The sequence below is a fragment of the Rhizobium sp. 32-5/1 genome, assembly GCF_029537235.1.
GTDB lineage: Bacteria > Pseudomonadota > Alphaproteobacteria > Rhizobiales > Rhizobiaceae > Pararhizobium.
Window position 1 is genome coordinate 1 of sequence record NZ_CP120639.1, and the last position, 57,671, is coordinate 57,671.

The 57,671-nt window shown below is 58.1% G+C and carries 50 protein-coding genes and 10 pseudogenes (1 of these 60 running past the window's edge); 37 read left to right on the top strand and 23 right to left on the bottom strand.

What is annotated here, in order from left to right; genetic code table 11:
• From P6U16_RS21375 to P6U16_RS21455, 16 genes and pseudogenes are all read left to right on the top strand, one after another.
• The gene (locus P6U16_RS21375; protein ID WP_277704403.1) at window positions 1-2,187 is read left to right on the top strand and encodes a hypothetical protein; all 2,187 of its coding nucleotides are present in this window, start codon (window positions 1-3) and stop codon (window positions 2,185-2,187) included.
• The gene (locus P6U16_RS21380; RefSeq protein ID WP_277704404.1) at window positions 2,160-2,462 is read left to right on the top strand and encodes a hypothetical protein; all 303 of its coding nucleotides are present in this window, start codon (window positions 2,160-2,162) and stop codon (window positions 2,460-2,462) included. Before P6U16_RS21375 ends, P6U16_RS21380 begins: the two co-directional genes overlap by 28 nt.
• Before the next feature lie 83 nt (window positions 2,463-2,545).
• Window positions 2,546-3,814: an ABC transporter substrate-binding protein gene (locus P6U16_RS21385; protein ID WP_277704405.1), complete on the top strand. Its 1,269-nt coding sequence runs from the start codon at window positions 2,546-2,548 to the stop codon at window positions 3,812-3,814.
• A gap of 161 nt (window positions 3,815-3,975) precedes the next feature.
• Complete coding sequence (locus P6U16_RS21390) at window positions 3,976-4,959, top strand: sugar ABC transporter permease (protein WP_277704843.1); 984 nt, start codon at window positions 3,976-3,978, stop codon at window positions 4,957-4,959.
• Window positions 4,956-6,008, top strand: coding sequence for a carbohydrate ABC transporter permease (locus tag P6U16_RS21395; protein WP_277704406.1), 1,053 nt, complete (start codon window positions 4,956-4,958; stop codon window positions 6,006-6,008). The genes P6U16_RS21390 and P6U16_RS21395 overlap by 4 nt, the downstream gene beginning before the upstream one ends.
• A gap of 9 nt (window positions 6,009-6,017) precedes the next feature.
• Complete coding sequence (ugpC, locus tag P6U16_RS21400) at window positions 6,018-7,103, top strand: sn-glycerol-3-phosphate ABC transporter ATP-binding protein UgpC (protein WP_277704407.1); 1,086 nt, start codon at window positions 6,018-6,020, stop codon at window positions 7,101-7,103.
• A complete protein-coding gene (kduD, locus tag P6U16_RS21405) occupies window positions 7,087-7,845 on the top strand; it encodes a 2-dehydro-3-deoxy-D-gluconate 5-dehydrogenase KduD (protein WP_277704408.1) in 759 nt (252 codons plus the stop codon). The genes ugpC and kduD overlap by 17 nt, the downstream gene beginning before the upstream one ends.
• A gap of 491 nt (window positions 7,846-8,336) precedes the next feature.
• Entirely contained in the window at window positions 8,337-8,561 is a 225-nt protein-coding gene (locus P6U16_RS21410) for a hypothetical protein (RefSeq protein WP_028737674.1), read from the top strand.
• A gap of 1 nt (window position 8,562) precedes the next feature.
• Window positions 8,563-9,090 carry a DNA-binding protein gene (locus P6U16_RS21415; protein ID WP_349017721.1) on the top strand — a complete coding sequence of 176 codons (528 nt, stop codon included), beginning with the start codon at window positions 8,563-8,565 and terminating at the stop codon, window positions 9,088-9,090.
• A 928-nt stretch (window positions 9,091-10,018) separates the two neighbouring features.
• Window positions 10,019-11,425 carry a caspase family protein gene (locus P6U16_RS21420; RefSeq protein ID WP_277704409.1) on the top strand — a complete coding sequence of 469 codons (1,407 nt, stop codon included), beginning with the start codon at window positions 10,019-10,021 and terminating at the stop codon, window positions 11,423-11,425.
• Window positions 11,426-11,446: 21 nt separating this feature from the next.
• Complete coding sequence (locus P6U16_RS21425; RefSeq protein WP_277704410.1) at window positions 11,447-12,697, top strand: lysozyme inhibitor LprI family protein; 1,251 nt, start codon at window positions 11,447-11,449, stop codon at window positions 12,695-12,697.
• Window positions 12,694-13,842 (top strand): lysozyme inhibitor LprI family protein, encoded by a 1,149-nt coding sequence (locus tag P6U16_RS21430; protein ID WP_277704411.1) that lies wholly within the window; start codon window positions 12,694-12,696, stop codon window positions 13,840-13,842. Before P6U16_RS21425 ends, P6U16_RS21430 begins: the two co-directional genes overlap by 4 nt.
• A 307-nt stretch (window positions 13,843-14,149) precedes the next feature.
• Window positions 14,150-14,412, top strand: a pseudogene (locus P6U16_RS21435) (ATP-binding protein); the annotation flags it as partial.
• A gap of 145 nt (window positions 14,413-14,557) precedes the next feature.
• Window positions 14,558-16,225: a GGDEF domain-containing protein gene (locus P6U16_RS21440; protein WP_277704412.1), complete on the top strand. Its 1,668-nt coding sequence runs from the start codon at window positions 14,558-14,560 to the stop codon at window positions 16,223-16,225.
• 691 nt (window positions 16,226-16,916) lie between these two features.
• A complete protein-coding gene (locus P6U16_RS21450; protein WP_277704413.1) occupies window positions 16,917-17,174 on the top strand; it encodes a hypothetical protein in 258 nt (85 codons plus the stop codon).
• Between the two features lie 202 nt (window positions 17,175-17,376).
• The gene (locus P6U16_RS21455) at window positions 17,377-17,730 is read left to right on the top strand and encodes an AraC family ligand binding domain-containing protein (RefSeq protein WP_277704414.1); all 354 of its coding nucleotides are present in this window, start codon (window positions 17,377-17,379) and stop codon (window positions 17,728-17,730) included.
• Window positions 17,731-17,975: 245 nt separating this feature from the next.
• On the opposite strand, the gene P6U16_RS21460 is transcribed toward P6U16_RS21455, so the two are convergent.
• The 3 genes and pseudogenes from P6U16_RS21460 to P6U16_RS21470 form a co-directional block, all read right to left on the bottom strand.
• Window positions 17,976-19,700: an amidase gene (locus P6U16_RS21460; RefSeq protein WP_277704415.1), complete on the bottom strand. Its 1,725-nt coding sequence runs from the start codon at window positions 19,698-19,700 to the stop codon at window positions 17,976-17,978.
• Between the two features lie 4 nt (window positions 19,701-19,704).
• Window positions 19,705-20,738 (bottom strand): annotated as a pseudogene (locus P6U16_RS21465) (agmatine deiminase family protein).
• Window positions 20,739-20,835: 97 nt separating this feature from the next.
• The gene (locus tag P6U16_RS21470; protein WP_277704416.1) at window positions 20,836-21,315 is read right to left on the bottom strand and encodes an extracellular solute-binding protein; all 480 of its coding nucleotides are present in this window, start codon (window positions 21,313-21,315) and stop codon (window positions 20,836-20,838) included.
• Between P6U16_RS21470 and P6U16_RS21475 the strand changes: the two are divergent.
• Window positions 21,264-21,464: pseudogene (locus P6U16_RS21475) on the top strand (3-hydroxyacyl-CoA dehydrogenase); the annotation flags it as partial. The gene P6U16_RS21470 and the pseudogene P6U16_RS21475 sit on opposite strands and share 52 nt — an antisense overlap.
• A gap of 4 nt (window positions 21,465-21,468) precedes the next feature.
• Here the strand turns inward: P6U16_RS21475 and P6U16_RS21480 are convergent.
• The 6 genes and pseudogenes from P6U16_RS21480 to P6U16_RS21505 form a co-directional block, all read right to left on the bottom strand.
• Complete coding sequence (locus tag P6U16_RS21480; protein WP_277704417.1) at window positions 21,469-22,119, bottom strand: GntR family transcriptional regulator; 651 nt, start codon at window positions 22,117-22,119, stop codon at window positions 21,469-21,471.
• A gap of 228 nt (window positions 22,120-22,347) precedes the next feature.
• Window positions 22,348-23,801, bottom strand: a pseudogene (locus P6U16_RS21485) (aldehyde dehydrogenase family protein).
• On the bottom strand, window positions 23,795-24,589 hold the full coding sequence (locus P6U16_RS21490) for an SDR family NAD(P)-dependent oxidoreductase (RefSeq protein WP_277704418.1): 795 nt from the start codon (window positions 24,587-24,589) through the stop codon (window positions 23,795-23,797). Before P6U16_RS21490 ends, P6U16_RS21485 begins: the two are co-directional and overlap by 7 nt.
• Window positions 24,586-25,968: a glutamine synthetase family protein gene (locus tag P6U16_RS21495; protein ID WP_277704419.1), complete on the bottom strand. Its 1,383-nt coding sequence runs from the start codon at window positions 25,966-25,968 to the stop codon at window positions 24,586-24,588. Before P6U16_RS21495 ends, P6U16_RS21490 begins: the two co-directional genes overlap by 4 nt.
• Before the next feature lies 1 nt (window position 25,969).
• Window positions 25,970-26,818 carry an aminotransferase class III-fold pyridoxal phosphate-dependent enzyme gene (locus P6U16_RS21500; protein ID WP_277704420.1) on the bottom strand — a complete coding sequence of 283 codons (849 nt, stop codon included), beginning with the start codon at window positions 26,816-26,818 and terminating at the stop codon, window positions 25,970-25,972.
• Entirely contained in the window at window positions 26,773-27,360 is a 588-nt protein-coding gene (locus tag P6U16_RS21505) for an aminotransferase class III-fold pyridoxal phosphate-dependent enzyme (protein ID WP_277704421.1), read from the bottom strand. Before P6U16_RS21505 ends, P6U16_RS21500 begins: the two co-directional genes overlap by 46 nt.
• Window positions 27,361-27,692: 332 nt before the next feature.
• Here P6U16_RS21505 and P6U16_RS21510 point away from each other — a divergent pair, with 332 nt between their 5' ends.
• Complete coding sequence (locus tag P6U16_RS21510; protein WP_277704423.1) at window positions 27,693-27,965, top strand: hypothetical protein; 273 nt, start codon at window positions 27,693-27,695, stop codon at window positions 27,963-27,965.
• A 329-nt stretch (window positions 27,966-28,294) separates the two neighbouring features.
• Here P6U16_RS21510 and P6U16_RS21515 read toward each other — a convergent pair.
• Window positions 28,295-29,115 (bottom strand): annotated as a pseudogene (locus tag P6U16_RS21515) (Ku protein).
• 3 nt (window positions 29,116-29,118) lie between these two features.
• Entirely contained in the window at window positions 29,119-30,006 is an 888-nt protein-coding gene (locus P6U16_RS21520; protein ID WP_277704424.1) for a Ku protein, read from the bottom strand.
• A gap of 253 nt (window positions 30,007-30,259) precedes the next feature.
• Here P6U16_RS21520 and P6U16_RS21525 point away from each other — a divergent pair, with 253 nt between their 5' ends.
• The 6 genes and pseudogenes from P6U16_RS21525 (at window position 30,260) to P6U16_RS21550 (ending at window position 35,886) form a co-directional block, all read left to right on the top strand.
• Window positions 30,260-30,568 (top strand): hypothetical protein, encoded by a 309-nt coding sequence (locus tag P6U16_RS21525; protein WP_277704425.1) that lies wholly within the window; start codon window positions 30,260-30,262, stop codon window positions 30,566-30,568.
• A gap of 62 nt (window positions 30,569-30,630) precedes the next feature.
• Window positions 30,631-33,292: pseudogene (gene ligD, locus P6U16_RS21530) on the top strand (DNA ligase D).
• 38 nt (window positions 33,293-33,330) lie between these two features.
• A pseudogene (locus tag P6U16_RS21535) lies at window positions 33,331-34,199 on the top strand (hypothetical protein).
• A gap of 35 nt (window positions 34,200-34,234) precedes the next feature.
• Complete coding sequence (locus P6U16_RS21540) at window positions 34,235-34,732, top strand: DUF4334 domain-containing protein (RefSeq protein ID WP_277704426.1); 498 nt, start codon at window positions 34,235-34,237, stop codon at window positions 34,730-34,732.
• A 619-nt stretch (window positions 34,733-35,351) separates the two neighbouring features.
• Complete coding sequence (locus P6U16_RS21545) at window positions 35,352-35,675, top strand: hypothetical protein (protein ID WP_277704427.1); 324 nt, start codon at window positions 35,352-35,354, stop codon at window positions 35,673-35,675.
• Window positions 35,676-35,688: 13 nt separating this feature from the next.
• Window positions 35,689-35,886: a hypothetical protein gene (locus P6U16_RS21550; RefSeq protein ID WP_277704428.1), complete on the top strand. Its 198-nt coding sequence runs from the start codon at window positions 35,689-35,691 to the stop codon at window positions 35,884-35,886.
• Window positions 35,887-36,016: 130 nt separating this feature from the next.
• Here the strand turns inward: P6U16_RS21550 and P6U16_RS21555 are convergent, their stop codons facing one another.
• Complete coding sequence (locus P6U16_RS21555; RefSeq protein ID WP_349017722.1) at window positions 36,017-37,102, bottom strand: sialidase family protein; 1,086 nt, start codon at window positions 37,100-37,102, stop codon at window positions 36,017-36,019.
• 11 nt (window positions 37,103-37,113) lie between these two features.
• Window positions 37,114-37,407, bottom strand: a complete 294-nt coding sequence (locus P6U16_RS21560) for a SemiSWEET transporter (RefSeq protein WP_277704430.1) — start codon at window positions 37,405-37,407, stop codon at window positions 37,114-37,116.
• Between the two features lie 293 nt (window positions 37,408-37,700).
• Between P6U16_RS21560 and P6U16_RS21565 the strand changes: the two genes are divergently transcribed.
• The 3 genes and pseudogenes from P6U16_RS21565 (at window position 37,701) to P6U16_RS21575 (ending at window position 40,046) form a co-directional block, all read left to right on the top strand.
• Window positions 37,701-38,084: a transposase gene (locus P6U16_RS21565; RefSeq protein WP_277704431.1), complete on the top strand. Its 384-nt coding sequence runs from the start codon at window positions 37,701-37,703 to the stop codon at window positions 38,082-38,084.
• Window positions 38,081-38,434 (top strand): IS66 family insertion sequence element accessory protein TnpB, encoded by a 354-nt coding sequence (tnpB, locus tag P6U16_RS21570; RefSeq protein ID WP_277704432.1) that lies wholly within the window; start codon window positions 38,081-38,083, stop codon window positions 38,432-38,434. The genes P6U16_RS21565 and tnpB overlap by 4 nt, the downstream gene beginning before the upstream one ends.
• Window positions 38,435-38,502: 68 nt before the next feature.
• Window positions 38,503-40,046: pseudogene (locus tag P6U16_RS21575) on the top strand (IS66 family transposase).
• A 38-nt stretch (window positions 40,047-40,084) separates the two neighbouring features.
• Here P6U16_RS21575 and P6U16_RS21580 read toward each other — a convergent pair.
• From P6U16_RS21580 to P6U16_RS21605, 6 genes are all read right to left on the bottom strand, one after another.
• Window positions 40,085-40,387, bottom strand: a complete 303-nt coding sequence (locus P6U16_RS21580) for a hypothetical protein (RefSeq protein WP_277704433.1) — start codon at window positions 40,385-40,387, stop codon at window positions 40,085-40,087.
• A gap of 83 nt (window positions 40,388-40,470) precedes the next feature.
• A complete protein-coding gene (locus tag P6U16_RS21585) occupies window positions 40,471-40,731 on the bottom strand; it encodes a hypothetical protein (RefSeq protein ID WP_277704434.1) in 261 nt (86 codons plus the stop codon).
• Between the two features lie 42 nt (window positions 40,732-40,773).
• Entirely contained in the window at window positions 40,774-41,643 is an 870-nt protein-coding gene (locus tag P6U16_RS21590; RefSeq protein ID WP_277704844.1) for an alpha/beta hydrolase, read from the bottom strand.
• A gap of 19 nt (window positions 41,644-41,662) precedes the next feature.
• Window positions 41,663-42,067: a GFA family protein gene (locus P6U16_RS21595; protein ID WP_349017723.1), complete on the bottom strand. Its 405-nt coding sequence runs from the start codon at window positions 42,065-42,067 to the stop codon at window positions 41,663-41,665.
• Window positions 42,064-42,441: a GFA family protein gene (locus tag P6U16_RS21600; RefSeq protein ID WP_277704846.1), complete on the bottom strand. Its 378-nt coding sequence runs from the start codon at window positions 42,439-42,441 to the stop codon at window positions 42,064-42,066. Before P6U16_RS21600 ends, P6U16_RS21595 begins: the two co-directional genes overlap by 4 nt.
• A gap of 359 nt (window positions 42,442-42,800) precedes the next feature.
• Window positions 42,801-43,892 (bottom strand): LacI family DNA-binding transcriptional regulator, encoded by a 1,092-nt coding sequence (locus P6U16_RS21605; protein ID WP_277704435.1) that lies wholly within the window; start codon window positions 43,890-43,892, stop codon window positions 42,801-42,803.
• Window positions 43,893-44,131: 239 nt separating this feature from the next.
• Here P6U16_RS21605 and P6U16_RS21610 point away from each other — a divergent pair, with 239 nt between their 5' ends.
• From P6U16_RS21610 to P6U16_RS21625, 4 genes and pseudogenes are all read left to right on the top strand, one after another.
• Window positions 44,132-44,968: an ABC transporter substrate-binding protein gene (locus tag P6U16_RS21610; RefSeq protein WP_277704436.1), complete on the top strand. Its 837-nt coding sequence runs from the start codon at window positions 44,132-44,134 to the stop codon at window positions 44,966-44,968.
• 91 nt (window positions 44,969-45,059) lie between these two features.
• Window positions 45,060-46,594: pseudogene (locus P6U16_RS21615) on the top strand (amino acid ABC transporter permease/ATP-binding protein).
• A gap of 88 nt (window positions 46,595-46,682) precedes the next feature.
• Complete coding sequence (locus P6U16_RS21620; protein ID WP_277704437.1) at window positions 46,683-47,807, top strand: FAD-binding oxidoreductase; 1,125 nt, start codon at window positions 46,683-46,685, stop codon at window positions 47,805-47,807.
• A gap of 373 nt (window positions 47,808-48,180) precedes the next feature.
• Window positions 48,181-48,897, top strand: coding sequence for a prolyl oligopeptidase family serine peptidase (locus P6U16_RS21625; protein ID WP_277704847.1), 717 nt, complete (start codon window positions 48,181-48,183; stop codon window positions 48,895-48,897).
• A 571-nt stretch (window positions 48,898-49,468) separates the two neighbouring features.
• On the opposite strand, the gene P6U16_RS21630 is transcribed toward P6U16_RS21625, so the two are convergent.
• On the bottom strand, window positions 49,469-50,725 hold the full coding sequence (locus P6U16_RS21630; protein WP_277704438.1) for a pilus assembly protein TadG-related protein: 1,257 nt from the start codon (window positions 50,723-50,725) through the stop codon (window positions 49,469-49,471).
• A gap of 8 nt (window positions 50,726-50,733) precedes the next feature.
• Window positions 50,734-51,906 (bottom strand): EAL domain-containing response regulator, encoded by a 1,173-nt coding sequence (locus P6U16_RS21635; protein ID WP_277704439.1) that lies wholly within the window; start codon window positions 51,904-51,906, stop codon window positions 50,734-50,736.
• Window positions 51,907-52,059: 153 nt separating this feature from the next.
• On the opposite strand from P6U16_RS21635, the gene P6U16_RS21640 reads away from it, so the two are divergent.
• From P6U16_RS21640 to P6U16_RS21665, 6 genes and pseudogenes are all read left to right on the top strand, one after another.
• Complete coding sequence (locus P6U16_RS21640; RefSeq protein WP_277704440.1) at window positions 52,060-52,314, top strand: hypothetical protein; 255 nt, start codon at window positions 52,060-52,062, stop codon at window positions 52,312-52,314.
• Complete coding sequence (locus P6U16_RS21645) at window positions 52,284-52,649, top strand: hypothetical protein (RefSeq protein WP_277704441.1); 366 nt, start codon at window positions 52,284-52,286, stop codon at window positions 52,647-52,649. The genes P6U16_RS21640 and P6U16_RS21645 overlap by 31 nt, the downstream gene beginning before the upstream one ends.
• A 17-nt stretch (window positions 52,650-52,666) precedes the next feature.
• Entirely contained in the window at window positions 52,667-53,191 is a 525-nt protein-coding gene (locus tag P6U16_RS21650; protein ID WP_277704442.1) for a histidine kinase dimerization/phospho-acceptor domain-containing protein, read from the top strand.
• Window positions 53,192-53,249: 58 nt separating this feature from the next.
• The gene (locus P6U16_RS21655; protein WP_277704848.1) at window positions 53,250-54,386 is read left to right on the top strand and encodes a response regulator; all 1,137 of its coding nucleotides are present in this window, start codon (window positions 53,250-53,252) and stop codon (window positions 54,384-54,386) included.
• Complete coding sequence (locus P6U16_RS21660) at window positions 54,374-54,721, top strand: Hpt domain-containing protein (protein ID WP_277704443.1); 348 nt, start codon at window positions 54,374-54,376, stop codon at window positions 54,719-54,721. The genes P6U16_RS21655 and P6U16_RS21660 overlap by 13 nt, the downstream gene beginning before the upstream one ends.
• Window positions 54,722-54,832: 111 nt before the next feature.
• Window positions 54,833-55,071, top strand: a pseudogene (locus P6U16_RS21665) (SDR family oxidoreductase); the annotation flags it as partial.
• A 75-nt stretch (window positions 55,072-55,146) separates the two neighbouring features.
• On the opposite strand, the gene P6U16_RS21670 reads toward P6U16_RS21665, so the two are convergent.
• Together P6U16_RS21670 and P6U16_RS28460 are read right to left on the bottom strand one after the other, a co-directional pair.
• Window positions 55,147-56,220: a Fic family protein gene (locus P6U16_RS21670; RefSeq protein WP_277704444.1), complete on the bottom strand. Its 1,074-nt coding sequence runs from the start codon at window positions 56,218-56,220 to the stop codon at window positions 55,147-55,149.
• A 1,024-nt stretch (window positions 56,221-57,244) separates the two neighbouring features.
• Window positions 57,245-57,671, bottom strand: the 3' portion of a protein-coding gene (locus P6U16_RS28460; RefSeq protein WP_349017724.1) for an ATP-binding protein. Its footprint extends 272 nt past the window's final position; the window shows 427 of its 699 coding nt (coding positions 273-699); its start codon lies beyond the right edge, outside the window; the stop codon is at window positions 57,245-57,247.

A 57,671-nucleotide genomic window follows, 5' to 3' on the forward strand; every position in this document is an offset into this window, starting at 1 on the left:
ATGAACCGCCAACTGAAACCCGGTGAAGCCATCCGCTACTGGCAACTCGGGAGGATTGCCGAGGAACGCTTCGACGTGCCCGACGCGCCGATGAAGGGCGAGATGGATCCGTTTTTCTTCCTCACCAAGCACAAGAACTTCATTCCACATGAATATCCCTGCCGCACACTCTTTGCTGAGGAGTATCGCGGCAAGCGCCCCGATGTGCGAGGTGCCTTCGAGGCCGCCCGCTGGTGGCTGCCTTTCGGCTCCCCACGGCTAGACCTTTCAGGTTTCTGGTTCCGCCCGACACGCCTCGCCACCTTCGCCCGCACCTTCATCGCTACAGAAAAGGCAGGCATCGCGAAGATTCGTCTTGGCACTTGCGGCGGCGCGGTCCTTTGGCTGAATGGCACGGAAGTTGGCTGGATGGCACCCTATAGCCGAAATCTCGAGGCAAAAGCCGAATTCGACCTGCCGCTGCAGGAGGGGTTGAACGAGGTCACCATCTTCTTCGACGATCTTGCAGAACGCGATGCCCGCTATTTCTTCCAGCTTGACTACCTCGACGGCCCGGCCGCGAGCGTTGCCATGCCCGTGCCGATCGACGGCAAGGTCGCCGAGACGATTGAGGCGGCGCTCGAAAACATGCATTTCGACCGTACGGCCTATTTCGAAAGTGACATCACCCTTCTGCTCGCCGAGCCGCTGCCGGTCGATGTCGCCGTCAACGTCACGATCGAGGGCGACTTCATGTCAACCGAACACGTCGACTACGATTTCGTCCTCAAGGCGGGCGAAGCGCGACTGGTGATCGGCCCTTCGGAAAAGGCGCCTGCCGATTTCCGTCATTTTCGCATCACCCTCAAGGCCGGCGGTTTCGTGGCCTCGCGCTCGCTCGGCATCGAAATCTGCCACACTGGCCGCCAAGGCAAAGCACCGGCCACGCTTACTGAGCGCATTGCCGAGACACTGAACGAAGTCTCAGAATTCTCCGAACGCGATACGGTCCGTGCTTTCGCGCGGCTCGCAAACGGCCTTGGCGGCGCCGACACCGACGCGATGATCGAGGAAATCCTGCCGTCGATTGAGGATTGCCACGACTGCGCTGACTTTTCCCTCGTCCCGCTGATCTGGTCGCGCACCGTCTGGGGCAATGATATCGGCAAGGCGACACGCGATCACATTGACCGTGCCATCCTTGGTTTTCGATATTGGATGGACGAGCCCGGCAATGACGTGCAGTGGTATTTTTCAGAAAACCATTCGCTTCTGTTCCACACCTCCGCCTATCTCGCCGGGCATCTTCTCTCCGGCGAAACCTTCGCCCGCTCTGGCCGCAAGGGCACCGCGCAAAGCGCCATAGGTGCCGCCCGTGTCCGTGCCTGGCTCGATCATTTCGAGGCTTGGGAAATGGCGGAATTCAACTCCGCGCCGTACTTCCCGATCGATCTTAAGGGACTGACGGCGCTAGCGGCCTTGTCGCCTGACCCCGATATCGCCGCGCGCGCCACAAAGGGCATCGTTCGTCTCTGCGAAGTCATCGCCCGCTCGGCCCATCACGGCATGGTCACGGCAGCACAGGGGCGCTCCTACGAGCACACGCTGTGCGCCGGCCGCTCGCTGGAGCTTTCGGGCGTCGCCCGTCTGCTCTGGGGAACAGGCTGGTATGGGCGGCGCGTCCACGCTTTGCCGCAGCTTGCCGTCTGCCTGCGTGATCATGGCCTGATCATCCCTGAAACACTTGCCACCGTTGCCAGCCATCAAGCGGATGAGCATCAGGAATGGCGGTTTGCGCAAGGCCAGGACCGGTTCGCAGCACTGTATCATTACAAGGGCCGCGACTTCGCCATGGGTTCTGCTGCTCATTACCGCTGGAACGAATGGGGCTATCAGGAAACAATCCTGCATCTACGCTTGGGCCAACGGCCGGAAGCAGCCGTCTGGATCAATCATCCCGGCGAAACAATTCAGTTCGGGTACGGCCGGCCGTCTTTTTGGGGTGGTTGTGGCACCCTCCCTCGCGCCCACCACTACCGGGGGCTGGCCGTACTCGACTTTCTGACCTTCGAAGAGCAACCGGATTTCACCCATGCCTGGTTCCCGGTCGCTGAGTTCGACGAAAGTACAGTCCGCGGAAAGCTTGCCATGGCCCGCAGCGGTGGCGGCGGGGTGATCCTTTGGGCAGCACCGATCTGCAGCCGGTAACGACAGGCCCTTCGGCCAATGCCGAATTGCGCCAGTACGGCCAGAACACCCGCTGGATCGTGCGCGTCTGCGAAGCGCCGGATCTTGCAACGGTGGAAAGCCGGTTTGCATCGCTTTCCGTTGAAGAGACGGCCGATGGCTCACTGGTCATCGAAGACCCCGATTATGGCACCGTCACGTTTCGCAAGGACGGCGCGGTAGATGCGGAAGGTCGGACGATTGTTCCGAAAGATTTCACGATCGCCGGCGAGGTCACCATGCTCGCCACACACTGACGAGACAGCGCCGGCATGGAGAAGCTGGCGATCATTCGAATGTGGGCAAGGAGAAGGCCCGCACCCTGAGGAGGAGAAAGACAATGACCAGAACCAGAACGATGCTTGCGGCATTTGCCGTCGGGCTTTTGACATCCACGGCGGCCATCGCCGGGGACGTGCGTATTATGTGGTATTCCGATGGCGTCGAAGGCGAAGTCCTCAAAGACCTCGTCGATCGCTTCATGAAGGACAATCCGGACATCAATGTCATCATCGACAATGTGTCCTTCAGCGTCGTGCGCGAACAGCTGCCGGTGCAGCTCGAAGCTGGCGACGGGCCGGATATCGCCCGTCTCGCCAATATCAAGGCGCTCAGCAAGCATTGGCTCGATCTGCGGCCTCTCGTGGAAGATCCTGCTTACTGGGATACGAATTTCGGCGATCAGGCCGACTGGATGCGTCCCGACGGCTCCAACCAGATTTCCGGCTTCATGACGCAAATCACGCTTACCGGCGGCTTTGCCAACAAGACATTGTTCGACCAGGCCGGCGTCGCCCTTCCCGGCAAGGACGCAACCTGGGACGATTGGGCAAAGGCTTCCAAACAGGTCGCCGAAAGCCAGCAGATACCGTTCCCGATGGCGCTCGACCGATCGGGGCATCGTCTGACCGCGCCCGACCTTTCGTTTGGCGCGAACTATATCGGAGCCGACGGCAAGCCGGCACCGCTGGATGATGGCGCGAAGGGCTTCATATCCAAGTTTATCGGCTGGATCGAAGACGGCACGATGAGCAAGGACATCTGGGTCTCCGCCGCAGGCTCGACCTACCGCGCCGGCGCCGACGACTTCATCAACGGCCAGGTCGCCTACTACTATTCCGGCTCCTGGCAGGTGCCGAACTTCTCGACCAAGATAGGCTCGAACTTCGACTGGGTCGCGACAGGAAGCCCATGCGGCCCGGCAAACTGCACCGGCATGCCTGGCGGCGCCGGCCTCGTGGCGATCAAATATACGAAAAACCCGAAGGACGTCGCCAAGGTCATGGATTATCTCGCAAGCGAGCCGATCGTGAAGGAGTTTTCCGAACGCACGCTGTTCCTGCCGGCGCACAAGGGCGTGATCGAAAAGGGGCTGGACTTCAAGACTGACGACGCTCAGGCCAAAGCGGCTCTCGACATCTTCGTAACGGCAACGACGGGCTTGTCCGATCTGGCACGCAAACTGCCGGGTTGGGCTTGGTCCGATACCGTCTACGGCGCGCTCGTCACGCGCGTCAGCCAGGCGGCGGCGGGTGAAATGACGCTGGATGAGGCCTATACCCGCATTGACGCGGATATCGCCGCCAAGGTCAAGGACTCGGCTCTCTAGGACACGAATACGCGGGCGGCGGCCATCACGACCAGCCGTCCGCTTGATGTCAACCTTGGCCGAGCATGTGCGCCGTTTACCGGGCAAAAGGAAAGTGATCAACGATGGCAGAGATATCCCGCCAGACCAGCCAGCGCCGGGCCGGCCAGAACCTAGGCGACATGGCCATGGTGCCGGTTCGCCTTGCTATGGGCCTGATCGACGCGCCCTTGCGCTGGGTCCAGAAGACCTTCGGTCTCGGCGGCATGGCCGCATTTTTCCTGCTGCCGAACATGCTGATCTTCGGCATCTTCGTTCTTCTGCCGTTCTTCATCAACTTCGCCTATTCCATGACCGGTGGCACGGCGCTGTTCCTCTCGGACCGCAGCTTCGTCGGCTCCGATCAATATGCGCGGCTGTTCGATTGCTCGAACTACCTCAACCCCAATACCTGCGCCGAAGACACTTTCTGGACGGCTGTCAGCAATACCGGCTGGTTCGTCATCCTGCAGGTCACGCTGATGATCGGCTTTTCGCTGGTCACCGCCCTGATCCTCAATCGGGACCTGATGGCGCGCAGCTTCTGGCGGGCGGTGTTCTTCTTCCCGGTGCTGCTGTCGCCGGTGGTCGTCGGTCTCATCTGGAAATGGATTCTGCAGCGGCAGGGTCTTTTGAACTTCGGTCTATATGGTTTCGGCTTTGAACCGCATGTCTGGCTCACCGATAGGAACTGGGCCTTTGCGGCAACCGTCGGCGTATCGATCTGGGCGCATATGGGCTTCTATACGCTGATCATTCTCGCCGGGCTGCAGGCTATCCCGAAGGACCTTTACGAGGCGGCCGAGATGGATGGGACGCGCGCCATGCGGGTCTTCACCCGCATCACCCTGCCGCTTTTGATGCCCAATCTGCTCGTCGTCATCGTGCTGGTCCTCATCCGCGCGGTTCAGATCTTCGACGAGGTCTATGTACTGACCGGCGGCGGGCCGGGCACCAGCACGCTGTTTGTCACGCAGTACATCTATGAAACCGGCTTTGCGGCGCAACTGCGCAATCCCGGCCTTGCCGCCGCCGCCTCGATCCTGATGGGTTTGGTGCTCGTTCTCCTCACACTCATGCAGCTCGGGCTTAGCCGTTCGAGCGAAAAGAAGGGAGCCCGCAAATGAGCCGGGCCATCGAATTCCTGTTTCGCCGCAGGGGCGGCAAAGGCTGGCACTGGACGGATATCGTCACCTGGATCTGGCTCATCGTCGGCCTGTTCGTGATGTTCGGCCCGGCGGTGTGGCTGACGGCATCCTCGTTCAAGTCGCCGGCGGCGCTGGCGGAATTCCCGCCGACCATACTGCCCTATGTCACCCAGAAGGTGACGGTCGAAGGTTATGACAAACCGCTCGATCTTTACACCGTGACGCTTGACGACGGCAGCACGGCAACGCTTGCGGAGATCCGCCGCATTGGAACCGTCAGCCAGATGATCGATCCCGATAAGCCCGCCGAGATCGTCAAGGTCAATATCGCCAAGCGCACGCCAGTCCGGCAGATGTCGTTCGCGACCGAGAACTATACAGAGCCGTTCATCCATTTCGATTTTGTTCGCTACCTCTGGAATTCCGTCTTCGTCACGGTGACCGCAACGCTGATCACGCTTGTCGTCAACTCCATGGCGGCGTTCGCGCTGAGCAAATACGAATTCCGCGGCCGGACCTTCGCGATGCTGTTGATCCTCGCGACACTGATGGTGCCGCTGTCGGTCATCATGGTGCCGCTCTATTCGATCGTCTCGGCACTCGGCCTGTTCAACAATCTCTGGGGCGTTATCCTGCCGACGGTGGCGACGCCGACCGGCGTGTTCATCCTGCGCCAGTATATGTTGACCATTCCCGATGAACTGCTCGACGCCGCCCGCATGGACAAGGCATCGGAATGGCAGATCTACTGGCGCATCATCCTACCCCTGACCGCACCGGCGCTCGCCGTCCTCGCTATCTTCTCCGTCGTCTGGCGCTGGAACGACTTCCTCTGGCCGTTGATCGTGCTCTCGCGCAAGGAGCTTTATACGCTTCAGGTGGGTCTCAGCATCTATTCCGGCGAATTGAACGTGCAATGGCATTTCATCCTCGCGATGACCGTCGTGACCATGATCCCCGTCGTCCTGGTCTTCCTCTTCCTGCAGCGCTTCATCACCACCGGCATCGCCGGAACCGGCCTGAAATAAGGGTGCACCATGGGACACATTAAGCTCACTAACATAACAAAGTCATTCGGCGCGATCGACGTGATCCACGGTATCAACCTGGAGATCGCGGATGGCGAACTGATCGTCTTCGTCGGACCATCCGGCTGCGGAAAGTCCACGCTTCTGCGCATGATCGCCGGCCTCGAGAAGCCGACAGGCGGTGAACTCCTCATTGATGGGACGTTGGTCAACAACATGCCTGCCTCCGACCGGGGCCTTGCTATGGTGTTCCAGTCCTATGCGCTTTACCCGCACATGAGCGTGCGCCAAAATCTCGCGTTCGGGCTCGAAAACAGCAAGATGCCAAAGGGCGAGATCGACACCCGCATCACTGAGGCCGCCCGCATGCTGGAGATCGAACACTATCTCGACCGGCGGCCGGGGCAACTCTCCGGCGGCCAGCGCCAGCGCGTGGCCATTGGCCGCGCCATCGTGCGCCGCCCGGTCGCCTTCCTGCTCGACGAACCGCTGTCCAACCTCGACGCCGAACTGCGCGGCTCCACCCGCGCCGAACTGGCAGCCCTGCATGCCCGGCTTTCGGCAACCATGATATATGTGACCCATGATCAGATCGAGGCGATGACCCTTGCCGACCGGATCGTCGTCCTGCGCGCCGGCCGCATCGAGCAGGTGGGTACGCCGATGGAGCTCTACAATACACCCGCCAACCGCTTCGTCGCGGGCTTCATCGGCTCGCCGCACATGAATTTTCTCGAAGGTACGGTGGAAGCCTCATCCTCCGCCAAGGCCATCGCCACCTTTACTGGAGGCAACAGGCTGGAACTGCCGGTGGCCGGAGAAAGCATAGGCAACGGCGCGCGCATCACGCTCGGTGTGCGCCCGCAGCACATTTCTATCGGCTCCGGCACTGAGGGCATCCCGGCCAGGATCACGCTAGTCGAGGCACTTGGTTCCGAAACCATCGTCCACACCGATGTTTCGGGCCAGAAAATACTGGTCGTCGCCCCCGGCCAGCACAACCTGATCCCGGGAACGGATATCCGTCTGTCGCTGTCGGAGGCTCCACTGCATCTGTTCAATGAGAAGGGGTTGCGTCTTGAACACGCTGTTTGATCTGTCCGGCAAGATTGCGCTGGTCACCGGCGCACGAACCGGCCTCGGCAGGGGCATGGCCTTGGCGCTTGCTCGCGCAGGCGCCGATATTGCAGCGCTCGGCTCCAGCGCGATGCCGGAAACAGCCGAAGCCATCCGCCAGATAGGCCGCCGTTTTCACGCGCTCCAAGTCGATCTTTCCAGGAAAATCGATACAGGGGCCATCCTGAATTCGATTGCCGCAGAACTGGGCGGGATAGATATCCTCGTCAACAATGCCGGCATCATCCGCCGGGCCGATCTGCTCGACCATTCGGAAGAGGACTGGGATGCTGTCATCGACGTCAACCTGAAATCCGCATTTCTGCTATCACAGGCCGTTGCCCGACACATGGTCGAGACGAAGCGTGCCGGACGCATCGTCAATGTCGCGTCGATGCTGTCCTTCCAGGGTGGCATTCGCGTGCCGGCTTACACTGCATCCAAGCATGGTATCGCCGGACTGACGAAGGCGATGGCCAATGAACTGGCACCGCATGGTATCACGGTGAACGCCATCGCGCCCGGCTATATGGAAACCGACAATACCGAAGCATTGCGCAACGATAAGAACCGAAACGCCCAGATTTCTGCCCGCATTCCAATAGGGCGCTGGGGTGTACCGGATGATATCGCGACATCCATCCTGTTTCTGACTTCCCCTGCCTCCGGCTACGTTACCGGCATCACCGTGCCAGTCGATGGTGGCTGGCTGGTGCGGTAGTTAAGAACTCAAATGGCACCCCTGCTTGTTCGACCTTGGGTCGTCAAGATCTGCCGAGTGAGGCCCTGATGGACGTGTTGCAAAGATCCTGACGACGATCACGTCAACATTGATTTTGGCCCTACGGAGCCACCAAAATTGCTTCATTCATCGATATGGGAGCAGGTCGCTCAACGCCTTCGCGGGACGCACGCAGGATCCTGTGAGTCCACGAACATTCTACCCACAAGCGTCGCGCGCGCTGCCGGTCTCCACACCCTCAGACACTCCAGTACCTCGCCCAGCCGTCTTGAGTACCGCGCGCAAACCGCGTGTTGTCAGACAAAATATAATAATGTCTAACATCCATTGTTTAGGGAGTCGTCGATGACAAAACAGAGCCGCCAAAAAACATCGCATCTTCATCGCCGGGCGGACTTCTGACAACGGCGGCCCGGTCCGCGAAGGCTGGGCAATTCGTAACGCTCAGCAAGGCCCGGTTCGAGGCCGTGATGAAAGCCGCTGAACATTCCGGCTTGCTGGGTGAAAAGAGCAAGCGGATAGGCGGCCGCATCAGCCCTGCTCTCATTGAACAGGCGAAAAAACATACGGGTATCGAGACAGACACAGATCTGATCGAGTTTGCACTGGCAAATGTGGCCCTGGACGACAATTTCGGAGCCACGTTCCGAAAGACGCAAGGCACAGTAGATCCCGATCTGAAGCTGGGTTTCTGAATTGTCAGACTTTGATTTCGACGCGGCGGTCCGCTGGGCTCGCTTTGATCCCTATCGAACTCTTGCGCGACGTCAGGACGATGAACTCCCTTTCGCCAGCGATCGGGCAGATAGCGGCCAGGAGCTTCTTCTCGATACGTGTGTGTATATCGACGGCCTGCAGGGACGTGCGCCCGACATCGTCGCCGATCTTCTGGATATTAGAATAAGCAATCATTCGACCGTGGCTATTCAGGAGTTGATGCACACTGTCGGCGTCCTGGATCCCAAGCATGCAGGGACCAAGCGAGCGGTGCGGCAGATCGGCGTGACCATCACGGACATGAAGCCGCACCGCATTTTCGCGCCCGATCCAGACGTGCTGGGCCCGGCAGCACTCCTATCCGGCATGCTATGCCGCCTTCAGGGCTATGAAAAAGATGCGCGTCTGCGGGCACTGCATGACTGTGTTCTTTTTTGCAGGCACAGAAAATGGGCTTTACGGTCCTCACGGCCAACGTCAGCGACTTTGACTACCTTCTGCAGTTGATCCCGACCGGACGGGCTTTGTTTTATAGAGCCGCGCAGTAACCTGAGTTACCAAATGTTGAGGTTTGTTCAATAGGTTCGGCTGGCGCGTTAAGTTGTGCGTACGCGCGATCCTTTGCCTGTCTCGGCCTAGAAGCTGTTTTGGCAGCATTACATCGGTCCGGCCGTGTCTCCCTATGGAATAATCAGTTGCGGTAGAAGGCAGACATCCCGTCCTTTTTACGCGGAATCACTGACGCTGATTTCACCCTGGGAAAAGATCAAACCGCACTGGGTTCTTGTTCGAAACGTATGTCTATACTGAGCTTCTGAAATCGCTCGCCATGCGGCGGGACGAATGGCGGCTCTTCCATTGGCGAGACCGAAACGGCCCCGAAATCGATATTCTCGCGGAGAATGGAAATCTTCTCGTAGGACTGGAGATGAAAGCGTCTTCTACCGTGACATCCAGTGACTTCAAAAACTTTCGGTTATTCAAGGATGGTCCTGGAAAAAATGGGACTTCATTGGATTGGTCATTTACATGGGACCAGGTATTGGTTTTTGGTGATCTACATTTCGCACTGCCCATATCAATTTTCAGCTCGTTTTCTCCGGACTAGCCTACGTTAGACCGCCAATTGCAATCTTAGGTAACCCACAAGCTAAAAATCCCGTCTTGCAGCATTTGCTACATAACTCCGCGGTTTCGGGCGGGCTGGACTGCAGCGCATATTCTGAACTAGGCAGCGATGTTTGTGGAATTTGCACCATATTGCCGCAGATTTGGGTACCAATGAGACTATTTCCGGGGTCGCCCGACTTCGCAAATTACCTTCTTGCATTTTTCGACTTTGACAACATGATTAGTTGTGTGACTTGTGCAGAATGTGCAGGTAAATATTGCAAGTGCACTATTACGCCGTTAAGCGCGCATTTCGGAGCTGAGAATGCAGCAATATAATGGAAAAAGTGCGATCCTCTGCAGTCTCTCGGCGCTTTTCTTTCTTTCATTTATTGTTCTAGCGTCGCAAGCTTTGGCTCAAGGAACAGCCTCACATAAAGCACTTGATGGTGTGGCGCTCGTGATTGGGAATTCCGCCTATCAATCTGCCGGTGCTCTGGCCAATCCCGCCAACGATGCGACGGCAATCGCTGAGAAGCTTCAGGGCCTGGGATTCAGGTTGCATACGGCCGTTGATCAGCCGGGAGACGTTCTCAAAGAGACGATAGATGCCTTTGCGCGTGACCTTTCGAGTGCCGATGTCATATTCGTTTTTTATGCCGGTCATGGCATGCAGATCGACGGCCGAAATTTTATAGCGCCGGTCGATCTTGCAAGAACCGGCGGCCCGAAGCAATTGATTGCCGTCGATACCATCCTCTCAACGATCGAGGTTCATGCCAAGCCGGATGCGGCCAAGATCATCGTTCTCGACGCATGCCGCGACAATCCATTCAGCGAGCTCGGGCACGGCGGTGAGACATCGCGCGGCCTGGCAAGGATCGAGCTGCCGAAGCCGGCAGTTACTGGATCCGCAGGGGGCTATTTTCGAGTCGTGGCCTTTGCCACGGCGGCAGGGCAAGTAGCGTCCGATGGTAACGGTCAACACAGTCCCTATACCGAAAGCTTGCTTCGCTTCATCGACCAGCCTGGTCTTGAAGTCTCCGAGATGTTCCGGATGGCGGCTGGTGACGTGCTTGCCAGCACGGGTGGCATGCAAAAACCGGAATATCTCGTTCAGACAAGCCGGACGCTGTTCTTCCGGCCGCCCAACATAACAGAATGCGATCGATTGGCAGTGGATGCCCGCAACTTCATTGGGATGAAAGGAATCTCTTTCGAGGACATCGATGCGATCAAAGCGGTTCCGGCTTGCCTCGAGGCGGTGGCGACCGAGCCCGCCAGCGCGCGATTGACCCACAATCTGGCGCGATCGCTGGAAAAAGCCGAGCGACTTTCCGAAGCTTTGGAACAATATCAAGCCGCGGCCGACAAAGGACACCCGGCCGCAATCAATGCTCTTGGTATCATGTATCTCGCCGGTTGCGGCATGGCCAAACCGGACGTCGGGAAAGCGCTCCAGCTGATCTCCCGAGCCCGTGATCTGGGGGACCTGGAGGCCGGTGCCACGCTCACGTCGCATGATCTCCTGCCCTTTTTGTCAGACGACGGCAAGACGGCTCTTGCCGATGCACTGTCCAATGCGGGTATCTCAGCACGCCCGGATGCTCTGGGAGCGGCCGTTTCCGCATTCCAGGAGCAGGAGCGATTGAAGATTGGCGGGCTGACGCTCGAGACGGTTCATGCCTTGAAAATCTACGAAACCGTACCGGCGGGTTTCCGGTGCCACTGAAGGGTGGCAGGAGGGGAGACGATGAGAACACACATGATGACGGCCGCGCTGCTCTGCGCGTCGATACCTCCCGCATCGGCGGGTGGGCTGATCGAAAATTTCAAGACACCGGCTGAATGCCAAGACGCAGGCGACCTCAAGATTGAGACTTGCCTGGCAGCACTCGGTGGGGGCCTTGATGCGGAGGTTGATAGCCGGCTTTCAGCCGTGCTTGCCGCGTCTGCTGAGCCGGACAGCGTGCGTGCCGCGCAGGACGCCTGGGTCGCTTACCGGAAAGCGACATGTGATTACTTCGCCGGTCAGGAAGGTATAGCTGGAATTATCCAAGGGCTGCAGTGCCTTCGCTGGACATCTTGGGGCCGCATGAAGGAGCTTGACGGACTTCTTGGCATAAGGCCCGCCGAAGATGACGGCGAAGGCGAGGCTGCTGGCGGGCTCGAACCCGACTTCGCCACGCTGGCCGATACGCAGTATTCCGGTCGGGCTTTCTCCTTTGGCGACTTCAGCTGGTACATCAAGAAGCGCTATGGCGCGGTGCTCGTCGAGAAGGCGCTTGCGGCTCGAGGATTTGATCGTGAAACGGCGAAGGCCCTTGCCGGAAATTGGGATGCCTGGCGCTATCATCCGGAAAATGGACAGCCGCTGATCGAGAGCGCACCGCTCGGCGCCAGCGATACGGATCTTCAAGGGTTGGCAGCCAAGTTTCCGGAATGCATGCGTGATCTTGGAAAGGCCAATTGCAGGATCAACTATTCGATCGAGATTGGCTGCAAGCTGGACCCGGCCGTTGCCCAGGAATGCCAAGGCGTATTCGATGTTCGTCAGTCTATTGCCGCTGGCTATCAACGCGATGGGCGCACCGCCTACATGCTCTCCGGCTTCCAGCCGCAGGGCGTCTACGATATGGCGGGCTGCATCATGGAAGGTGGCAAGGGTGCCGGCGTCCCGCTTTTTGCGCCTGACAATGCCGAAACCGTTGCCAAGCTCACTTTCATTGCCCAACCGGACGCGGTCGCTACAGAACAGAAAGTGGTTGATATCGAGGCTCTTCCTGAGCGAGATGCCGAGCTTTGCAGTGTTGCCGCAGGCTGGAAATTGGACGAAAACGGCGCTCAGACGTCAAGCGGATTGTTGGATCTGGCTCCGTTCACCCAAGACGGCGTGTTTTCGCAATACCTGGAAGAGGGCCTGACGCCTGACGCCTCCCGCGATGCAGACTATAACGATTTCCTGCAACGGGTGACGAAAGCTGTCGGGGAGGTCAGACAATGAGACGATTATCAATAAGCCTCGCGCTCATCGCGATCTGCATGCTTCTAAATCCGAATATCGCCGGCGCGCAGGATATTTCCGATTGCGAGCGCAATGCTCTTGGAACGGAGCGTTGTGCGAACTGGCAGGCTGCCGTCCAGGCCGTGTCCTTGCAACAGACGGTCGAGCGGCTCGATAGCCACATTGCGGAGCTTGCCAAGGCCGGTCGCATCGCGCCCGAAGATGCCGAGGCACAACGCCGGAAGCTCGTCGCCTCGCAGGCCGCGTGGGAAATCTATCGCGACAGGCAATGTGCACTCGTCGGTGCGCATCCTGAAGGGCCAGCCGCTTGCCTCCGCATCTTGACTGAGGCAAGGGTCCTCGAATTGCAGGATCCCGATATACCGGAGCAGAGTTTCAAGCACAGGAGCTGGTCCGAACGCAGATTGCTGCAGGGCCAGTTCCAGCCGCAGGAATTGGTCATGTTGCGGCTTGCCGGACCGCCGCTGCGAACCGTGGCCGACCGCGTAGCCCTCGCCAAGGGGCCGCGCCAGACGCAAGACTGGAATTTCCGGAAATCGGTAAGCGACCTCCAGCAGAAACTCCGCGAGGTCAGCCGCTTTGGCCCTCTCACCTCCAGTTTCATAGCCGCTGAATGGGATGCGCTGCGATACGATCCCGAGACCGGCGCACCCCTGCATCAGTTCCCCGAACGCATCGAGGGTAGTCCGGCAGACAACACCTGGGACAAAAATGAGTCTCAGGCTTTCGCTGCGCGACTGCCTTCCTGCTTGCGCAATCTGGCCGATCCCCAATGCAGGGTACAGTATTCGACCGAGCTCGGATGTCGCTATGACACCGACATGGCAGCCTTTTGTCAGTCGAAACTCGACGGCCTCAAAGAGGTCTTCCAGTCCTATTCCGTGACAGACCCGCGGCACCGGGACGAGGTCTACAAAGCCATAGCTTGCCTCACACCGGCTCCGCTGGATCAACCCTTATCGGGCACCTTTCTCGTTCCAGACACTGCTCAAAACGCAAGGCTTGAGCCGGGTAACGTCGAAGGCAGGCCGTGCTCAGAGCTTGGCCTGGAGGTGGATGGCGACGGTTGGTCGGCGCGTTCAGTACGAGTTTTCGACTCGACAATGGATCTAGAGATCCGCTAGCGCGAGAACCACAGCGGAAATTGTATGGGCGGTGGTTTAGTCACCCGGAACCAAAATATGCTTCATTTTGTTCGGCTTCTGTCACAAGAGCAGGACTATGATCTATGGTTGGCAGGCAGGCGGACCTCGTCGTTGTGAGCGACGCAGATAGACGTTTCCTCGTATCTCAGTGCGCCGACACAAGCTGGCATAAAGTACTGGGCTCCTTGTCGGATCGCAGTTGCATGGTCTTGCTGGGCGCAGGGCTTGCAAAGCAAAAAGGTTGCCGAACGTCAGGGTGTTCGCGAGCACACGGTTGGCAATTGGCGCGACCATCGAAATGGTCAGTGCGCTCGAACAGGAGAAGGCCAAAGGCGGAGCAGGCCAGATCTCGGTGACCTTGGTCTGCCTCCTAGACGAGTTGGGATACCTGCCGTTCGGCGCCTCGGGCGAAGCACTGCTGTTCTACCGGTTGAGCAAGCTCTATGAGCGGACCAGCGTGGTGATCGCCACCAACCTCGGCTTTAGCAAATGGGCAACCGTCTTCGGCGACCCAGAACGACCACCGCTTTGCTCGACCGCTTGACCCACCGTAGCGGAGGCGGAAATCATGACCGATTTTGTACAAAGTCGAGCTTAGAGAACATTTAATTAGACGGTGCGATAATTCGCTCTGATTGAATTGAAGATCCTGCGGCGTACCGCAGAGACGGAATGGACTGGATCAGTTTATCAGATGCTGAGGGCAGAACTTGAGAAATCTTGGGTGGAATGTGGTTCCGGCGAGCCGCTTCAAGCGCTCGCCCGCCTCCGATCCGTCGAGGTTTTCGTTACTGCACAAAACGACCCACAACTGCTGTTTCGCTACGAGTGGCTGCAGGGTTGGATTTTGTTCCAGCTGGGAGAGACCGAACAGGCTTTCGGTCATGTCCAGACGGCACGCGCCCTCTCGGCAACCCTTGATCACTCTTCGCAAGCGAACGCATTGACCCTGGGGGCATGGATCCTATCCAACCTTGGTCTTTTGGACGAAAGCTATTCGGTCGCCCGCGCGGCTGTCAATCTGGCGGAAACAGGCGACAATAACTTCGCGCTGGCGCTGGCCTTACACGTTTTTGCGCTCATCGCCTGGATGGGAGGCGACATTCCACTGGCGCTGGACACTTCGCAGCGGGCCATTGCGATCGCCCGAACACTTGCCGACACCCATGTCCTTTGCTGGTCTCTGTTTGGGCGTGGGTGCATGGTGGCCGACGAGGCAAGGGAAGCGCGCCAAAACGGCGACGACACCATTTTCGTTTCGGGCCATGAGGACGCAATTGCGCTTACCGACGAATCTTTGGCGCTGTCACGCGACAATTCAGACAGCTGGGCGCGTCGCGTATCCCTTACAAACAAAGCCGAATACTTTTGTTATATTGGGCGCTTTGCGGAAGCACACTCCGCCCTTGAAGAATGGACGATGGTGAAAGGACCCGTCTCCAACCGTCGTAGGATCCAGTATCTCAAGACGTATGCGGAAATCCTGCAGCGGGAGGGCCGCATCGGGGAGGCGCGCGAGTATTGCGAACAAGCCGTTCAGTTGACGGCCAACATTGGAACTGCCGATCTAAAGCATCTGTGCACCAAGGCACTTTCGGAAATCCACGAAACCATGGGTGACTTCGAGAAGGCGCTTCAACTTCATAAACGATTCTTCCGGGAGGTTCAGCAATTTGAGGGCGAGAAGGTCAAATGCCGGGCGCGCGTGGCCGAAATCTTCTACGAGGCGGAAAAGCTCCGCGAACGGGCCGAAATGTCTCGCCAAGTTGCAGAGCAGTCCAAGCGGGAGGCTTTAACTGATTCACTCACCGGCGTTGCCAATCGCCGTTGGATGGAACAGGAATTCGATGGTCTGATTGCCAGCGGTACCTGGTTCGCCGTCGTTTTCGCTGACCTTGATCACTTCAAAGCGGTTAACGACACATATTCTCATGCCGTAGGCGACGAGGTTATTAAGGCCTTTGCGAATATGGTCTCGACTTGCTTCCGCGCCAACGATCTGGTTGCCCGTATCGGGGGTGAAGAATTTGTGGTTCTGGTCAAAGACGCCAAGGAGCACAACCTGTCATTAATTGGGGACAAGCTTCTGTGTTGCACGCGCAGCTATGAATGGACGCGTATCGCCCCCGGCCTAAAGATAACAACCAGCATCGGCCTGGCGTGTTCCAAGGAAGTAGTCGGCCGGGATGCCTTGTTGGCCCTGGCTGACGCCAGACTATATCGTGCGAAGACCACGGGACGCGACCGCTACGTGTCCAAGGGAGAACTCCCTCGATGTTGCATGCAGTGTAGCAAAGGTTTGGGTCCCGTTTATCAGCCCTTCATGTTAGAAAGTTGCAGAACTGATCGAAAGGCACCGTAAACTCATCGGGCCTCGGGTCAAGGTATGGCACGAGGTCGGCGTTCAGGCTATCTGAAGATCGGCGATCTCGCTCCACATCTGCATCGCGCCCCTAGCAGCTCGCAACAACGGTGAAATGGCACGTCGTGGCGGAAATTTGGAAGAGATTGGTGATCGGGTCGTGGATTGAAACGAAGCGCTGAAGTTGGCGCGGTGACTTAACCGCTTCATGACCCTCTCCCGCCCGATTGTTAAGGTCCTCGTGCGAACGTTGTTCGACGCCGGGCATGATCTCCCGCTTCGCCGCATCTTGGGATCGAAGAATGTCAGTGATCATCCCGCGCGGGCAGTACCTTGCCTTTTCAAAAGCTTTCGCATCAATCGCTTGGCAGCCCTGGCAGCGCGGCGGCTGGACCAGTGTTTTTCCCCGACCGGTGATGACGACCTCGACGAGGTACGATCTATCATTGAGCCTGTAGGCTCATCGCCTTCGAATATTATTGGCGAACTGCCTGCCGAATTTCTCCGCCCACAATCTCACCGTCTGGCAAGAGACGAGGGTGCCGGCCGCCAGCCTATCCCTACCGTGGGCAGGCTGAGCGGAAATAGAGCCATACACCATGGACAATCACTTCCGCTTGCAAACCGGCGGCGGCGACGGAACGAACCTTCAATTCGAGGATTGTTATAGCGCAATCGTCAGGAGGCCAAAATGCTCGTACATTTTACATTCAACGACGGAAACGGTGTCCAACAGGACGGGACGCAAAGTTTTGAGGACGTCACTGCTGCAAAGCGAGAGGCTCTTTCAGCATTGGCTCAATCGCTACAGGAGGATTTGCGAAGTTCAGGCGAGATTCTCGGGAGTGTGGCGGGGCTTGACGAAAGCGGTCAGCCTCTTTTTAGCGTCACTATGAGAGTGATGATCGATGATGTCTCGCCGGAAAAAGTCGGGCAGAGTTCGCCTTGATAGCCAGACGCGGACAATGGACTCAACGACTGAGTCTGATCACCGGGCTCTCTTGCGCTAGGCCACTTTGGTCTGATCGTAAAGTCAGCGGTAGTTCCGGTGTTTTAATGGAGCAAGGCTTGGTCATGCGTGTTTCCATATTGGATTGTCCTTGGCGGCTTCGGGGTTCGCCCTACCTTCAATCGGGAAAAGGGAGGAAGCAATGGTGGTTCAGAAATTCCGTATATCGGACGCAGAGTTGGTGAAGTCACCGGGACAGGATGCCGATATCTTTGTCGGAAACCTGGTTGACGAGAGGCATGGCGGTCCGGTCACCATCGGGTATGGACGCTACGCGCCCGGCCAGTCGCTCACCGAGACGATGGCCGTACACGACACGATGATCATCCTTCAGGGTCGTCTGTCCGTTTCGACGGGCGACGGGACCGTGACGGCTGGACCAGGCGACATCGTCTACATGCCCAAGGGAGAATCCGTGACGATCACCACGGAAGGTGAGGGCGCACTAACGGCCTATGTGACCTACCCGCATTGGGCTGAGGCGCACGAAGGATGATGGAAATTGCCGCATCACCAAAGGCTGGGCATCATTCGCGTGCAGTCTGACTATGGCCAACTCTACCTTGTGGACAAAGAAGACGAGGCTTTCGATCCTCCCAGGGAGACCAAGCCGAGACTGAGGCGAGGCGCCTGTTCGTGATGCCCTTGCGTATCACCGTATATACGCCGCCATGCCTGGCCTCGCGGGTCCCAAAGAATTGATCATTGGATGACGGAGGGATGCCTGGTGACCCTTACACATCACAAGGGCGGGGTCCGTGGTGGCGCGGTACGGCGGTTGCCCGTCGCTTCGAAGGCTGCGGCAAGTGTGAGCAGGGCGATATCGCTGTATGCGCGGCCGGCGAAAGTGAGGCCGACAGGCATGCCGATATCGGCCATCGTTCCCATGGGCACGGTGACGGTGGGAATGCCGAGATGGCGGATGGCGAGATTGCCGTTGGCCACCCAAACGCCGTTTCTCCAGCCGAGCTCTGCACTTATAGGATTGACGTCCATGTCAGCCGCGCCGACATCGGCCACAGCCGGGAAGATCACCACGTCCAGGCCTAGCCGGTCCATCCATTGTTCGAGGTCGATCCGGCGGGTCTCTTCAAGCCCGCGCAGACCTTCTGCCATATGCGGGATGTCGGTGACCTTAGCGTAAGGATGGTCACGGACCTGCGCGGGGTAATCGGGAAGGTAGTCGTCGAACCCGGTATAGCGGTCGGGCAAGGCGCCCTGCGGATGCGGAAAGATGCGCTTGCCATCGATGTCAGCAAGTGTGACCAACGCCGGGTCGTTATTGGCGGCGAGGAAGTCGTCCCAAGCCCAGGCTGAAAGATCGAGGATTTCGCGGTGCAGGAAATCCGGACTGACTAGGCCGCGCGACAGGATTGACGGCGTGCCCGGCCGGTCGGATTCATAGTTGGTGACGACAGGGAAGTCCACTGCCTCCACCGTAGCGCCAGCCGCTTCCAGATCGCGGCACGCCTGCTGCCACAGCGCTATGATCGAGGCGCGGGTCTCGATGGATCTGCCCGTGGAGCCGCCGATGCCCCCTTCGGGGTTGGAGCCTGCTTCAAGGTCGGCATTGATATACATGCGCGGCACGCCGAAGCGTTTGCCGGCGAGTGTCTGTTTTGCTGCGGACGGGCTGGCCGGTGCAAGCGATAAATAGGAAGCGGCACCCATGGCCGGCGTTCGGCCAAGGTCGATCCAGGGCTGAGCACGCCAGAAATCGCCGCGCTTTTCGGGATCATCGGCGACGATGACGTCGAGCAGTTCCAGCATGTCGGCCATGCTGCGGGTGTGCGGCACCACGACATCCATGGTTGGCACCAGTGGCCAGTTGCCGCGCACCGAGATTACCCCACGTGAGGGCGTATAGGCGCAGAGCGCATTGTATGATGCCGGCGCTCGACCGCTCGACCAGGTTTCCTCGCCCAGGCCGAACGCAGCGAAGCTGGCGGCAGTGGCGGTACCCGAGCCATTTGACGAGCCGGACCCGAATGCGCTGGTCAGCCAGTCGGCGCTATAGGGGCTTTCTGCGCGGCCATAGACACCGCGCTGCATGCCGCCATTGGCCATCGGCGGCATGTTGGTGAGGCCGAGGCAGATTGCGCCGGCGCCACGCAGTCGCTCGATGGTGAAAGCATCCCGCTGGGCCACCAGATGCGCGAAGGTCGGGCTTCCGGCGGCAGCCGTCAGCCCGCGCACCAGATAGCTGTCCTTGGCGGTGTAGGGAATTCCATCGAGCGGTGAGAGAGGACAGCCACGCGTGCGCCTGTCATCGGAGGCTTCTGCCTCTGCCAGCGCATCAGGGTTCATCACCACCATGGCATTGAGCGCCGTCTTGGTGCCTGCTGCGTCGTAGGCCGCGATCCGGGCAAGATAGGCTGTGACGAGGCCGACACTGGTCACTTCGCCCGCTTCGAGTGCTGCCCGGAGTTCGGCGATGGACTTCTCGACGACATCGAAATGGCTCATGGTGTCAGGCCTTCAGCGACGGCTGCTGCTGGGTAATACAATGGATGCCGCCCCCGCGAGCAAAGATCGGGCGGGAGTCGATTGTCACAACGCGGCGGCCGGGATAGGCCTGTTCCAGAACATCGCGGGCATCCGCATCCGCCTTGGTATCGCCAAAGCCGCAGGCAACGACGCCGTCATTGACAACGAGATGATTGACGTAGCTGTAGTCGACGAAGCCGTCTTCGTCGCGGATTTCCGCGGGTGCATCAAGATCGAGGATCGTCCATTTGCGGCCGGCGGCATCCGTGGTGCCGGCCAAATAGGCACGGATATCGCGCATCACCTGGTGATCAGGATGTTCGGGGTTTGGCTGGCGGTGAACAAGCAAAACACCCGGCGAGGCTATGGTAGCGACGATATCGACATGACCGGATGTGCCGAAATCTTCGTAGTCCCGAGTTAGGCCGCGGGGTAGCCAGATCGCCTTGGTCGTCCCCAGCGTGCGGGAAAGTTCGGCCTCGACGCGGGCCCGGTCGGCATAGGGATTGCGGCGCGGGTCGAGCTGGACCGTGTCGGTGACGAGCACCGTGCCCTCTCCATCGACATGGATGCCGCCGCCTTCATTGACCAGCATGCTCGAAACCAGTTCGGCGCTGCAGTGCGCAGCGATCAGGCGGGCGATCTTGCCGGATTGCTTCCATTCGGCCCAGCCGTGATCCCCCAGCCGTTGAAGATCCAGTCGACCGCGCCGAGCCCACCGGGGCGTTCGTCATCGACCACGAAGGTCGGGCCGACATCGCGCATCCAGAATTCGTCGAGCGGAATTTCGATCTGTTCAATGTGGCTGCCCAGCATCCGGCGCGCACGTTCACGCTCGGAGGGATCGACGACCATTGTCACGGGTTCGAATTCGGCGACGCTGTGCGCCACGGTTGTCCAGGCCTCGTAGCCCGTCTGTTTCCAGGTGTCGCCCTCGCCGAGCGTGGTACCGGCACGTGGAAAGGCCATCCAGGTGCGTTCGTGTCGAGCGGTTTCGGACGGCATGCGCCAAGTCATGGATGATAGCCCCAGAGTGGTGCGCGCAGCGCACGGATGTCTTGGTGTTCGTTGCGACGATACCCGGCTGAATCGCTCCAGCCAGGTATTCTTTGGCTTATTTCGTCAGGTCGGTCCAGATGCGGGTGTAGATCTGCTGGACATCCGCCGGGCAGGTCACAAGAAAGTGAGCAGCCGTCTTGAACTCGGCCGGAATGTTCATCTCGGGCGCATCGGGCAATCCCTTGTCCATGAATTTTTCCGATCCGAGGATCGCATTGCCATAGCGCGTATAGTTGGAAATCAACGCTGCATTTTCCGGCTCCATGATGAAGTTGAAGAACAGCTTGGCATTGTCGACATTCTTGGCGTCCGCCAGAATGGCGACATTGTCCTGCCAAAGCGAGAAGCCTTCCTTGGGATAGCCATAGGCAAAGCCAGGGTTTTCGGCGCGAATGCGCATGGCGGCACCGCTCCAGAACACCGATGCGTTCAGGTCTTCCTTTATGAACTTCTCGAAGCTCGGATAGTCGATCGAGGCCCAGTGCCCCCGGCCTCTTCCTAACCCCGTTGGTTCAATCCTTGCCGCAGGAGGCACAGCAGAGCCTGGCGGCCGCCATTCCCTTTCCTCCGAGGCTGGGCGATCCACTGGAGTTTGCCGATGCGGTCCGGTTCGCGATCGAAAACGACTATCTCAATGGTGAAGTTATCCGCCTGGATGGCGCCATCCGGATGCAGCCTCGTTAGATTTCTATAGTGCGTCGTTGCCGAGGGTCTGCTTCAACAGGTGGATTGCGTCCAGGATATCCGCCTTGATCGCCACGCCCAGCGCTTCGGCGTCCTCCCGGCGAATGGCTTCTAGTGTCATCTGGTGCTTGTCGACAATGCGTGTCGTTTCGCTCATCTCATAGACGCTGCGCATGAATGGGCCAAACTGCATCCATATGCTCTCCAGCAGCGCGACCAGGACTTCAGACCCTCCAGCTCGATACAATTCGAAGTGAAAGAGATAGTTTTCGCGCATATAGGCGTCCGCATCCTTGGCTCCATAGCTTTGGTTCATGCGGTGGTCGAAGGCCTCCATCGCCGCAATGGTCTCTGATGTCACAAAGGGCAGCGCCCGGCATGCGCAAAGCGGCTCCAGCTGAAGCCGGGCTTGCATAAGCTCCTCGAAACGCCGGCGCGTGAGTTCGGGAATGCAGACCCGGCCATTGCGGCGCACTTCCAGCGCGCGCTCGCCGCCGAGCCTCGTAATGGCTTCGCGGACAGGCATGAGCCCGACGCCCATGCTTTTGCTGAGGCCCCTGAGACTGACGCTCGTTCCCGGAGAAAAGCGGCCGGAAATGAGCTGCTCGCGCAGCGCCTGATACACCTGTTGCTGTTGTGTCGATAGTTCCCGCATTACTTCATAAGCCTTGATACGATCGGCGCCCGCTGCCCTGCCGCCATAGCGGCAAGCCTTGCAGCTATTCTTGGAGGCAGAAAGGTCGATTGCCGGATCGCGACCCCTAGCACATTGCAAGGCTCGACAACCAGCTTATCCGAAGCAATAGCCGTCCGGATATGGCAACTGAGCACTTGAAAACGTCCAGCTTCAGCCTTGTCTTTGTGAGTTTCCGGTTCCGGAGGTTTAATCCGGAATGCCGCTGATGGCCTTCACCTCCATGAAGTCCTCAATGCCGAAGTGGCCGCCCTCTCTGCCGATGCCCGATTGCTTGTAGCCGCCGAATGGTGCGCCGATCGCGCGGCTTGCCCCGTTGATTCGGACCATCCCCGCACGCAGTGCCCGAGACACGCGCCGAAGCCGGTCCTTGTCGCCCGACTGGATATAGGCGGCCAAGCCATAGGGTGTGTCATTGGCGATCTCTATGGCTTCTTCCTCAGTATCGAAGGGAATGATCGATAGCACCGGTCCGAAGATTTCCTGCTGTGCAATAGCCATCTTGTTGTCAACGTCGGCAAAGACCGTCGGCCGCACGTAATAGCCGCGATCGAAACCGGACGGTCTGCCCACTCCACCCGCAACGAGGCGCGCACCTTCCAGGATCCCGCGCTCAATCATGCCTTGCACCTTGCCGAAGTGCCTTTCCGAGCTGACCGGACCGATATGGTCTCCATCAAGTGACGGGTCGCCAACCCTGGTCTTCTCCGCCACCTCCGCCGCAATCGCCACGGCTTGGTCGTATACCGAGCGCTCGACGAGCATGCGCGAGGGGCGTTGCAACTTTGACCCGTATTCTCGAAAATGGCTTCCACACCCTTGCGAACCGCTTGATCGACATCAGCGTCTGCAAAAATCAGGTTGGGCGACTTACCGCCAAGCTCGAGCGCAACGCGCTTGACCGTACCTGCCGCGGCTTTGGTCACGGCAATGCCGGCATCGGTCGAACCTGTAAACGACATCATGTCGATGTCAGGATGAGAAGACAACGCGGCGCCGACCGCCGGTCCGTCCCCATTCACCAGATTGAAAACACCGGCAGGCAGTGCCGAGGCGTTGATGATGTCGGCGAAGATGAGCGAGGAAATGGGCGCCAGTTCAGAGGGCTTGAGAACAACCGTGCAGCCTGCACTGACGGCAGCAACCACCTTCAGCACAACCTGGTTCATCGGCCAGTTCCAGGGCGTGATCAAGCCGCAGACGCCGATCGGTTCATAGATGAGCACCGCCTGCGCGCCGCGCATTTCATGTCGACGCTCGAACTCGAAGGTCTCCAATGCGTCGATGAAATTCCTGATGTGGAAGGTGCCGGAGGCGGCCTGTTCGTCGATCGCGAGCCTGATCGGCGCGCCCATTTCGGCGGACATGGCCTCGGCGAGGTCGACCGATCGACGCTCATACTCGTCCAGCAAGCGATGAAGCCATGACAGGCGCGTCCCGCGATCCGTTGCGCTCCAGGCGCCGAACGCACCTCGCGCGGCCAGCACGGCCCTGTCGACATCGTCAGCCGATCCAAGTGAAATGATGGCAAAAGCCTGTTCTGTGGCCGGATTGATCACCGCGCAGTCATTGGCGGCGATTGGCGCGACCCAATGGCCATTGATATAGAAATCGGTCTTGCGAAGCATGTTCTCTCTCATGATTTGGCTGGGTGTTCAGGGGCCAGTTGGACCTTGCGTTCCTGCAGGACATTGCCACCATCGACGACCAGCATGGCGCCGTTGACGTAGCTTGCTTCGGCGGATGCAAGAAAGGCAGCGGCGGCCGCGACCTCATCCGGTGTTCCGGCGCGTCCTGGCGGCGTGTACCGGGCAGCGATCCGTTCGTCCTCAGTGGAAGCCCCTGTGTCGATCCAACCCGGGGCGATTGCATTCACCGTCACTCCGTAGGGGGCAGCTTCGAGCGCCAGAGCATGGGTGAGCCCGACCATACCGGCCTTTGCCGCCGAATAGGCAGCCTCGCCGGGATTGGAAACCAACGGTCCGGTGACAGAGGCGATATTTACGATACGGCCGCGCCGATTTTCAATCATCGACGGCAGAAAGGCGCGCGTGACTAGAAACGCCGTCTTGAGGGTGACGTCGATCCCGGCATTCCAATCGGCTTCGCTCAGCAATAGGAATTCCCGTTGCAGGGCAGGCACCGCCGTGGATCCCATGCCTGCATTGTTGATCAAAACATCGACCGGCCCCACCCGCTCGCGTAGCCGCATGACCTCTTCCGCCTTGGTGAGGTCTGCGACATGGGAGGTTACATCATAGCCCTGCGCCCGCAGTTCTTCCTCCCGCAGGTGGACCCGATCGCTGGCACCGGTGATGAAAACAGCAAGACCATTCCGCGCAAGCTTGCGGGCGATCGCAAATCCTATGCCGTCAGGCCCTCCCGCTCCGGTAACTAGAGCCGTGCGAAACTTGACCTCGCACGCCGTCATATGACGTCGCCATAATAGGCAAATTCTTCATCTGTCACCTGACCGGAAAAGAACCGGTGTTCCACACGCTTCAGCGCCACGAAGACCGAGGCCATACGTGCCCCGAGAGCCACCTTCAGAAAGTCGGATTGAGCGGCCTGGTCGATCGCCGTGCCCCAGTCGCGTGGCAGCATCGAGTCCCTGTCGTTGCTGTAGGTGGATGATTCTGCATCTGGCTCGATCTGGTTTTCGATCCCTTCATACATTCCGGCAAGGACCGTCGCGGCAACCAGATACGGGTTGGCATCGACACCGGGGGAGCGATGCTCCAGGTGGCGGTTGGCCGGGTTGCCTGCCGGAACCCTGATGGCGACGCTCCGGTTGTTGCGTCCCCAGGTGGGAGCTGTCGGCGCATAGCTGTTGCGTGAAAAACGACGCCAGGAATTCAGATTGGGGGCAAACATCAGCATCGAATCTGCCATCGTCCGCTGCAGCCCGCCGATGGCGTGGCGCAGCATCGGTGCGAGATCGTCGTCCACGTCGGCGAACAGATTTCGACCCGACGGGTCCGCAAGACTGGCGTGAAGATGCATGCCGGAGCCGGCCTTGTGGGCGAAGGGCTTGGCCATGAAGTTGGCGCGCATGCCATGTCGAAGCGCAAGGCCGCGAACGAGACGCTTGAGCATCACCAGGTCGTCCGCCGCTCGCAGGCCCTGGGCCTGATGACGCAACGTGAGTTCATACTGGCCGGGGGCATATTCGGAAATGATCGTTTCGACAGGCAGATTCTGAGCGGCTGCGGCCCGGTAAAGCGCATCGATAAACGGCTCGAACTGATCCAGCACGGCAACACTGTAGACATGGTTCTGGTTGGATGCTGTTCCCGAGAGAGGCAGGCGGGCTGCCTTTGGTTTCCCAAGAGCATCTGTTTCCGTGTCGAGAAGATAGAACTCCAGCTCGAACGCCAGCACCGGGAACAGGTTTTTCGCTTCAAATCGCTCGATCTGGCGCACTAGAGCCTGCCGGGGATCGGCGCCCATGGCCGAGCCGTCGAGTTCGTACAGCATGACGCGAACTTCACCGCGTTCGGGGGATGTCCAGGGCAATGTCGTCAATGAACCGGAGATCGGCCATGCAATTCTGTCGGCGTCTCCGTCGTCCCAGGTCAGACCGGTCTCATCGACATCAGCGCCGGTAACATCCAGTCCCAGAATGGAGCCGGGCAGATGCCGGCCGGAACGGAACAGTGGCAAGAGTTCATGACGACGGATAATCTTGCCGCGTGCAACCCCATTTGGGTCGATGAGCACGAGGTCGAAGGCTGCTATGTCCGGATGTTTCTCCAGGAACGACTCGGCTTCCTCTATAGGTGCCGCATTGAGGGGACGTGTTCCGATCATTTTAGGCAGCCTTCGTCATTCGATGCAAAATTTTCTCAAGGCTGGCGACAAGGCCAGCGACATGCTCTTCGCTGGTGGTCGGCGCCACAAGAACCATATTGTGGAACGGAGTGACCAGATATCCGAGGTTGAGGAACGCCGTATGCAGCGCCTTCTGAACCGTCGGATTGGCTGCGGCGTGTGCTTCACTTGCGTTCTGTAGCGGATGAGGCGCGAACACGATTTCGAGCCGGGCGCCAACGCGGCCGACGTGCCACGGCAATTCGTATTGCTTGATGGCTGAGGAGAAGCCCCTCTCGATGGTATCAGCAAGTCGGTTCATTTTGTCGTGAGCCTCGACCGTCATCACCTCTTCGAGGCACGCTCTGAGGCAGGCAAGTTGCAAAGCGCTACCCGAGAGCGTCGTGCCTATGCCTGAGTGGCCCGTACCCGTATTCGACGCGCGCACGGCGTCAAACCGGCTCGCCACATCGTCCGTCATGCCCCATACCGCGACGGGGATGCCTCCGCCTACTGGTTTTCCAACAACAAAGATATCCGGATCGAGGCCGTGAACTTTCGTATATCCGCCAAATCCGGTCGAAACTGTATGCGTTTCATCGATGTGAAGGAGCGTTCCGGTGGAACGCGTCAACTCCCGCAGAGCGTTATGAAAGCCGGGTAGCGGAAGGATCATGCCGCAATTGGTCATAACAGGCTCCGCGACCACGCAAGCGATGTCACCATCGCTCAGCGCAGCCTTAAGAGCAGGAATATCGTTGAAGGGAATAGACACAGTCGTCTCGGCCAGATCCACCGCCTGACCTAGCAAGCCGTTGCGAGCGACGGTCTGCCCATCAACGAGGTCCACCAGCGTCTCATCGGCGGCCCCATGATAGCAACCATCAAATACAAGGATTTTTTACGGCCAGTGACCGCCCGTGCGACCCTAAAGGCAAAGCGATTGGCGTCGCTTGCTGTTGCTGTCACCTGCCACATTGACATGCCGAATGTACTACGCAACAGGCGACCAACGGCAGTCAGGTCTTGGGAGGGCAACATAGTGGTAAGGCCTATAGTGCCGACGCTGGCCAGCGCATTCAAAATCGGCTGCGGTCCATGCCCGAACATCGCACCGCTGTCTCCCAGACAAAAGTCAATCGCGTGGTTTCCATCGATGTCCCAAACCTCGCTCCCGGTGGCTTTGGCGATCACGACTGGGAATGGCATTGGCCAGTCCCGCATCCAATATTGCGGCACCTGATTGAAGAATCCGGAGGACGGCGCATCGAAAACGTCCTTGCTGCGCGGCCGCCGGCTCCTGAAGGTCACAATTTCTTCGGCAAGAATCCGCTTCGCGGCTGCAAGGACAGGACCCGAGTCCAACGGTCTTGCGGGTGAAATGTTTTGCACGGGTCAACGCCTCTCAAGTTGAATTAATGTGATCACATTATTGGAGCGACTGCTTCGGTGTCAACTGGATCTCGAGCTGGAATCTCAGTAGATCCGTCGTAAATGATCCCAAGGTACTGTAGAGGGAGTTGAAGCTCAGCAATGATGTGATCACGTTAGAGGTGTCAGGGAATCATTTGATCCGGCTCACGGCAGCATTCTTTCCGGACACTACCAAGCCATGGGTCATGCGCATCTGATTTCCAAAGGGTGCGACTGTGGCATGAACATGCAGGACGCCATCGACCTGCCGCGCCTGGTGCCGGCAAGCGGCCTTTGCGCCGCAGATCGAGGTGGAGCAGATCGTTCTGGCGGCGACCATCGCCGAACTTAAGGCGGGGGCTCTGATCGTGCCGGCAGAGGACCCTATCGGCGGCGCGCAGGTGATCCGCAACGACTTGGAAAACGGTACGCTGACCGGTGCATCGGAATCGCGCAAGGACGAGAATGCGCTCGCTATTGATCCTGTGTGTCTCACCAGGAATGATGGACGCAGGACCGCTTGCGTCATCCCGTTCAGGCCGGTGCCTCCTAACGTCAAATATCGACGGGTCCCCGGGGAATAGGCTTGGTCTGCTGCCTGAGGAAAAATCGGCAATCTGGAGACGGTTTGGAGAACTCGTAGCGCGCAGAACTTGACAAAGGGCGTCTTCACTAAGGTAATCACGGTTAAGGTAATTATTTACCAGAAAACAGGCATATGCAGTTTCTCGGGCGCGAACGTGAACCCAAGCTGGTGCGGACCGAATAGGATTCGCAACGACCTTCTCTCATCCTGCCGGCAGTTGGGAAGCAGTGTCGCCTCGTTCTATGCCACCTCTTCAAAGCTTACCCTGGCGTCTAACTCGCCTTTCCCGACAGGCCTTGGCGATACCACGCCATGGGCAAAGAGGGATCAGACCGCTTTGCGGGACTTGAGCTCCTTCGCCACCGACTTCTTCAACGCATCCATAATGTTGATGACGTTGTTTTTTCCTCGTTGCCGCCCTTGTCAGACTTCGAAGCCTTGGGTTTGGTGGGTTTCTTTGCCTTGCTTTTGTCTGCTATCAGCTTCAGCAAACTTTCTTGGATCGGGTCGGACACCATTTCGGGTGACCAGTCTTTCAGACGCTTTTTGATGGCCGCCTCAAGTGCTGAAACGTTCTTTGCGTCCGACTTTTTGTCAATGCCGGCAAAATACTCGCTCTCCGGCCGCACTTCGTCGCCAAAACGGAGCGTCCAGACCACGATGCCTTCGCCCCTCGGTTCGAGCATAATCGCTCGTTCCCGGCGACCCAGGACGACACGAGAAATGCCAACGACGTTCTCGGCCTCCATGGCTTGGCGGATGACTGCGAAAGCTTCGTCGCCGATTTTGTCGTTCGCGGTGAGGTAGTACGGGGTTTCGAGATACACCCACTCGATGCCGCCACGCGGGACGAATTTTTCGATGTCGATCGTACGGACCGTCTCCAGCTCGACGGATTCTAGATCCTCGTCAGTCAGGATTACGTATTCGTTCTCGCCGCGCTCATAACCCTTTGCCTCGTGCTCATCCTTCACGGGCTTGCCGGTTACGCCATCCACGTATTGAGAGACCACGCGGTTTCCCGTATCCTTGTTGAGCGTATGGAAGCGGACTTTTTCGGAGTCTGATGTGGCCGGTGTCATTGCCACAGGGCAGGTGACGAGCGATAGCTTGAGGTATCCTTTCCAATATGGGCGACGCGGTGCCATCGATCAGCTCGCTTTCTTGCTTGCGGTCTTTGCGCGGCTCTTTGTGGAGTTGGAAGCTTTGACCTTTTTGCCCGAGTTGGCATTGGCGGCCTTCGACTTGCCTGCCGACTGTCTGTCCATGCCAGCGCTCTCACGCAGAGCTTTGAGAAGGTCGTTGGGCTTGGATGCCTTGATAGGCTTGGGCTTCGGAAGGGTCTTGCCCTCCGCCTTCGCCTTCACCAGAGCATCGAGGGCATCCTCGTAGCGGTCATCGAATTTCGCCGGATCGAACTCGCCCTTCTTCGTGGTGATGATGTGCTTGGCCAGATCGAGCATCTCGGTTTCGACTTTGATCTTCGCCACGTCTTTGAAGACTTCCTCTGATGGCCGGACTTCGTAATCGTAGTTGAGGGTCGTCGCGATCATGCCTTTGCCATGTGCCCGGATCAGGACAGTTCGCATTCGGCGGAAGAGCACAGTGCGAGCAATCGCCGTGGCACTTGTCTTGCTCAGGGCATCCCGGATGCTGATGAAAGCATCCTGGTCGGCCTCGTCGACCGGCACCAGATAGTAGGGCTTGTCAAAATAGACGTCGTCAATCTTGCCGCAGGGGATGAATGCTTCGGCTTCCAACATTTTGTCCGAGTCAGGCACAACCGCTGCCACTTCATCGGGATCAATCATGATGTAGTCGCCGTTGCCAGTCTCGAAGCCCTTGACCTGTTGGCCGCGCTCCACGACCTCCTCTGTCTCACTGTCGATGAACTCGCGTTTCAGACGGTTGCCGGTGCTCTCGTTGATCATATGGAAGCTGATCCGCTCGGAAGTCGAGGTTGCGGTGTAGAGGCCAACGGCACAATTGAGTTCACCGATCTTCAGGTGTCCTTTCCACTGAGCGCGATGTGCTGCCATCTTCTTCCTCCATCTCTGTCAGGAAACTCGACACCGCCTCATTGGTTCCAGCGCTGTTCATCGATCAGTGAGAGCTCTGGCCGACGGCAGCATCAAGGTGCCCGTCGCCGCGCAGCTTAACGTCTTGCCACTCGGATTTGCAGGGTCGACCGGTCCGCCTATCCGGCATTTGTGGTGCCGATGAGTTTGGTCGCGAAACCATGGGGCGTTTGCGGCGTTTGTGAAGGCGATGGAACACAAAGGAGAATTTGACATGGCAGACGATAGCACCACTACAATTCGGGCAACGTTCGAAACGAGGGCGGCGGCGGACCTTGCGGTCGAACATCTCGTTCAGCAACACGGTATTTCCAGACCCGACATTTTTATCCAGTCTTCGACCGACCAGAACACCGTCGGCTCCAGGCCGTCCGGCGGCGATGCCTCGCATGAAGATGGCGCTCGCCATGATGGGGCTCTCGAAGGCGAGATCGAGCTATCCGCAGATATAGCTGCCAGCCGGTTCGCAGTTGTCCAGCGCAGCCTAGGCGACGCAGGTGCGATCCGGGTCTCAGGACGTTGACCGGGTGCAGAGCCGGCATGGAGCCGGCTCTGTCTGCAGTTGCGGAAAGGATCATCGAACTCATGGCCGACACCCTCTCTACGTACCGTGCCAAGCGCGATTTCAAGAAGACCGCTGAACCCAGCGGCCAAGCCAAGGTCAAGGCGTCCAATCGTCATCGGTTCGTGATCCAGAAGCATGACGCAACACGGCTGCATTACGATCTGCGGCTGGAGCTCAACGGTGTGTTCAAGTCCTGGGCGGTGACGAGAGGCCCGTCTCTGGACCCCGGCGACAAGCGCCTCGCGGTCGAAGTTGAGGATCATCCACTCGATTACGGCGATTTCGAAGGCACGATCCCGAAAGGCCAATATGGCGGCGGCACGGTGATGCTGTGGGATCGCGGCTACTGGGAGCCCGAAGGAAAAAGACGCCGGAAGAAGCGCTTGCCAAGGGCGATTTTAAGTTCACGTTGGAAGGCGAGCGACTGCATGGCAGCTTTGTCCTCGTGCGCATGCGCCATGATCGCGACGGTGGCAAGCGCACCAATTGGCTGCTGATCAAACACAATGACGACTTTTCCGTCGTGGAGAACGGCGCGGCGGTGCTTGAGGAGAACTTTACCTCCGTAGCGTCCGGTCGAACGATGGATGCGATTGCAGCAGGCAAAGGAAACAAGCCAAAACCGTTCATGCTGCAAGGCGGCGCGGTTGAAGCGGACGCGGTGTGGGACAGCAGTCATGGTCTAGCCGCCGAAGAGCGCAAGTCGGGTACAAAGTCAGCCGCTAAGGCATTGCGGAAACCAACCGCAGCCATGCGCGCGAAATCCATGATGCCGGATTTTGTCGCGCCGCAGCTTTGCGAAAGTCTGGCGCGCCCCCATTGGCAGGTGGCTGGATCCACGAAATCAAGTTCGACGGCTACCGCATCCAGATGCGGGTCGAAAATGGCGAGGTCACGCTGAAGACTCGCAAAGGACTTGACTGGACCGCGAAGTGGCCTGTGATCGCTCAGTCAGCCTCCGCGCTGCCCGACTGCATCATCGATGGCGAAGTTTGCGCTCTTGATGAAAACGGCGCTCCCGATTTTGCTGCCTTGCAGGCAGCGCTTTCGGAGGGCAAGACGGACGATCTCGTCTATTTCGCCTTCGATCTTATATTCGTGGGCGGTGAAGATCTCCGCGAATTGCCGCTGGCAGAGCGAAAGGACGGATTGGCAGCCCTGCTGTCGGATGCTGGTGTCGATCCCATCCTTCGATTTGTTGAGCATTTCGAGACGGGAGGCGATGCTGTGCTGAAATCCGCCTGTCGACTATCGCTGGAGGGCATTGTCTCGAAACAAGCTGACGCGCCTTATCGGTCCGGTCGGACAGAGACATGGGCCAAATCGAAATGCCGTTCGGGCCATGAGGTGGTCATTGGCGCGTATGCCAAGACAAACGGCATGTTCCGATCGCTTCTCGTCGGCGTCAACCGCGGCAACCACTTCGTCTATGTCGGCCGGGTCGGCACGGGTTTTGGCGCGAAGGTCGTCGAAACACTTTTGCCGAAACTGCAGGCGATGGAGACTTCGAAGTCACCATTCACAGGTATCGGCGCGCCGAAGAAGACATCCGACATTGTCTGGCTCAAGCCTGAACTGGTCGCCGAGATCGAGTTCGCTGGATGGACGACGGATGGTCAGGTCCGGCAGGCGGCGTTTAAGGGTCTCCGGGAAGATAAACCGGCCGACGAGGTGGAGGCTGAGGTTCCTGCATCTCCGCTCGAAAGCGAGGTGCCAGATCCCGAGCCCCTCAAACCGGCTCCCAGGCGTTTTCGAAAAGGCGCAAAGGTGGAAGTGATGGGTGTTATGATCTCCAGCCCAGATAAGCCGCTTTGGCAGGTTTCCGGCGATGACGAGCCGATCACCAAAGTCGATCTGGCTCGCTATCATGAGGCTGTCGGCCCGTGGATGATTGAGCATATTAACGGCCGGCCCTGTTCGATCATCCGCACGCCCGATGGCATTGGCGGCGAGCAGTTCTTCCAGCGCCATGCCATGCCCGGAACGTCCAACCTGCTTGAGCTCGTCACTGTCTTCGGCGACAAGAAGCCGTATCTGCAGATCGACCGGGTGGAGGGGCTGGCTGCGATCGCCCAGATCGGCGGCGTCGAACTCCATCCATGGAACTGCGAGCCCAACCAGCCAGAAGTGCCGGGCCGACTGGTCTTTGACCTTGATCCTGGCGAAGGCGTTGAATTCTCCAGTGTTGTCGAGGCCGCGCGAGAAATTCGTGATCGCCTTGAGGAACTGAGGCTTGTCAGCTTCTGCAAAACAACTGGCGGCAAGGGCTTGCATGTCGTCACGCCCTTGTCCGTGCCGAAGGGCAAGAAGCTGAGCTGGGACGAGGCGAAAGGTTTTGCCCATGACGTTTGCCAGGAAATGGCGCGCGACAACCCGGATCTCTATCTGATCAAGATGGCCAAGAACCAGCGCGAAGGCCGCATCTTCCTCGATTATCTCCGCAATGACCGCATGGCGACGGCGGTTGCACCTTTATCGCCGCGCGCACGTCCAGGCGCGACAGTCTCGATGCCGCTTACCTGGAGGCAGGTCAAAGCGGACCTAGATCCCAAGGAGTTCACGATCCGCACGGTGCCCGACCTGTTGAAGCAGACCACCGCCTGGCAGGACTATTGTGATGGCCAGAGGCCGCTGGAACAGGCGATCAAGCGGCTGGCAAAATCCAGAAAGAAACCCGCCTAAGGTCTGTGGGCACGAGCAGTAGAGCCATGGAAAGAGAAATGACAAGCCGCAGAGAGGGCGAAGCACCCGTCGGAGCGACCACGGACCTTCCTCATGATCGCATCACGGTTCAACGGTTTCGTCAGTCATTTCCGCGCGCCCGTTGGAGCGATAGCCTGAACGCATGGTTCGTGCCGGGTAGAACTGCCGGCAAGCGCATCGGACGCTGGCTCGCCCGGATGGAAGCCGACGCGGATGCCTTTGCCGACGAGAAGGGCAGGGATGCTTTTGCCTTCGATCCGATTAAAAGCCGTTATCTCGACGCTGCCCCGTCCGGTTTGCACGTCCGTACGCCCTATTCGCGCACAGTCGTCACCGAAATCCGGGAGATTCCGCTTGCGCGCTGGGACGCAGATCGCCGTCTATGGACCGTCCCATACAGATCCTTGGATGAGTTACGAAGACGATGGCCTGCGATAGAGGCGGCGGCCGAACGAAATGAGCCTGCAGTGCAAAAGGCGCGGCGCGAGGCATTGAGAGGCACGGACCAAGAAGAAGTCGCGAAGAGGAGAACCCGTGAGCGCCGCCTGAAACGCTATCCCGTGCCGATTGATGCTGTGCCGCCATTTGAGCGCGCAATCAGTACGTATGCAGGCGTCGTTATCTTCACGGGCACGCATGGCGAGCTGGCAGATCCGGAAACCATGACCGAGTTCTATTTTTTCCAACGCCAGATGAGGAATATGTTTGGGCTGCTTGGCGGCCCGGGTCTCTCGAGGAATTGGTGACGACGTGGCCAGCGCGCACGGGTCCCGGCGAGCGGGAAATGGCTCGTGGTTGGTGGTTGCCGGATCTCGACGAACTGCGGGCTGCGCGGCAGAAAGCGAGATCGAAACGGCGGGCGGAGCAACGACGACGGGGAGATTAGGTGCGATAGGAGACACCGTTGAGCGGGTATAGACGATGAACGAGATGGAAAGATTCAAGGAGCTTCCACCTGTGGAGCTGTATGAGATGATCGGACTGTGGACTGGCCGGGATATTCCGTCCGGCCACCCTCTTGATGGCGTCCTTGAAAACCTCGGCTGGTTTGGCAAACGGTTCTCGGGTCAAATGCGTGCCGATGCGCTGTTGTTCCGTGGTGGGGAAAAGCGCGTGGTCGCCATCGATCCGGCCTGGATACCACTCCGTCTTGCCCTTCGTTTCCACGAGCTCGGAAGGACCCGAGCCGCACGCTACCTGTTTTCCTACCTGTTGCGCAGGCTCACAGCCAAGGGTCCGGTAGCGTCGTTAAAAGCTATGCCGTTTCAGGGGGTGACAAGTGCAGCGATGGTCTACGACACGCAGACCATCGTCGATTATTTCCGCAAGATTGACGATGATCGCGTCATGGGTGCCATGGTGATCGAAGGCGACGACCGCGTCTATTTCTTTGAACTCGCGCGTGTTGAAGAAGTCTGAACCAATACGGTAAGGCAGGCCCGCCCTGTCTGGCTACACTGCGCATCGAATAGCGGGTCGCCGTTGCGACTATTGCTGAGCCACCAAACAGCGGATTTCCAGTGCTGGCAGATCATGCTTTTGGCAAGCAAGCGGTCGCCAGAGCCAACTTGCCTGCCATCTGCCGTGCCGTCATCAGCGCCCCCGCCATCCTCATGACGGGAACCCGACGTGCCCCTGCGACGCGTAAATTCGAACGGCAAAAAACAGTTCTGCCAAAGTGGTCGCTAAGGCGGCACTACTGCGGCAAGTGGCAGCATCGCTCGATCATCGCTGAGTCCGGCTTGACTTACCCAATGGCGGACGAAGCAAGACCGTTTCTGGGGACGTTCCATCCTCCGGTCGATCAGCTTGTTCATTCGACCAAGTTTCGCAAACTGAACCCCGAACATGAGGGCGGCCAAGGCCGGTTGTGCTTTCGTGGGGGCAAGCGAAGGCGCTGCAGAGGCCCTTTGTTGGCAGTCGCCTGACATTTATTCGGCGCACATTGCAATTTTTCTATTCCGCCGACGTGCGATCCGCATCCTTTTGCCGCCGTCTGCGTTGTGCTTTTCCAATAACCAGAACGAAGGACAACGGTATGCAGAACGGCGGCAAGATTACAGGCAAGATCGATGAGATAGACGAATATTTCAAAGATCCCATCGATACGAACGAGACCGGCGAGGGAAAGCCCGTAGCGTCTCAAAACAGCAACGACGAACACCGTGAAGAGCTTCGTCGCTTGTTTGCCCTTGTGGCACATTTGCGCGATCAAGTTCGTGAAAGACAATCCCAGCCAGATACCAACAATAAACCCCACCGGAATGGTTCGGGTCTGGCAATGATTTCAACGGTGCTTTTTGCGGCGGGTCTGGTTGGCGCCTTCTTGACCCTGCAGACGGGAGCACTCCGGAGGAGATAAAAGGAGAACAACCATGTCCGTCAAAGCTGTCGCAAAGTCGCTTGTAATAGAGGTTGCCGGTCCTGAAGAAAAACAGCCAAAATCCGGTGTGGAAGACGGCATTATAGCGACCGAAAAGCGGAAGGCCAAGCTCAAGCGCCCGGACGTAAAGAAAGTGGGCACAGATGAAGTCCAAAATCCCCTTTACGTCAAGCGTGGCGGCAGTCCCTAAGCCGCTGCCGATGACCGTCGGATCCTTTAACGTCACCTGTCAATGAGAATCAAAGTCTAAAATGGTCGGGTTATCCTCAGGGCGAAGCGGGCCGAGGACTTTTGGTTGTCGAATGTCGGCATTCTGGCGGTCACACCAATTGAAAGACTGATGCCGCGATAAACCGTTCGTCGGTTTTTGGGCAGTTGAAATAGTAGACAGCTACAATCTTGCCATCTGGGCGCACCACGGTACGCGGATAACCCAGGTCCGGCCCGCCGCCATCATCGCGAATGATCAATGGAGCGGTCCATGACGTTCCATTGTCTGAACTAATTACGGCGCGGATACCGAAAGGAAAGCTCCGATAACCATAGGTCAAGACCAGCCTGCTGCCTGCCTGCGCAAGGGCGGGCGGATTTCCCATGAAGCCGGTGTCGATCACCGGACGTCCAGCAAACGTCCATGTTCGGCCCTTGTCGATCGACTTATAGGCATCGATCCAGCCGCGCCTGCCTTTGTCGTTGCAACGCACGAGCGTAAGGACAGCGCCATCGAGCAGGCGCGCAGAGGCCGGCATGATCGCATAGCCTCCCTGGGCCTTACCTAAGAAGGTCTGGAATTGAAATGACCTGGCGCCGTCGCTCGTACGAGCGCAAAAGACCCTGCCTTCCGTTCCGTCATCCTTCGTTGTTGTGAGCAAAAACAAGGCATCGTGATGGTCGAGCGCTACAATGTCTGTCCGCGCGGAAATACCTCCAGCGAGCTCCAGACCGTTGAATTTGAAAGGACCTTCCCATGAATGCGCACGATCCCGGCTGACGTAGAACCAGCTTGTCGGCCGTCCCACTATCCCGGTACGAGCCGCGAGAATGATAACTTCGGCATCCAGAAAGTCGACGGGTTCGACCAGCGGCTGGAGATCCTGAGCGGGTACGATTGTCTTGCGGGCCTTGAGGGTCTCATCGACATGCTCGTCCGCCGATAAGGTCTCAGCGGCGGGGACCAGTGCATTGAACTGCTCTTGCTTCCACGTCCGTCCTCCATCGATGCTCCTGGCCTGAGCTGGCTTAAATGGGTGGCAGGGATCTTCGAGATGAAAGTTGCCATCGGGCGATCCGACACGTCCGATCGCAAATACGCAGACAATCTCATTGCCCCAGTTCCAAAGACCGTAGTTGGCCGGCCAGCCGGCGAAATTTCCGCGTCGCCGATAGACCTCTGCATGGGCGACCACAGCCCCCGAACTCATTTGCGGGATGCCCCGTCGCCGCGCGCCTCGCCCGGTCGAGGTCCGCGAATTTTGCGAAACAGGATAAACCCGGAGAGGACGAAACACACAGAGTTGGTCAGTATTATCGGCCACTCATCTCGCATCACGCCGAACGCTGTCCACAGCGCGAAGCCCGTAACCGTCAAGGTGTACATTCTCGCGGAAATGGCATCAGTGTCGCCCGTTCTGACGACCTTGTACGCCTGCGGCACGAAGCTGCTCATGGAGCAGAATGAAGCGAGATAACCGACGATCAGGGCAGTGTCCACGATGTTCTCCGGATGTACTGCGCCAACCCCCAGTCATGTGGATTGTTCCCTGCTTGGCACTTCGGCGCGTTCCGCCGAAGGAAGGCGCCTTTGCGCCTCAAGGAAACATGCGCCTTTCTTGCCGCTTGTCCCAAACGCCTTTTTGGCTCTGCGGGGGCCTGCCTTCCAGAACGGCATCTCAAAAAATCCTTCGCCGCTTGCATGTTTTTCGTAACCGGTGTTCCGATCCCACATTGTCCTCGCCGCCCTGATCTGTGATCGCCGTTCCATGGACGAGCAACGGGAGTTTCTCCATGGAGAGTACATTGGAGTTTCTCACAACCAGGAAGTCTGGACGTGAGGTTCACCGGCAGTGGCCTGATGAGGTCAAAGCGCAGATCGTGTCTGAGAGCCTTCGGCCCGGTGCGAAGGTGAATGAGGTCGCTGAACGCTTTGGATTGCGGGCGAACCGCCTTTCGACTTGGCGGACGATGGCGCGGCAGGGCAAGCTTGTTCTGCCTGCACCTGAGGATGCGAATGAGTTCGCAGCGGTAGTCGTCGATCCACCCGTTTTGGAGCCGCTGATCAAAACTAGCCGCCCCGAGATCATCGTCGGTTCGGTCACGATCCGCCTGGAAGAGGGCGCGTCTGCCGCCCGCATCGCTGCTGTCGCGCGTGCCTGCGCGGTTCCGGCATGACCCTTCCATCGAACCGGGTTCGGATCATGGTGGCGACCAAACCGGTCGACTTCCGCAAGGGCCACGATGGCCTGGCAGCGCTGGTCAAAAACGAGCTGCACAAGGACCCTTTTACAGGGACGGTCTTCGTATTCCGCTCGCGCAAGGCGGATCGCCTGAAGCTGATCTACTGGGATGGCAGCGGGCTGGTGATGGCCTACAAGCGGCTTGAGGAGCACACGTTCACCTGGCCGGGCATCAAAGATGGCTTGATGACGTTGGGCCATGCTCAGTTCGAAGCGCTGTTTGCAGGCCTCGACTGGCGTCGAGTCCGTTCCGTAGAGCCGAGACAGCCCGAGGCCATCGAATAGATGCGGCACGATGACTCGGGCGGTAAATTCCAACGGCGAAGCGACGCTAGCTTTGATAGACTTCGGCCATGTTGGACGCCGCCAATCTTCCCGACGATATTGCTGCCTTGAAGGCGATGCTGATCGCGGCGCAAGCGCGTGAAGTTCGCAAGGATGAACGGATCGAGCGACTAGAGAAGCTGGTCGCCGCCTTCAAGCAAGCCGCCTTCGGCCGCAAATCCGAGAAAGCTGACCCAGAGCAATTCGATCTTGCGCTGGAAGACCTGGAAATGGCCATTGCAACCATCCACGCCGAAGACGAAGCCGATAGCCCTTCTGGGAAGCCGCACCCCAAACCCCGGGCCATCAATCGCGGTTCTCTGCCCGCCCACCTTCCTCGCGTCGAGGAGATCATCAAGTCGGAAAACTTGATCTGCGCTTGCGGCGGAGGCTTGCATTGCATCGGCGAGGACGTCTCCGAGCGGCTGGATGTCATTCCGGCGCAGTTCCGTGTCGTCGTCACCCGTCGCCCCAAATATGCCTGCCGTTCTTGCATCGACGGCGTTACTCAGGCTCCAGCGCCTGCACGACTGATCCTGGCCGGGTTGCCACGGAGGCAACCATCGCTCATGTGCTGGTGTCCAAATACGCCGATCACTTACCACTCTACCGGCAGGCCCAGATCATGAGCCGCCAAGGTATTGATCTGGACCGTTCCACGCTGGCCGATTGGGTGGGTCGGGCTGCTTTCGAACTGCGCCCGGTCTTCGACGCCCTCATGGCCCATCTGAAGCGCTCGACGAAGCTGTTCATGGACGAGACCCGTGCGCCGGTACTCGATCCCGGCTCCCGCAAAACTAAGACCGGATACTTCTGGGCACTTGCCCGTGACGACCGCCCGTGGGGTGGCGGTGCTCCACCAAGTGTGGCCTTCACCTATGCTCCAGGTCGCGGCGGGCTACATGCCGAGCGGATATTGGGAGGGTTCACGGGCGTCCTTCAGGTGGGCGGCTATGCCGGATATAATCGGCTGATCGCACCGGACCGTGTCGGTCCCGACATCCGGCTAGCCTATTGTTGGGCGCATGCCCGGCGTAAACTGGTCGAGATCACCCGCAACGGCTCGGCACCGATTGCCGTGGAAGGCGTGAAGCGGATTGGCGAACTCTATCGCATGGAAGACGAGCTGCGGGGTCTTTCCCCAGAGGCTCGCCTGGCCGGGCGGCAGGAACGATCAGCGCCACTGATCGCCGACATGCGGATGTGGCTGACGCAGCATCGCGCCCGCGTCGCTGGCAAGTCGCCGCTTGGCGAAGCTCTGGCCTATATCGCCAAATACTGGGACGGTCTTTGTGTTTTCCTGCCCGACGGCCGCATCGAGATCGACAACAACACCGTCGAGAGAACCATCCGACCGATAGCATTAAATCGGAAGAACGCTCTCTTCGCCGGTCACGAGGCCGGGGCCGAGAACTGGGCGACCATTGCCTCGCTGATAGAAACCTGCAAGCTCAATGCCGTCGATCCGTTCGCGTACCTGTCCGCCACGCTCACCCGCCTCGTCAATAGCCATAAGCAGAGCCGGATCGACGAGCTAATGCCGTGGAAGTACCCGGAGCGAACACACGGCTGAAGTCCGCTGTCGGGCCATTACCGCCATCCCGACTATTTCTAGGGCATTGGCTTCCGATTGGGATTCGCGACGAGGAATTCGCCAAGAGCCGGGTCCTCGGCATGGCGTTTCTGCTGATCGATAATCACGAAGTTGGTACCCAACTCGACCTGAAGCAAAAGCAGAAGCTGGTCCACATCGCTATTGAAGCGGTCGCACCTCGCTTGCGTCCAGAGGCTTGGATCAGGTGGATACAATGGGTTGAGGTAGCTAAGATATTCTTGATCAAGACGGTTGATGAGCGAGTGAACGTTGCTTGGCAATAAAAGCCGGGGGAAGTGCGACATCCCCTTGAAGGTCATACACGGTCGCATCAAGCGGTCCGACGCCCAATTTGGATCGGGTAGCATCATCACCCGCCCACAAGCACCCGCCAGCCCCAAAATCAAAGAAAAATCGTAGTGTGCCTTTTGTCATGGTGGGAATAGTCATGTTTTACGAAATGTCCGCAAGTGGCGCTTGTTGCCATCTCTATCACAGCGGTATTACTCGAAACGGCAATACGCGCATGGTCAAGGTGCGAGGCCAACAGCGCTAACTGTTTTTCCGCGGTTCTTTGCAGCAAGATCTGAGCGGCTTCAGCCGTCGAGTCGATGGTCAGATACTCAAGCCGTTTAAGGGTGATTGACTTGTCCCATTGGCTCACATTCATTTGCCTAAATTTCTTGTCGTCACGGGTCCTTCCAGCTCAGCCGGCATGAACCCTTCCGAGAAAATCCCGAATAAGGGAGGCGACATCATCGCGATGCGTTTCCAATAACCAATGCCCGCCATCGAGCATATGCAGTTCCGCTTCCGGCAGATCGCGCAAATAGGCACGCGCCGATTTTTCGGGCATATAGTGATCGTTAGGCCCCCAGACGATCAAACTTGAAGGCTTATGTTCTCGAAGGTATTTCCGGTGCTCCGGAAACCAGGCACGATTATTCTTCAACCCGGCGATCAGATCGATGGCGATCTGCTTGCGTTTTTCCGTGAGCAGCGACCAATGCAGCTTCCACAGATCAGGCGGTATGGTCGCAGCCAGCTCAGGTTTGAGGTCGTTGAGGAACTCCTCCCGGAAAGAGTCTTCGTTCACGCCGTCAACGAGCGCCTTTCTCATCTCGTCTATCGGCAGGGTCCATGTCGCTTCGATCTCGGCGTATTGCGGACCCAGCGCATCCTCATAGGGGATGTCTCCGTTCTGTATGATGAGCGCCGCGATACGTTCCGGGCGCCAGATTGCCAGGCGTGCGCCGATGGGCGAACCGAAATCGTGCAGGTGGAGGGCGAAGCGATCGATCTGCAGCGCTTCGACAAACGTGTTCAGGAACTTTGCATAGCCGTCGAAACTGTAGTCAAAATTCTCCGGGGTTTCACTGTAACCTGCACCTGGAAGGTCCGGTGCGATGAGGCGCCAACGGTCGGCTAGCCGCGGCATGAGATTGCGGAACTCGTACGAAGAGCATGGATATCCATGCGGTGGTAAAATGACCGGCGCATCCTGCCTGCCAGCCTCGCGATAGAATGTGTCGATGCCGGCAACGGTAAATGATCGATGTCGCACGAGATTGTCCATCATACGTCTCCTTGGATGTTCAAAATCGTTCTTTTGTCTCCTCCTCGGGAAGTCCGGCGCCGATATCTGCCCACTGCAGTCGGCTTTCCACACCATAGTGCCCCGCCGGCCTGATCAGTTCGGGGTGATCGAGGGAGCCTGCGGTCAGCCGTATGAGGCCGTCACCGTCATATTGAAGGAAGAGTGGCGAACCGCAGGTCGGGCAGAAACCCCGGGTTGCTATGGGTGACGAACGGAAGATGGCGGGCGACCCGTTGGACCATGTGAGTGAAGCACGGCGAGCCTGCACCAGCACTGCAAATCCGCCCCCGGTTGACCGCTTGCACATATTGCAGTGGCAATAACCCGAGTGGGGCGGGTCATCTTTGAACTCATAGCGACAGGTGCCGCACAGGCATCCTCCCGTCCAAAGTTTGTCGCTCATCTCCGATCTTCCTCGTGTTGCTCGGCACCTTCAACCGGGCTGAGCCAGTGCTCGCGGCGCTTGACCCAGAGTTCATAGGTTGGCGTGAGTGGGGTAGGAGCGTTTGAAAGAATGCCAAGCTTGATTTCGGCCTCCTGCTCATCAGCGGAGAATAGCCGTGCCCCGCAGCGAGAGCAGAAACGTCGACCCTGGAATTCGGCGGTCTCTCCCGAGTGCGTGAACCCCTCGGCAGGCCAAACCGCGAAGAAGGTGAAAGCCGAGCCGCTCTCCTGTCTGCAATCGGTGCAATGACAGATGCCGATGCGACGCGGTGCTCCGCGAACAGAAATCTGCACCTGCCCGCAAAGGCATTTTCCGGAGTAGCGTGTTGTCATGGTTGAAACGCGCCTTTTTTGCCAAACAAAGAACGATTCCGGCGGAAAACGGTTCCGCCCGTTGACGGCACCATTGGAATTCAGGCGCCGCACTCTTGTGCTGGTGTCATGGCGGCGTTTCATAGGAATTCGCAATAGCCGCCCGCAATCCCGGTACCACCAACCTGGACAGAGTGCGTCGCCGCCCCCTTGTCGTGCTGTCGGGCAGATAGGGGAACATCGCTGGCGGTCTTTCGTCGCGAGCGTAAACATGATCGATTGACGGTCAGCACACGCGCTTGGCGCTCCACAGTGGCATAGAATCGCAGAGCTTTCCCAAAAGCCGATCTCGTACAATTTTCCTCAATCCGATGACGGCCTTACCCGGCCGTTTCCAGCGATCTTTTCGGCGGCGATCCGACCGAGCCACGTTCGATAATCGACGTCGGCAGAACCAGCCGTTCGGCTGGTCGTGTATCGCCCTGGAGGCGGCGGATGAGCAGTTCCGCGACACTTTTTCCGAGACTATAGACCGGTTGATCAACGACGGTGATCGGCGGACTGGTAACGCTTGTCCAATCGGCGTCGTGGAAGGTGATCAGCGAGATGTCTTTCGGCACGCTCAGTCCGAGCGCCAAGATGACCTTGAAGATTTCCAGCCCGATCAGGCTGTCGGAGGCGAGGATCGCCGTTGGCCGATCGGATGGCGAGAGCAGCTTGGTCGCAATCCTGCACGTTTCCTCAGGGCTGGTTGCGCCGAGATGGACATGACGCTTGGGATCGGCAATGCCGGCATCATGGCAGACCGCGAGAAAGCCCTCGATACGCTCGCGCACCGAGGACGTGTAGATCTGGGTCAAATCACGAAAGCGGCCTCCGTCGGCATCAACTGCAGTCACGTAGGCGATCTCGCGATGACCGGCCTCAACGAGAATGCGGGTTGCGCGCATGGCAACGTCGCGGTCGTCGACGGTCACCGTATCGACATCCAGATCGGGTAGCGCTCGGTCAAGCAGGGCAAGAGGCCTGCCCGAGCGATAGATGTCGCGCAAATGTGAGATGTCCCGTGATTCCGCTGGCGTGACGATAAGCCCATCGACGCGCTTGCCGATTAATAGGCGAACGGCCGCTTTCTCCACTTCGATCTGTTCACCGGAATTGGCAAGAATGACGTTGAAGCCGGCAGCGCGTGCTGCATCGCTGATGCCGCGAACAGCGAGACTGAAGAACGGGTTTTCGATATCGCCGACCACGACGCCGATGATGCCGGATTTGCCGGTCGTCATGCTGCGCGCCAGTTCGTTGGGTCGGTAGTCCAGCGCCTTGGCGGCGGCCATGACGTCTGCATGCACCTTATCGCTGACGGCGCCATAGCCGCCGAGCACGCGTGCTGCTGTTGCCTTCGAGACTTTTGCTTCTCGAGCCACATCGCTGACGGTGACGGAACGGGATTTGGGCGTTGCTTTTTTCATCTTGGGAAGGACTACAAGAGTTGTTGACGGAACGTCAATGTCGCTATAACAATTATCATTGAGACCGGTCTCAATTAGTGTGAGACCGGTCTCTTTTAGGCAATTGGGTTCGAAAAGGGATTGGTTTCATCTTCTTAAATTCTGTCGCCGACGCCGCTGGGCGCGCTTCGGCAGGAGGGTGAAAGATCGCGTCTTTTTTCAGAATGCAAAAGAACAGACCTTCAGAGTGGAGAGAAGACATGAGCAAGATTGGAATTCTCAGGTCGTTGGTGTCACCGGTGCGGACCGGTGTAATGGCTCTTGTGGTTGCGTGTGCAAGCTTCGGTGCGCAGGCCCTTGGCGCCGATGACAATCCCTATGGCCTGATCGACGCCAATGTCATCAGCGTCGGCACGATGGGCGATGCCAAGCCCTACGCCTTCACGCAGGCCGACGGCACGTTTTCAGGATTTGATATCGAGTTCTTCCTGAACGTTGCTGGCCGACTTGGCTTCAAGCCGGAACAGGTGATCTTCACCGGTCAGGAATTCTCGGCGCTGATGCCATCCGTCGCCAATGAGCGTTTCGACGTTGCCGTCGCAGCCATAGGCACGACGGAAGCGCGCAAGAAGACCGTCGACTTTTCCGATGGTTACCTCGCCGGCTATCTCTCGGTGCTGACACCCGACAAAGCAATTAACGATGCAGCGGGCCTCAAAGGCAAGCGCCTCGGCGTCGTCCAGGGCACGTTGCAGGAAATCTATGCGGCGAAGAATTTTACCGAAACTGATCTCGTCAAGTTCCCGGACAACAACTCGGCGGTCTCCGCGTTGAACAACGGAACGGTCGATGCGCATTTCCTCGACTACGAGGCGGCCAAAGAATACGGCGTGCGTTATCCGGACCTGAAAATCGCCGTGAACATTCCGTCTTTCGATGCTCCCGCCGGCTTCGTCCTGCGAAAGGGCAACGACAAACTCCGCGAAGCGCTGAACACTGCGCTGCATGCTGCCATGCAGGACGGAACCTGGAAGACGCTCTATGAAAAGTGGTTTCCGAATTCGCCGATGCCAGATGAATATCTCCCCAGGAAGTGACCGACAATGGCCGCCGGCGAAGGCCGCCGGCGGCCGCGCGACACGCTGAAGCCGCGGAACGAACGGCGGCGGCGCATTGAAAGGGGAACAAATGAACTGGCTCGAAAACCTGCGGCGCAGCTTCCTCGATTGGCAGGCTATGGCGGACATCCTGCCAAGCATGATCACCATCGGCTTGAAGAACACGCTGATTCTTGCGGCCGCCTCGACTGTTCTAGGGGTTATACTGGGTATGATCCTTGCCGTGATGAGCATATCGCCATCGCGCTGGTTGCGCATTCCGGCAAGGATTTACACCGACATCTTTCGCGGCCTGCCGGCCATCGTCACCATTCTTCTGATCGGTCAGGGTTTTGCCCGTATCGGCCGTGAGCTTTTCGGGCCGTCGCCCTATCCACTTGGCATCTTGGCGCTCAGCCTGATTGCGGGCGCCTATATCGGCGAGATCTTCCGCTCCGGCATCCAAAGTGTCGAACGCGGCCAGATGGAAGCCTGCCGAGCGCTGAGCATGAGCTACGGGCAGGGCATGCGCCTGATCATCATTCCGCAGGGCATCCGCCGCGTATTGCCGGCGCTGGTCAACCAGTTCATCGGCAACGTTAAGGATTCAAGCCTCGTCTATTTCCTTGGCCTTCTGGCCTCCGAACGCGAAATTTTTCGCGTTGGTCAAGATCAGGCCGTCGTCACCGGCAATCTGTCGCCACTCCTGCTCGCCGGCGTGTTTTATCTCGTCATCACTGTACCGTTGACCCACGTGGTAAACTTCATCGACAATAGATTGAGGCTCGGCACGCACAGAGCGAGCACGTTGACCAGCGGCCTTGCCGAAGTGAGTGAACTCCAAGGTGTCGTGAGTGGGCTTTCAGTTGCCGAGACGCTGGCGCCAGAAGAGGTGCGCTTCAAGGGCGGCAGCCTTGCTGTCAGCAAGCTCGACATGGCTTATGGGGACCTTCAGGTGCTCAAGGGCGTCGATCTGGCAGTCAAACCGGGCACCGTCACCTGCATTATCGGTCCGTCCGGGTCGGGCAAATCCACATTACTACGCTGCCTTAACCGGCTGGTGGAGCCGAGGGTGGGGATGTGCTGCTCGACGGCGACAGCATTCTTGCGATGAAGCCGGAAAAGCTGCGCCGGCGGATCGGCATGGTATTTCAGCATTTCAACCTGTTCCCGGATCACACCGCACTCGAAAACGTCATGCTGTCGCTGACCAAGATTAAGGGCATTCCGACACAGGAAGCCGAGCGCATCGCCGAGGCTCGGCTTGCCGATGTCGGACTTGCCGCTCGCGCTCATCATCGCCCGGGAGGCCTTTCCGGCGGCCAGCAGCAGCGCGTCGCGATCGCTCGTGCGCTGGCAATGGATCCGGAAGTCATCCTGTTTGACGAGGTGACGAGCGCGCTCGATCCCGAGCTCGTGAAGGGCGTACTAAATCTGATGGCCGATCTTGGGCGGCGGGGTATGACGATGGTGATCGTTACCCATGAGATGGGTTTTGCCCGCAAGGTCGCAGATCAGGTCGTCTTCATGGATGAAGGTCGCGTCATCGAGGCCGGAACGCCCAGTGCAATCTTCGACAATCCGAAAAGTGATCGCTTGAAACACTTCCTTGCCGAAGTGCTGTAGCCGTCCGATCCGTTCGTGCGATCTGTGCACCGGAGCAGCTCTTGCAGACGCGATATAACGCAACACCCATATATCGAGAGAGACTTACATGACATCAGCCTCATCCATCTCAACCGTCGCCGTCGTCGGTGGAGGCATCTTCGGCGTTTCGACTGCTGTCCATCTCGCGCGATGCGGGATCCGCACTACGCTTATCAATGACGGTCCGCTCGCCAACGGCGCATCTGGACGTTCGCTTGCCTGGTTAAACAGCTCCCGCAGGCGTTCACCGGAGTATCACCAATTGCGCATGATCGGGATTGATCGCTACCGTACCCTTTCCGCAAAGCATCCGAATGCAAACTGGTTGCGGTTCGATGGCGGCTTGACCTGGGATGCCGACGACGCCTGCAACGAGATTGCCGACGTTTTTGCCCATGAGCAGGCACTTGGATACGATGCGCTGCATCTGTCGAGCGACGCGATCGCTGCCGCCACTCCGGGCATCGACGCTAGAACGGTTACGCGGCAGGGGGCGATCTTCAATCCCGGCGAAGGCTGGGTCGATCTCCCATCCCTGATCGCGATCCTCGCTGCCGAATTTTCGCAACGCGGCGGCATGGTCGTCACCGATGCCGGCCACGCTTCGGTTATAATCGAGGATGGCCGCGCAACCGGCGTCATGACGACGAGTGGACGACGCTTTGACTCCGATGCGGTTCTTCTGGCAACGGGTGGTGCGGTTCCGGGCATGGTTGCCGAAAGCGGACGACATATTGCAGACGGAACACCGACTGCTCTTCTTGTGCGCACAAAACCGGTAAATTTGCCGCTGAGGGCTGTGCTAAACACACCGCGTGTCGCGATCCGTCCCACGCCGGACGGTGCGCTGGTACTTGATTCTGCCTGGTCCGAAGAAGAGATAATCGTCAGGGCGGATGGAACCTACGAGATCAAGGATTCCACGGTTCGTGGACTTCTCGATGAGGCATCGAGGGTTCTTGAGGGGAATCCCGCGCTCGAATTGGCGAACTACGGCGTTGGTCCAAAGCCTATCCCTGGCGACGGTGAACCCGTATTCGGTGAACTGAAAGGGATCAAGGGCTACTACGTGGCTTTCAGCCACAGCGGGGCAACGCTCGGTCTCATCGCCGGAGAGCTTCTGGCGAGTGAAATTGCTGGTGGGATGGAGCATCCCTTGTTTGCATGCTTCCGGCCGGATCGTTTCTCCTGATACGGGGCAGAGGGACCTGGTTTTTCCAGGAAACGACAAGTCGTCTCAAAACGCGATGCGCGCAGCCGCTGGAAAAATAGGCGCTGGATGGCACCCGTTTCGAAGCCCTTCACCTGTTGGTCGCGTTCCACGACCATCTGGGTCTCACGGTCAATGAATGTGCGTTTCAGATGGCTCCCGTGCTTTCGTTGGTCGTCTGGAGGCTGCTCCGCTTAGATGTCGAAGTCGCCGTGCGGAGCCCAACGGCGCAACTGCGGCATTTGCTCCATAATGCTGGAAGGGCGGGCAAAGCTTGAGTTTCGGCATCTCTGTTCCATTTGACGTCCTATACGCCGAACATCACGGAGGATCTGATCGAATGACGCGGAATATCATGGCGCTGGTCTTTGCGGCCGTATGGGGACTGGGCAGTGTAGGAGTGACGCATGCCGAGCAGTTGGCAGCAAGGTCGGCCACCAGCATTAAGAGTGATCTCAATTATCTGATCTATACGCCAGACAACTATGCGTCGTCCGACAAGGCGTATCCGCTTGTCGTGTGGCTTCACGGCGGCGATCAGGGTGGGACCGATGTCGAGAAGGTTAGATCGAGCGGCATTCCGAAACTGATCGAGGACGGAAAGACATTCCCCTTTCTGGTGCTTTCGCCCCAGAACCCGAGTGAAGAACTACTTTATCCAATCGAGAAAGTGGAGGCGGTGCTCGACGAGGTCATGTCTAAGTATCGTGTCGATCGCACGCGGGTCTATGTCGTGGGGTTCAGCCGCGGCGGTTTCGGTACTTGGGCCATGGCGGAACAGTTTCCCGATAAATTCGCTGCTTTCGTTCCGATCGCCGGCGGCGGTAATCGCCACTATCTGAGCAGGACGAATGAAAAGGCAGCTTTCTGGGTGTTCCACGGCACGAATGATGACGTCATTCCCTTGTCGGATTCGGTTGTGCTTTACGAGCGCCTTGTCGGTCTCAAGCGGAATGCTCGGTTGAGCGTTCTGGAGGGCGCGGATCACTCGGGCGTCGAGTGGGCCGCTTTGAATGATCCGGAGCTTTGGGATTGGCTTTTGAAACAGCGCCTCGAGGTCGTGCCACAGTAGACCTTTGAGCCCTTTCCGCGCATCGCGAAATGGCAACTGCAGGGCTTCACTTAGCGCTTTCACTTCAGCTATGGAGGTTCCTTGATTGTATCCAAAACAGACGCCAGCCGTTTGCCGCGTCTGGCTGATAACGACGGACCTCGTCTCTACTCGCTTTTCTTCCTTTTTCGGGACGGACGCGAACGAATGAAACAGTCCGGAACGATGATCGTTGCTCTTTCTAAGAGTGAGAAACGTTTGCGCGGCGGCGACGCTGCGGGGGCAGCCTCACCGCACCGACCAGGAAAGGACCCATAGGCCAGCGACGGGATGGGATCGGCGCACATGCAGGGGCAAGCATGTCAGAGAAGTTGACCGTATCCCGCTGGATTATGGCAGCGTCGCGTCACCCAAACTGTAGGAAAACCTGCCTGGTATCACGGTGGGCAGCGATACGATGTGGACAGTTTCCGATGAAGGAAGGGCAATCGAATGCCTCGTTCGATTCGGCTCCTCTGCATTCAATGACGAGACATCATAGTCTATGTTCACGGAAGGGCGGGCTATCTCATAACCAACAGCCAACGCACAGTCAGTGGACCAGCCGCGGTGTGCTGCCCTGCGGACCCACACCCTCGGGCACCGGGACAAGTGTTCTATTGTAGTCGGTATTGAGGACGAGGTTGGGGCCTTTCGACAATTGCAGTCTGCGAACGACGATCGCAGTATAGGCTGAACCATCGGCAACTTTGTTGTTTGCTGCGATAATCAGGTTTCCATTGGGCAAGTAGATCGTCCCAATCAGCTTTCTGGCCTTGTTGCTGGTAATCACAAAGTCGGTTTCCGGAGACGTTCGGTCCTGAAAGGCGACAAGCCCGGCCAGTGGCCCCGACGTTGGGGCTTCGATATCGACCTGGCTGCTGCTTTCGAACAGAAAGCTTGCATTCGTGCCCGTAAAATAAAACCCGACGCCCTTTGCCTCGACGGTCGAGCTGGACTCGATGATCAAAGGACCGTCCTTGATGATGTAGACGCCCGGCTTCAGGGTAACCTCGGAAGAACTCTTGATCGAAAGCCCACCACAGTAGACGCCTGGCTGAAGTGACCCGATGTAATGGCTGTAAGCGGCGTCCTTTTCCTTGCAGGCCCCAACGTTCGGAGCCGGCCTTGATGCTAGGGGATCGCTCACAACTGGACAATCGGTGAGCGGTAGCTGCTGATTGAAATTTTTAGCCATTCCGCCGTATCCGCCTGCCGAACAAGTCAGTTGTGCGATCAGGTTCGCGTTTCCTGTCGATGTGACGCCTGACGTGCTGGCTGAATTTGAATAGACCGCGCATTTCTGCGCCGAAATCATCGCGTTGGTGTCCAGCGAAACCGTGGCTGTATCAGCCCGATCGAGCCCGATCACGCAGATATTCGAACTGTTGTTGGTGCGCGCCGTGGAGGAAACCACGATCTGTGGCGTGCCGACGAAATAACTGGCCACGAAATACGGATGATTGTCCTGTGCCAGCGTTACCTTAATCTGCTTCCGGACCGCATCGACGTCCACCTCGGCGGATACCTTGCCGTCCCCGCCTGAGCCCTTGTTGGCTTCAACAAGACCGTTCACGATGGACATCGCGGCCGTCGGCGACCAGCCGTTCAGGGACGCCTCTTTTGCGGATGCGAGGGCGGCTGCATCGGCCATCTCCTGAAGATTGGTTTTGTTGGTCATCAGTGCATTGAAGTCAACGGCTGCGCCTGCGACACCGACAAACACTGGTGCCAAAATAGCAGACATCAACGCCATATGACCTTGTCGGCAAGAACATAGTTTGCTGAGGCGCCGGAAAAGTTTGAACAAACAAAGCTTCATGTCCGAGCGGCCGATAGCTGGCTTAAGACGGCCGGAATTGCCGATGCAGGAAGAGGACGCGAGAAAAGAAAGCCCTGGACCAGATCGATCCCGGCCTCGCGCACTTCCGCAAGCTCACGCTCGGTCTCAACGCCTTCCGCCACCGACGTCAATTCCAGGTCCCGCGCGAGGTTCGCGAATGCATGCAGGAATTTACGGGTTATCGGGTCCGTTGCACAGGCTTCGACGATCGATCGGTCAACTTTGATTTCAGAAAAGGGACAAAGCCTCAGGAGCTCAAAGCTGGACGCGCCCATCCCGTAGTCGTCAAGAGACAGCCGGAATCCGGCCATTCTGAGCCGAATCAACGCCTCGACCAACCTCGATGGCTCCTTGGGCAAGGATTTCTCGGTCACTTCAAGGCAGATTATCTTTGGGTCGATGTCGAAACCCATGACAGCAGTCTGGATGGATGCCACGATTTCCGGTTGCTCAAGGACGCAGGCGTCTAGATTGATCGACACACCGCACTTGTCAGCTCGGCCTTGCCATGATTTTGCGTCTGACAGAACCGCCCTTGTAATCTCGAGCGAAACTTCGGCGCGCTCGGTCGTCGACGTGATAGACGCGAACAATTGGGCAGGGCCGTGGACGAGGCCGTCTTTTGTCGTGAGCCTGATCAGCGACTCCAGGCCGACGATCTGACCGGACGTCAAACTGTATTGCGGTTGGTAGTAAGGGGTCAGTTCAAAATCATCGCAAAGCAAGTTGCCGACGAGACTTGAGGATGCTTTCCGACCTCGGCGCGTCGCCTCATCAAGTGCTGCGGCAATCGCATCGATCTTCAACGGTTTTGGAAGCGTGCCGAGAACGGAGATCCCAAGCATCTTGCCCATGGCTTCCGCGGATCTGAGCACCGAAGGGGTCTCGCCGCTCGATATGACGATATTTCCGCCAAAACCGGATTCAGAGGCGGCGCGCATAAATCCGAGACCGTCAAGGTCGGGCATATTCAGGTCCAGGAACACAACATCAAGCTTTGCTCCACCGGTGCGCAAGGCTTCAAGCCCTGAGCTGCCATTGGACGCTTTCGCGACAGACCCCGACGTCAGCGACGACAGGATGCTGTCGGCGACCATGACATACATAGGGTCGTCATCGACGATTAAGCAGTTCAAGGAATGCAACATTGCTGGGTCTCCTGCATTTCAAGAGACTTTAGAACCAATAAAAATCCATTACATTGAGCCGTAGGAGAATTCAAATCGCGCCATAAGGTTAATCTTTTGGTGGCAAGTTGATTAACAAGTTTATGCGATCCTTCCGCACCGAAAGGACTTCGCATGTATCTGGACACACCCATTTCGACCCGTATTTCCCGGATCGTCATTGCCGCTGTCGGTTTCGGCATCACCACCAGTGTTGGTCTGTTTCTGCTCTCTGACTTCCAGCGGGCGATGAAGGCCGAGACCGTTCGCTATCAGAGTGCCGCTTACGCTTTCGCAGCAGCGGCGAGCGATGGCGTTTCCGCTAAGGACCCACGCAAGGTTCTCGAGGTGATCAGGGGGTGCGGGAACTGCATGACGTCATCTACGTGACTGCGCTCGATGACAAAGGCGCGGTGATTGCCGAAATTGGCGCGGGTGCCAGTCTGGTGGACGACGGATCGGGGCTCAATTCGTTACTTCCGTCATCAATCGAAGTACTTGCGGATGTTCGCAAGGCAGGCAAAACGGTCGGATCGATCCAGATGCGCGCCGAGGTCGGCGGCGTCTGGCACCACTACCTTACGGCTTTCGCCTATTCCGGCTTGCTTGGTCTGGTGCTGATCCTCGTGACTTCGATCCTGGCGCGGGCCCACGTGGCACGCGTGGTTCGCCCTTGCGCTCGCTGGCTGATGAGTTTCTGGATATCGGGGCGCGATCAGACCTGACGCGGCGACTTCAGAAGGTGCGCAACGATGAGGTCGGGGTGTTGGTCGAGGCATTCAACAAAATGTTCGGCCATATTGATGAGCGCGATAGGTTGCTGCGCAAGCACAGCGAGACGCTGGAGGACACAGTCGAACAGCGGACGGCGGAACTGCGGCTGGCAAAAGACGAAGCGGATGCGGCAAACGACGCGAAGTCGACATTTCTCGCAACCATGAGCCATGAAATTCGCACACCGATGAACGGCATGATGGTCATGGCGGAGATGCTTGCAGCAGCGCACCTTGCACCTAGGCACCAGCGTTACGCCGAGATCATCACGCGGTCGGGAAAGAACCTTCTTCATATCATCAACGATATCCTCGATCTCTCGAAGATCGAGTCCGGCAAGATCGAACTTGAGGAGATCGAGTTTTCACTGGATGCAATCGTCGAGGATGTCACGTGCCTATTTGCCGAACGAGCACGGGAAAAAACCTGTCGATGGCGATTCATGTTTCGCCAGAGGTCCCCATCAAAGTTGTCGGCGATCCTGTCCGCCTGACGCAGATTGTCAGCAATCTCGTCAATAACGGCCTGAAATTTACGGAGACGGGGGCGTGATGATTACGGTTGATGTCGACCCCGATCGAACCGGGCAACTCCGTCTCGCCGTGGAGGATACCGGGTTGGGGATCGCCGAGGAAAAGATCGGCCGCATCTTCACCAAGTTCTCGCAGGCTGACGCCAGTATCACCCGCAAGTTCGGCGGCACTGGCCTGGGGTTGTCAATTTCCAAGCAGCTGACGGAACTGATGGGCGGAAACATCCGGGTGGAGAGCCAAATCGGGATAGGATCGAGGTTCACCATCTCGGTACCTTTCGTCGTCACGGATCACGCAAATCCTTTCCGCGTCTCCAGGGCGCTTACCGTCGCCATTATTGACAGCGACGACATTTCCCGTCGAGCGATTTCCAACGGGTTGCGCGACCGCGGGATGACTGTCGTCGACACCGTCGATTGCGTGCATGACGTGGTTTTTGTTCGCGATGGCGATGCCGCGAGCCTGGGCCTTGCCGAGACGACCCGACCAATCATTCTGCTCCGGTCGTTCGCTGCCAATACGGTAGCGCTTCCAGGTGGAAGACTGCCGGTTCTCGACGTGCCGATGCCCGTATCGCGAATTTTCCTCGATAAGTTTTGCGAGGCGCTGGATCGGGATCGGCTTTCGACGTTGAAGCCGCAATCAGAGCAAACGGAACGATCACAGATTCCGGACCTTAAAAGCCTTCGCGTCCTTGCGGTGGACGACGTGGCGGTCAACCGGGAAGTGCTCGGCGAGGCCTTGCGGACCTTCAATATCGATTGCGATGTCGCGGACAGCGGCCGCGCGGCCATCAATGCGATCGGCGAAGGAGCGTATGATCTCGTCTTTATGGATTGCTCCATGCCGGACATGGACGGTTTTGAGGCGACGCATGAAATCAGGAAATACGAAGCCGCGAATAAACGGCATCCGGCACTGGTCGTGGCGCTGACCGGGCATGTCATGGGGAGGGATGCCGGACGCTGGAAGGAGGCAGGAATGAACGGCTATCTGGCAAAACCGTTTAATATTGGCCAACTTCAACAGCTGTTCCTACATCTCGGTGTCATGGATAAAGTCGCTCTTTCGAGGAAGTCGCTTCTGGTGTCGAAACCTGTGGCTTTGTGGAAGAGCCGCTGCTGTCACCGGACACGTTGGAAATGTTTGAGGTAATCCAGTCGAGTACAGGCACGGACATTCGGACAAAAGTCTTCGCGTCGTTCTGCGACAATGCATTTTCGGGCTATGAGGTAGCAGTTGCGGAGATCAAGGCGGGGAGCAATGACGCCAAAAGACTGGTTCACGCCCTGAAGTCGAATTGCTCAAGCACCGGAGCCGCGCGCGCAATGTCAATTTGCGAGCGGGTGGAGACGCTAATGGCTTCAGGGCACTCTCCAGAAGATCAGCTGTTAGTGACATTAGGAGATGTATTGCAGCAAACATTCAAGGCCATGAAGGCGTATGAACATTCCCACATCTTATCAGGCGCTATTCTCCAAGTGCGATGAAGCCGCCGGCAGCCAAGCAGGAAATGTCGAGGTCATCGGTGGCTATCGACCCCCACATTACAGGCTGCCGTCACCATCACCGCCGGACACGACGCTTTTCACCTTGATGCCCTGACCGGGCGGCCATTTCGATCCAACGCGGTGAGCCCTGGTCCAATTGCAACTCCGCTGTACGGCAAACTGGACATGTCCACTGCCGATACCGAAACCATGGCCAAGGCCAAGATCCCGGCAGGGCGGTTCGGCAATCCGAGCGAGATTGCCAAAGCGGTAATGTTCCTGGCGTCCGACGAAGCAAGCTTCACAGTCGGCAGCAGTTCATCATTGACGGCGGCATGAGCACCCTTTGAACTCAAATGCGGGGCCCTAGGCGACTCGCGTTCGCGGTCCCCTGCAGATTTCTGTTTGTGGAGAATTCCCCTTCATTAGGAAAGACCGTACCAGGCGCCGCGGCCGGCTCCGTGCAGGACGAGGTGCCCTTGATCCACGAGTGCCTTGAGATGATCCTTAATGGTGTGACGGCTTGCATCGGTGATCCGTGCAGCTTCCGCGACCGTGATCCGCCCGTGCTCGCGCGCCAATTCGAGCAATGTGACGGATAATTCCGGCATGTCGGCGAGGATAATACGCTCGCGCTCCATTTTCTTCTCAAGCCGCGTCTTCTGCCGATGCAGGGCTCTCAAAAAGAACTCGATCCAGGGATTCCAGTCGGGCTCTGCGCTGCGGATCGTTCCTTGCGTGCGTCGAAGCGAGATGTAATAGCTCTCCTTGCTTTGCTCGATGATGCTTTCGAGCGAGCTATAGGGGACGTAAGCGTAGCCGGCCCTCAGGAGCAACAAGGTGGTCAGAATACGCGATAGGCGGCCATTGCCATCCTGGAACGGATGGATTTCGAGGAAGACGACAACGAAAATCGCGACAACCAAGAGTGGATGGAGCCGCTTTTCTCGCCCTTGCTCATCCAGCCAGGCGATCAGTTCTTCCATTCGGCGCGGCGTATCGAAGGGCGATGCCGTTTCGAAAACTATGCCGAGGCTCTCGCCCTGTTCGTTAAACGCTTCCACGTTGTTGGAGAGGGTTTTGTAGGCGCCGCGATGCCGCTCGTCCTTTGTCGAATGCGCAAGAAGGTCGCGGTGGAGCTGACGGATATGATTGTCGGAGAACGAAATAGCTTCGTAGGCACTGAAGATGGTCTCCATCACCTCCGCATAGCCGGCAACCTCTTGCTCGTCGCGTGTCGTAAACGACCCCAGGCGAATGTTTGCCAGCAGCTTTTCGACCTCTCGGTCGGTGAGGCGTGCCCCTTCGATACGTGTGGAAGAACCGACGCTTTCGATCGTGGCGACACGCCGGAGGCCGGACAGCCGCTCAGGCGCTATCCGGCCGATCGCACGCCAAGCACCTTTGAATTCGTCGATTTCGGCGATCAGGGACAGGATTTCGGGCGTGATCCGGACGGTCGCTGTATTTAGAGCTTCCATTTGCCCATCCACTCCCATCCAATTCCTAAGGCCGTGTCATGCACTATTTATTCATCCATTTCCATCCATTTTCCACAAGAGAGTTCGTCAGATCTGTTTGCCGCGAGCTAGATGACCGGCCATTCCTCACTTGAGCGGAACCAGACTTTCGCAGGAGACGAGAGACGATGTACGAAGATGAGGATTGGGATTTCAAAGTCTCTGACGCCTCTAAGAGTTCGGATGAGATCGACGCGGAACAACCACGGGGTCGTAGGTTCGACCCCACTCAAGGCGACCCATGTCGACATTCCCAACCGCATTTCAGAGCGCCATCGATGTCATTGGCATTCTCTTCCTGCGTACCAAAGGATGCTCGGCGTCAGTCCGTCGGCATACCATGACGCCTGCGAGATCATGGCGTCGGAAACCGACCTGGAGTGGGAGTTAGACGTTTCGATGTTGCTGCGGCGGCCGCACGGGAAGTGAACCTTGAATTTGTCAGCAAGAACCGAGGAATACATCAAGACTTAAGCGCACTTCGGCCCGGGTTATACCCTCAACGTCTTGAATTTCGATAGCGATCCTGTTCACAGGGCTGATGGGAAGGAAATCTGACGCCAACTCACAAATGGCGACGCGGGCCTGCCCAATAGCCTGCTCCAGGTCGTCAAACACAATTTCATCGTCAGAACTGGGTGCGGCCAGGTCGTACGGGCTCCTGAAAAAAGATCGGCAAACTTGCCTCCTACTAATGACAGTTTGGCTTGGTGGAAAGTGGGGTTGAGTTTCGTCTCGATTTGCGCCTGGTTGTTGCGTTGTACCACCTAACTACATTTTTGATGTTGATCGAGAATACTTTCTCGCGGGGTAGGCCGCCCCTCCGAAATGAAAGACTGGATCACCTTCTTGCGATAAAAAGCAACCACACACGAAAGCGATGAATGACGACAGCATTCGCAGTCATCGATGGGTTGCAGCCGCTGCCAGGAATCTATTGGCTGCCGGTAGTCACGCCAAAACCATTTCCGTTCACCGTCATCAGTGCCTTTCGAGGAAGCGATCACTTGCCTCCGCTGTCCAGGGCCGCGCGCACTTTGCGTGCCAGGTCGCCGAGCGTTGCCGGCTTCTGCAGGAAGATGACACCCGGATCCAGCACACCATTATGGACAATCGCATTGCGGCTATATCCAGTCGTAAATACGACAGGTAGGCCCGGACGCTTGCGCATTGCCTCATCAGCAAGCTTGCGGCCATTCATTGGTGCCATGACGACGTCGGTGAACAAACACCTTACATCCGGGCGCTCGCCGATGACGGTAAGTGCAGCGATCGCTCCATCGACGGCAATCACAGTATAACCGAGTTCCTCGAGCATCCGGGTATGAACTTCCCGGACGCTGGCATCATCCTCTACCAGGAGGACAATTTCGCTGGCGGACCCGCGAGGCACGCTTTCGTCTTTCAGACATGGCGCGGTCTCGTTCGTC

Bases quoted from the DNA above. Each gene is read 5' to 3' on its own strand.
- P6U16_RS21390 (WP_277704843.1), top strand. From the start codon at position 3,976: ATGGCCATGGTGCCGGTTCGCCTTGCTATGGGCCTGATCGACGCGCCC.
- P6U16_RS21635 (WP_277704439.1), bottom strand. From the start codon at position 51,906: ATGTTGCATTCCTTGAACTGCTTAATCGTCGATGACGACCCTATGTAT.
- P6U16_RS21455 (WP_277704414.1), top strand. From the start codon at position 17,377: ATGGTGGTTCAGAAATTCCGTATATCGGACGCAGAGTTGGTGAAGTCA.
- P6U16_RS21565 (WP_277704431.1), top strand. From the start codon at position 37,701: ATGGAGAGTACATTGGAGTTTCTCACAACCAGGAAGTCTGGACGTGAG.
- P6U16_RS21595 (WP_349017723.1), bottom strand. From the start codon at position 42,067: ATGAGCGACAAACTTTGGACGGGAGGATGCCTGTGCGGCACCTGTCGC.
- P6U16_RS21605 (WP_277704435.1), bottom strand. From the start codon at position 43,892: ATGAAAAAAGCAACGCCCAAATCCCGTTCCGTCACCGTCAGCGATGTG.
- P6U16_RS21525 (WP_277704425.1), top strand. From the start codon at position 30,260: ATGGCAGACGATAGCACCACTACAATTCGGGCAACGTTCGAAACGAGG.
- P6U16_RS21460 (WP_277704415.1), bottom strand. From the start codon at position 19,700: ATGAGCCATTTCGATGTCGTCGAGAAGTCCATCGCCGAACTCCGGGCA.
- P6U16_RS21490 (WP_277704418.1), bottom strand. From the start codon at position 24,589: ATGACGGCGTGCGAGGTCAAGTTTCGCACGGCTCTAGTTACCGGAGCG.
- P6U16_RS21410 (WP_028737674.1), top strand. From the start codon at position 8,337: ATGAAAGCCGCTGAACATTCCGGCTTGCTGGGTGAAAAGAGCAAGCGG.
- P6U16_RS21425 (WP_277704410.1), top strand. From the start codon at position 11,447: ATGAGAACACACATGATGACGGCCGCGCTGCTCTGCGCGTCGATACCT.
- P6U16_RS21625 (WP_277704847.1), top strand. From the start codon at position 48,181: ATGGCGCTGGTCTTTGCGGCCGTATGGGGACTGGGCAGTGTAGGAGTG.
- P6U16_RS21610 (WP_277704436.1), top strand. From the start codon at position 44,132: ATGAGCAAGATTGGAATTCTCAGGTCGTTGGTGTCACCGGTGCGGACC.
- P6U16_RS21375 (WP_277704403.1), top strand. From the start codon at position 1: ATGAACCGCCAACTGAAACCCGGTGAAGCCATCCGCTACTGGCAACTC.
- P6U16_RS21550 (WP_277704428.1), top strand. From the start codon at position 35,689: ATGTCCGTCAAAGCTGTCGCAAAGTCGCTTGTAATAGAGGTTGCCGGT.
- P6U16_RS21480 (WP_277704417.1), bottom strand. From the start codon at position 22,119: ATGCGGGAACTATCGACACAACAGCAACAGGTGTATCAGGCGCTGCGC.
- P6U16_RS21520 (WP_277704424.1), bottom strand. From the start codon at position 30,006: ATGGCAGCACATCGCGCTCAGTGGAAAGGACACCTGAAGATCGGTGAA.
- P6U16_RS21540 (WP_277704426.1), top strand. From the start codon at position 34,235: ATGAACGAGATGGAAAGATTCAAGGAGCTTCCACCTGTGGAGCTGTAT.
- P6U16_RS21640 (WP_277704440.1), top strand. From the start codon at position 52,060: ATGTATCTGGACACACCCATTTCGACCCGTATTTCCCGGATCGTCATT.
- P6U16_RS21580 (WP_277704433.1), bottom strand. From the start codon at position 40,387: ATGACCTTCAAGGGGATGTCGCACTTCCCCCGGCTTTTATTGCCAAGC.
- P6U16_RS21385 (WP_277704405.1), top strand. From the start codon at position 2,546: ATGACCAGAACCAGAACGATGCTTGCGGCATTTGCCGTCGGGCTTTTG.
- P6U16_RS21430 (WP_277704411.1), top strand. From the start codon at position 12,694: ATGAGACGATTATCAATAAGCCTCGCGCTCATCGCGATCTGCATGCTT.
- P6U16_RS21590 (WP_277704844.1), bottom strand. From the start codon at position 41,643: ATGGACAATCTCGTGCGACATCGATCATTTACCGTTGCCGGCATCGAC.
- P6U16_RS21600 (WP_277704846.1), bottom strand. From the start codon at position 42,441: ATGACAACACGCTACTCCGGAAAATGCCTTTGCGGGCAGGTGCAGATT.
- P6U16_RS21655 (WP_277704848.1), top strand. From the start codon at position 53,250: ATGATTACGGTTGATGTCGACCCCGATCGAACCGGGCAACTCCGTCTC.
- tnpB (WP_277704432.1), top strand. From the start codon at position 38,081: ATGACCCTTCCATCGAACCGGGTTCGGATCATGGTGGCGACCAAACCG.
- P6U16_RS21450 (WP_277704413.1), top strand. From the start codon at position 16,917: ATGCTCGTACATTTTACATTCAACGACGGAAACGGTGTCCAACAGGAC.
- P6U16_RS21545 (WP_277704427.1), top strand. From the start codon at position 35,352: ATGCAGAACGGCGGCAAGATTACAGGCAAGATCGATGAGATAGACGAA.
- ugpC (WP_277704407.1), top strand. From the start codon at position 6,018: ATGGGACACATTAAGCTCACTAACATAACAAAGTCATTCGGCGCGATC.
- P6U16_RS21495 (WP_277704419.1), bottom strand. From the start codon at position 25,968: ATGATCGGAACACGTCCCCTCAATGCGGCACCTATAGAGGAAGCCGAG.
- P6U16_RS21670 (WP_277704444.1), bottom strand. From the start codon at position 56,220: ATGGGAGTGGATGGGCAAATGGAAGCTCTAAATACAGCGACCGTCCGG.
- P6U16_RS21440 (WP_277704412.1), top strand. From the start codon at position 14,558: ATGCTGAGGGCAGAACTTGAGAAATCTTGGGTGGAATGTGGTTCCGGC.
- P6U16_RS21660 (WP_277704443.1), top strand. From the start codon at position 54,374: ATGTTTGAGGTAATCCAGTCGAGTACAGGCACGGACATTCGGACAAAA.
- P6U16_RS21620 (WP_277704437.1), top strand. From the start codon at position 46,683: ATGACATCAGCCTCATCCATCTCAACCGTCGCCGTCGTCGGTGGAGGC.
- P6U16_RS21395 (WP_277704406.1), top strand. From the start codon at position 4,956: ATGAGCCGGGCCATCGAATTCCTGTTTCGCCGCAGGGGCGGCAAAGGC.
- P6U16_RS21420 (WP_277704409.1), top strand. From the start codon at position 10,019: ATGCAGCAATATAATGGAAAAAGTGCGATCCTCTGCAGTCTCTCGGCG.